The organism is Halopenitus persicus (assembly GCF_900107205.1).
GTDB lineage: Archaea > Halobacteriota > Halobacteria > Halobacteriales > Haloferacaceae > Halopenitus > Halopenitus persicus.
Map to the genome: position 1 here is coordinate 165,404 of NZ_FNPC01000006.1, position 54,560 is coordinate 219,963.

The 54,560-nt window shown below is 68.4% G+C and carries 59 protein-coding genes, 2 tRNA genes and 1 pseudogene (1 of these 62 cut by a window edge); 28 read left to right on the forward strand and 34 right to left on the reverse strand.

Annotation, left to right across the window (positions count from 1 at the left end; translation table 11 throughout):
• Positions 1-100: 100 nt before the first annotated feature.
• Complete coding sequence (locus BLV25_RS11390; RefSeq protein ID WP_021074615.1) at positions 101-940, reverse strand: QcrA and Rieske domain-containing protein; 840 nt, start codon at positions 938-940, stop codon at positions 101-103.
• Positions 941-1,149: 209 nt separating this feature from the next.
• Between BLV25_RS11390 and engB the strand changes: the two genes are divergently transcribed.
• Positions 1,150-1,773 (forward strand): GTP-binding protein EngB, encoded by a 624-nt coding sequence (engB, locus tag BLV25_RS11395; protein WP_092733323.1) that lies wholly within the window; start codon positions 1,150-1,152, stop codon positions 1,771-1,773.
• Positions 1,774-1,834: 61 nt separating this feature from the next.
• Here engB and BLV25_RS11400 read toward each other — a convergent pair whose 3' ends face one another.
• Positions 1,835-2,611, reverse strand: a complete 777-nt coding sequence (locus BLV25_RS11400) for a formate/nitrite transporter family protein (protein ID WP_021074613.1) — start codon at positions 2,609-2,611, stop codon at positions 1,835-1,837.
• Positions 2,612-2,753: 142 nt separating this feature from the next.
• Complete coding sequence (locus BLV25_RS11405) at positions 2,754-4,067, reverse strand: RNA-guided endonuclease InsQ/TnpB family protein (RefSeq protein ID WP_176819482.1); 1,314 nt, start codon at positions 4,065-4,067, stop codon at positions 2,754-2,756.
• A gap of 38 nt (positions 4,068-4,105) precedes the next feature.
• On the opposite strand from BLV25_RS11405, the gene BLV25_RS17475 reads away from it, so the two are divergent.
• From BLV25_RS17475 to BLV25_RS11445, 7 genes are all read left to right on the forward strand, one after another.
• Positions 4,106-4,249 carry a hypothetical protein gene (locus tag BLV25_RS17475; protein WP_176819483.1) on the forward strand — a complete coding sequence of 48 codons (144 nt, stop codon included), beginning with the start codon at positions 4,106-4,108 and terminating at the stop codon, positions 4,247-4,249.
• Between the two features lie 155 nt (positions 4,250-4,404).
• Entirely contained in the window at positions 4,405-5,502 is a 1,098-nt protein-coding gene (locus tag BLV25_RS11420; protein WP_092733333.1) for a prepilin peptidase, read from the forward strand.
• An 89-nt stretch (positions 5,503-5,591) separates the two neighbouring features.
• Positions 5,592-6,278, forward strand: coding sequence for a helix-turn-helix domain-containing protein (locus tag BLV25_RS11425; protein ID WP_092733336.1), 687 nt, complete (start codon positions 5,592-5,594; stop codon positions 6,276-6,278).
• Positions 6,279-6,336: 58 nt separating this feature from the next.
• Positions 6,337-7,134 (forward strand): alpha/beta fold hydrolase, encoded by a 798-nt coding sequence (locus BLV25_RS11430; RefSeq protein ID WP_092733460.1) that lies wholly within the window; start codon positions 6,337-6,339, stop codon positions 7,132-7,134.
• Between the two features lie 39 nt (positions 7,135-7,173).
• Positions 7,174-7,689, forward strand: coding sequence for a cupin domain-containing protein (locus tag BLV25_RS11435; protein WP_021074608.1), 516 nt, complete (start codon positions 7,174-7,176; stop codon positions 7,687-7,689).
• Between the two features lie 71 nt (positions 7,690-7,760).
• On the forward strand, positions 7,761-8,159 hold the full coding sequence (gene hisI, locus BLV25_RS11440; RefSeq protein ID WP_021074607.1) for a phosphoribosyl-AMP cyclohydrolase: 399 nt from the start codon (positions 7,761-7,763) through the stop codon (positions 8,157-8,159).
• Between the two features lie 87 nt (positions 8,160-8,246).
• Positions 8,247-9,392 (forward strand): DUF7118 family protein, encoded by a 1,146-nt coding sequence (locus tag BLV25_RS11445; protein WP_092733339.1) that lies wholly within the window; start codon positions 8,247-8,249, stop codon positions 9,390-9,392.
• A 54-nt stretch (positions 9,393-9,446) separates the two neighbouring features.
• Here BLV25_RS11445 and glmM read toward each other — a convergent pair whose 3' ends face one another.
• On the reverse strand, positions 9,447-10,805 hold the full coding sequence (gene glmM / locus BLV25_RS11450) for a phosphoglucosamine mutase (RefSeq protein ID WP_092733342.1): 1,359 nt from the start codon (positions 10,803-10,805) through the stop codon (positions 9,447-9,449).
• A 160-nt stretch (positions 10,806-10,965) separates the two neighbouring features.
• Between glmM and BLV25_RS11455 the strand changes: the two genes are divergently transcribed.
• On the forward strand, positions 10,966-11,565 hold the full coding sequence (locus tag BLV25_RS11455; protein ID WP_143114430.1) for a hypothetical protein: 600 nt from the start codon (positions 10,966-10,968) through the stop codon (positions 11,563-11,565).
• 85 nt (positions 11,566-11,650) lie between these two features.
• Here the strand turns inward: BLV25_RS11455 and lipA are convergent, their stop codons facing one another.
• Positions 11,651-12,589, reverse strand: coding sequence for a lipoyl synthase (gene lipA / locus BLV25_RS11460; protein WP_092733348.1), 939 nt, complete (start codon positions 12,587-12,589; stop codon positions 11,651-11,653).
• A 91-nt stretch (positions 12,590-12,680) separates the two neighbouring features.
• On the opposite strand from lipA, the gene htpX reads away from it, so the two are divergent.
• The 4 genes from htpX to BLV25_RS11480 are packed head-to-tail and all read left to right on the forward strand — an operon-like array spanning position 12,681 to position 15,446.
• Positions 12,681-13,553, forward strand: coding sequence for a zinc metalloprotease HtpX (gene htpX, locus BLV25_RS11465; RefSeq protein ID WP_092733351.1), 873 nt, complete (start codon positions 12,681-12,683; stop codon positions 13,551-13,553).
• A 41-nt stretch (positions 13,554-13,594) separates the two neighbouring features.
• Entirely contained in the window at positions 13,595-14,200 is a 606-nt protein-coding gene (pspAB, locus tag BLV25_RS11470) for a PspA-associated protein PspAB (protein ID WP_021074601.1), read from the forward strand.
• Positions 14,201-14,205: 5 nt separating this feature from the next.
• A complete protein-coding gene (locus BLV25_RS11475) occupies positions 14,206-14,817 on the forward strand; it encodes a hypothetical protein (RefSeq protein ID WP_256335705.1) in 612 nt (203 codons plus the stop codon).
• Entirely contained in the window at positions 14,814-15,446 is a 633-nt protein-coding gene (locus tag BLV25_RS11480; protein ID WP_092733354.1) for an IMPACT family protein, read from the forward strand. Before BLV25_RS11475 ends, BLV25_RS11480 begins: the two co-directional genes overlap by 4 nt.
• A 240-nt stretch (positions 15,447-15,686) precedes the next feature.
• Here BLV25_RS11480 and BLV25_RS11485 read toward each other — a convergent pair whose 3' ends face one another.
• Together BLV25_RS11485 and upp are read right to left on the reverse strand one after the other, a co-directional pair.
• The gene (locus BLV25_RS11485) at positions 15,687-15,905 is read right to left on the reverse strand and encodes a DUF7569 family protein (RefSeq protein WP_021074598.1); all 219 of its coding nucleotides are present in this window, start codon (positions 15,903-15,905) and stop codon (positions 15,687-15,689) included.
• Positions 15,906-16,026: 121 nt separating this feature from the next.
• Positions 16,027-16,704, reverse strand: a complete 678-nt coding sequence (gene upp, locus BLV25_RS11490; RefSeq protein WP_021074597.1) for a uracil phosphoribosyltransferase — start codon at positions 16,702-16,704, stop codon at positions 16,027-16,029.
• A 141-nt stretch (positions 16,705-16,845) separates the two neighbouring features.
• On the opposite strand from upp, the gene BLV25_RS11495 reads away from it, so the two are divergent.
• Positions 16,846-19,155: an ATP-dependent DNA helicase gene (locus BLV25_RS11495; RefSeq protein ID WP_039401096.1), complete on the forward strand. Its 2,310-nt coding sequence runs from the start codon at positions 16,846-16,848 to the stop codon at positions 19,153-19,155.
• Between the two features lie 43 nt (positions 19,156-19,198).
• Here the strand turns inward: BLV25_RS11495 and BLV25_RS11500 are convergent, their stop codons facing one another.
• Both BLV25_RS11500 and BLV25_RS11505 read right to left on the reverse strand, forming a co-directional pair.
• On the reverse strand, positions 19,199-19,657 hold the full coding sequence (locus BLV25_RS11500; protein WP_092733357.1) for an NOB1 family endonuclease: 459 nt from the start codon (positions 19,655-19,657) through the stop codon (positions 19,199-19,201).
• The gene (locus BLV25_RS11505; RefSeq protein ID WP_021074594.1) at positions 19,657-19,902 is read right to left on the reverse strand and encodes a PRC-barrel domain-containing protein; all 246 of its coding nucleotides are present in this window, start codon (positions 19,900-19,902) and stop codon (positions 19,657-19,659) included. Before BLV25_RS11505 ends, BLV25_RS11500 begins: the two co-directional genes overlap by 1 nt.
• A 199-nt stretch (positions 19,903-20,101) precedes the next feature.
• Between BLV25_RS11505 and infB the strand changes: the two genes are divergently transcribed.
• On the forward strand, positions 20,102-21,895 hold the full coding sequence (gene infB, locus BLV25_RS11510) for a translation initiation factor IF-2 (RefSeq protein WP_092733360.1): 1,794 nt from the start codon (positions 20,102-20,104) through the stop codon (positions 21,893-21,895).
• A 66-nt stretch (positions 21,896-21,961) separates the two neighbouring features.
• Here the strand turns inward: infB and BLV25_RS11515 are convergent, their stop codons facing one another.
• From BLV25_RS11515 to BLV25_RS11535, 5 genes are all read right to left on the reverse strand, one after another.
• Positions 21,962-22,345 carry a DUF5811 family protein gene (locus BLV25_RS11515; protein ID WP_092733363.1) on the reverse strand — a complete coding sequence of 128 codons (384 nt, stop codon included), beginning with the start codon at positions 22,343-22,345 and terminating at the stop codon, positions 21,962-21,964.
• 192 nt (positions 22,346-22,537) lie between these two features.
• On the reverse strand, positions 22,538-23,092 hold the full coding sequence (locus BLV25_RS11520) for a pyruvoyl-dependent arginine decarboxylase (RefSeq protein ID WP_021073177.1): 555 nt from the start codon (positions 23,090-23,092) through the stop codon (positions 22,538-22,540).
• Between the two features lie 101 nt (positions 23,093-23,193).
• On the reverse strand, positions 23,194-24,417 hold the full coding sequence (gene pan2 / locus BLV25_RS11525) for a proteasome-activating nucleotidase Pan2 (RefSeq protein WP_039401107.1): 1,224 nt from the start codon (positions 24,415-24,417) through the stop codon (positions 23,194-23,196).
• Between the two features lie 92 nt (positions 24,418-24,509).
• Positions 24,510-25,991 carry a tRNA guanosine(15) transglycosylase TgtA gene (gene tgtA, locus BLV25_RS11530; RefSeq protein ID WP_092733366.1) on the reverse strand — a complete coding sequence of 494 codons (1,482 nt, stop codon included), beginning with the start codon at positions 25,989-25,991 and terminating at the stop codon, positions 24,510-24,512.
• 44 nt (positions 25,992-26,035) lie between these two features.
• Positions 26,036-27,859 (reverse strand): site-2 protease family protein, encoded by a 1,824-nt coding sequence (locus BLV25_RS11535; RefSeq protein WP_092733369.1) that lies wholly within the window; start codon positions 27,857-27,859, stop codon positions 26,036-26,038.
• Positions 27,860-27,991: 132 nt separating this feature from the next.
• On the opposite strand from BLV25_RS11535, the gene BLV25_RS11540 reads away from it, so the two are divergent.
• A complete protein-coding gene (locus tag BLV25_RS11540) occupies positions 27,992-28,210 on the forward strand; it encodes a hypothetical protein (protein WP_021073182.1) in 219 nt (72 codons plus the stop codon).
• 144 nt (positions 28,211-28,354) lie between these two features.
• Here the strand turns inward: BLV25_RS11540 and BLV25_RS11545 are convergent, their stop codons facing one another.
• On the reverse strand, positions 28,355-29,344 hold the full coding sequence (locus tag BLV25_RS11545; RefSeq protein WP_092733373.1) for a 5,10-methylenetetrahydromethanopterin reductase: 990 nt from the start codon (positions 29,342-29,344) through the stop codon (positions 28,355-28,357).
• A 16-nt stretch (positions 29,345-29,360) separates the two neighbouring features.
• Positions 29,361-30,128 carry a coenzyme F420-0:L-glutamate ligase gene (locus tag BLV25_RS11550; RefSeq protein WP_092733376.1) on the reverse strand — a complete coding sequence of 256 codons (768 nt, stop codon included), beginning with the start codon at positions 30,126-30,128 and terminating at the stop codon, positions 29,361-29,363.
• A 129-nt stretch (positions 30,129-30,257) separates the two neighbouring features.
• Between BLV25_RS11550 and BLV25_RS11555 the strand changes: the two genes are divergently transcribed.
• The gene (locus BLV25_RS11555) at positions 30,258-31,343 is read left to right on the forward strand and encodes a zinc ribbon domain-containing protein (protein ID WP_039401119.1); all 1,086 of its coding nucleotides are present in this window, start codon (positions 30,258-30,260) and stop codon (positions 31,341-31,343) included.
• Positions 31,344-31,353: 10 nt separating this feature from the next.
• Entirely contained in the window at positions 31,354-31,983 is a 630-nt protein-coding gene (locus tag BLV25_RS11560) for a zinc ribbon domain-containing protein (RefSeq protein WP_021073187.1), read from the forward strand.
• Between the two features lie 407 nt (positions 31,984-32,390).
• Here BLV25_RS11560 and BLV25_RS11565 read toward each other — a convergent pair whose 3' ends face one another.
• Entirely contained in the window at positions 32,391-33,452 is a 1,062-nt protein-coding gene (locus BLV25_RS11565; RefSeq protein ID WP_092733379.1) for an aldo/keto reductase, read from the reverse strand.
• A gap of 172 nt (positions 33,453-33,624) precedes the next feature.
• Between BLV25_RS11565 and BLV25_RS11570 the strand changes: the two genes are divergently transcribed.
• A complete protein-coding gene (locus tag BLV25_RS11570) occupies positions 33,625-34,539 on the forward strand; it encodes an acyltransferase (RefSeq protein WP_021073189.1) in 915 nt (304 codons plus the stop codon).
• Between the two features lie 176 nt (positions 34,540-34,715).
• Here BLV25_RS11570 and BLV25_RS11575 read toward each other — a convergent pair.
• From BLV25_RS11575 to BLV25_RS11610, 9 genes and pseudogenes are all read right to left on the reverse strand, one after another.
• Positions 34,716-34,786 (reverse strand) — tRNA-Gly (locus tag BLV25_RS11575).
• A 152-nt stretch (positions 34,787-34,938) separates the two neighbouring features.
• A complete protein-coding gene (truA, locus tag BLV25_RS11580; RefSeq protein ID WP_256335706.1) occupies positions 34,939-35,898 on the reverse strand; it encodes a tRNA pseudouridine(38-40) synthase TruA in 960 nt (319 codons plus the stop codon).
• A gap of 8 nt (positions 35,899-35,906) precedes the next feature.
• Positions 35,907-36,332, reverse strand: a complete 426-nt coding sequence (locus BLV25_RS11585) for a universal stress protein (protein WP_021073191.1) — start codon at positions 36,330-36,332, stop codon at positions 35,907-35,909.
• A gap of 96 nt (positions 36,333-36,428) precedes the next feature.
• Complete coding sequence (locus BLV25_RS11590) at positions 36,429-36,770, reverse strand: AzlD domain-containing protein (protein WP_021073192.1); 342 nt, start codon at positions 36,768-36,770, stop codon at positions 36,429-36,431.
• Positions 36,767-37,444, reverse strand: coding sequence for an AzlC family ABC transporter permease (locus BLV25_RS11595; RefSeq protein ID WP_021073193.1), 678 nt, complete (start codon positions 37,442-37,444; stop codon positions 36,767-36,769). Before BLV25_RS11595 ends, BLV25_RS11590 begins: the two co-directional genes overlap by 4 nt.
• Before the next feature lie 60 nt (positions 37,445-37,504).
• Positions 37,505-38,149 carry a hypothetical protein gene (locus BLV25_RS17900; RefSeq protein WP_256335707.1) on the reverse strand — a complete coding sequence of 215 codons (645 nt, stop codon included), beginning with the start codon at positions 38,147-38,149 and terminating at the stop codon, positions 37,505-37,507.
• A complete protein-coding gene (locus BLV25_RS16805) occupies positions 38,146-38,556 on the reverse strand; it encodes a hypothetical protein (RefSeq protein ID WP_143114431.1) in 411 nt (136 codons plus the stop codon). The genes BLV25_RS17900 and BLV25_RS16805 overlap by 4 nt, the downstream gene beginning before the upstream one ends.
• Positions 38,530-38,808 (reverse strand): annotated as a pseudogene (locus tag BLV25_RS17480) (ubiquitin-like small modifier protein 1); the annotation flags it as partial. The gene BLV25_RS16805 and the pseudogene BLV25_RS17480, both read right to left, overlap by 27 nt.
• Positions 38,809-38,961: 153 nt before the next feature.
• The gene (locus BLV25_RS11610; RefSeq protein ID WP_092733387.1) at positions 38,962-39,345 is read right to left on the reverse strand and encodes a hypothetical protein; all 384 of its coding nucleotides are present in this window, start codon (positions 39,343-39,345) and stop codon (positions 38,962-38,964) included.
• A gap of 174 nt (positions 39,346-39,519) precedes the next feature.
• Between BLV25_RS11610 and BLV25_RS11615 the strand changes: the two genes are divergently transcribed.
• A complete protein-coding gene (locus BLV25_RS11615; protein ID WP_021073197.1) occupies positions 39,520-39,831 on the forward strand; it encodes a hypothetical protein in 312 nt (103 codons plus the stop codon).
• Positions 39,832-39,858: 27 nt separating this feature from the next.
• On the opposite strand, the gene fmdA is transcribed toward BLV25_RS11615, so the two are convergent.
• A complete protein-coding gene (gene fmdA / locus BLV25_RS11620) occupies positions 39,859-41,130 on the reverse strand; it encodes a formamidase (RefSeq protein ID WP_021073198.1) in 1,272 nt (423 codons plus the stop codon).
• Between the two features lie 105 nt (positions 41,131-41,235).
• Positions 41,236-41,757, reverse strand: a complete 522-nt coding sequence (locus tag BLV25_RS11625) for an AmiS/UreI family transporter (RefSeq protein WP_218128630.1) — start codon at positions 41,755-41,757, stop codon at positions 41,236-41,238.
• A gap of 174 nt (positions 41,758-41,931) precedes the next feature.
• Here BLV25_RS11625 and BLV25_RS11630 point away from each other — a divergent pair, with 174 nt between their 5' ends.
• Complete coding sequence (locus BLV25_RS11630; RefSeq protein ID WP_092733390.1) at positions 41,932-42,324, forward strand: CrcB family protein; 393 nt, start codon at positions 41,932-41,934, stop codon at positions 42,322-42,324.
• A gap of 23 nt (positions 42,325-42,347) precedes the next feature.
• Positions 42,348-42,713, forward strand: coding sequence for a fluoride efflux transporter CrcB (crcB, locus tag BLV25_RS11635; RefSeq protein ID WP_021073201.1), 366 nt, complete (start codon positions 42,348-42,350; stop codon positions 42,711-42,713).
• Positions 42,714-42,744: 31 nt separating this feature from the next.
• Here crcB and thsB read toward each other — a convergent pair whose 3' ends face one another.
• Together thsB and BLV25_RS11645 are read right to left on the reverse strand one after the other, a co-directional pair.
• Positions 42,745-44,451 (reverse strand): thermosome subunit beta, encoded by a 1,707-nt coding sequence (gene thsB, locus BLV25_RS11640; protein WP_092733393.1) that lies wholly within the window; start codon positions 44,449-44,451, stop codon positions 42,745-42,747.
• Positions 44,452-44,579: 128 nt separating this feature from the next.
• Positions 44,580-45,959 carry a tRNA pseudouridine(54/55) synthase Pus10 gene (locus BLV25_RS11645; RefSeq protein ID WP_092733396.1) on the reverse strand — a complete coding sequence of 460 codons (1,380 nt, stop codon included), beginning with the start codon at positions 45,957-45,959 and terminating at the stop codon, positions 44,580-44,582.
• 192 nt (positions 45,960-46,151) lie between these two features.
• Between BLV25_RS11645 and BLV25_RS11650 the strand changes: the two genes are divergently transcribed.
• Positions 46,152-46,814 carry a hypothetical protein gene (locus BLV25_RS11650; RefSeq protein ID WP_092733400.1) on the forward strand — a complete coding sequence of 221 codons (663 nt, stop codon included), beginning with the start codon at positions 46,152-46,154 and terminating at the stop codon, positions 46,812-46,814.
• 44 nt (positions 46,815-46,858) lie between these two features.
• On the opposite strand, the gene BLV25_RS11655 is transcribed toward BLV25_RS11650, so the two are convergent.
• A complete protein-coding gene (locus tag BLV25_RS11655) occupies positions 46,859-47,410 on the reverse strand; it encodes a class I SAM-dependent methyltransferase (RefSeq protein ID WP_218128631.1) in 552 nt (183 codons plus the stop codon).
• A gap of 331 nt (positions 47,411-47,741) precedes the next feature.
• Between BLV25_RS11655 and BLV25_RS11660 the strand changes: the two genes are divergently transcribed.
• The 3 genes from BLV25_RS11660 (at position 47,742) to BLV25_RS11670 (ending at position 51,270) form a co-directional block, all read left to right on the forward strand.
• Complete coding sequence (locus BLV25_RS11660) at positions 47,742-48,887, forward strand: ABC transporter ATP-binding protein (RefSeq protein WP_092733406.1); 1,146 nt, start codon at positions 47,742-47,744, stop codon at positions 48,885-48,887.
• Entirely contained in the window at positions 48,887-49,684 is a 798-nt protein-coding gene (locus BLV25_RS11665) for an ABC transporter permease (RefSeq protein WP_021073207.1), read from the forward strand. Before BLV25_RS11660 ends, BLV25_RS11665 begins: the two co-directional genes overlap by 1 nt.
• A gap of 191 nt (positions 49,685-49,875) precedes the next feature.
• A complete protein-coding gene (locus BLV25_RS11670) occupies positions 49,876-51,270 on the forward strand; it encodes an LLM class flavin-dependent oxidoreductase (protein WP_092733409.1) in 1,395 nt (464 codons plus the stop codon).
• 236 nt (positions 51,271-51,506) lie between these two features.
• Here BLV25_RS11670 and BLV25_RS11675 read toward each other — a convergent pair whose 3' ends face one another.
• Complete coding sequence (locus BLV25_RS11675; RefSeq protein WP_092733412.1) at positions 51,507-52,268, reverse strand: hypothetical protein; 762 nt, start codon at positions 52,266-52,268, stop codon at positions 51,507-51,509.
• 114 nt (positions 52,269-52,382) lie between these two features.
• On the opposite strand from BLV25_RS11675, the gene BLV25_RS11680 reads away from it, so the two are divergent.
• Positions 52,383-52,724 carry a ferredoxin gene (locus BLV25_RS11680; protein WP_021073210.1) on the forward strand — a complete coding sequence of 114 codons (342 nt, stop codon included), beginning with the start codon at positions 52,383-52,385 and terminating at the stop codon, positions 52,722-52,724.
• Between the two features lie 48 nt (positions 52,725-52,772).
• Here the strand turns inward: BLV25_RS11680 and BLV25_RS11685 are convergent, their stop codons facing one another.
• Positions 52,773-53,384, reverse strand: coding sequence for an Rrf2 family transcriptional regulator (locus tag BLV25_RS11685; RefSeq protein WP_021073211.1), 612 nt, complete (start codon positions 53,382-53,384; stop codon positions 52,773-52,775).
• Positions 53,385-53,641: 257 nt separating this feature from the next.
• Between BLV25_RS11685 and BLV25_RS11690 the strand changes: the two genes are divergently transcribed.
• Positions 53,642-53,726 (forward strand) — tRNA-Leu (locus tag BLV25_RS11690).
• A 372-nt stretch (positions 53,727-54,098) separates the two neighbouring features.
• Here BLV25_RS11690 and larC read toward each other — a convergent pair.
• Positions 54,099-54,560 carry the final stretch of a nickel pincer cofactor biosynthesis protein LarC gene (gene larC / locus BLV25_RS11695; protein ID WP_092733415.1) on the reverse strand. The gene runs 1,116 nt beyond the window's last position, so 462 of the gene's 1,578 nt are visible here — the last part of the coding sequence; its start codon lies beyond the right edge, outside the window; its stop codon occupies positions 54,099-54,101.

Here is a 54,560-nt window from a genome sequence, read left to right on the forward strand (position 1 = left end):
GGATGCAAAAGGGCGCGGTTCGGTCGGAACGGCCGGCGAAACGATCGGGGATTTCGCGGCCGGTGTGGCAGGTGCGGCCGGCAATCGAACGGCGGTCCGATCAGTCGTCCGGTCGCGGACGGGCGATGAACAGCGTCTGAACGATGCTGAACGGGTCGTACACCGACTGGTGACACTGGCAGTAGACGCCGTTCTCGGCGTCGTAGCGGGCCGACTCCTCGTTCTTCTTGTAACCGGGAACACAGCAGAAGTGGGTGCAGACGTTGAGCCAGGCGAGGAATCCGTTCTCGGTCGAGGCGGCGAGCCACTCGTCGTCCTGTGCCGCCTCCTCGATCAGCGGCGACCGAATGACCGTCACGGTGAGGGTGTCCTCGGAGTCCTGCGACCGCCAATTCGTGCTCGCGGGCTTGCCCATCCCGTCCCGGCCGATGCCGTTGCCCCACTCCTCGTAGTCGTCGAAGGAGTCGACGTGGATCCGCTCGCCGGTCTCGTACTCCTCGCTTTGCCAGTCGTAGCCGCCGGGCGCGGACCGGAGGAGGTTGTCGGACTCGAACTCGGGCTGGATGTTCTCGTAGCCCTCCATGCCGCAGTACTGGAACCACTCGCCGGAGTAGGTCACGTCGCCCGCCATCTCCTCCTGGGCGACGGTGATCTCGACGCCGTTCTGCGTGACCGTCGTGACCTCGGGCCACTTCCCGCGAATGTAGCCGTCGTCGGTGATCTCGATCGGGACCTGCGGCATGCCGCGAGGCGCCGGCCCGCCGGTGAGCTCGATCGCCATCGCGGTCGTCTGTCCACCGCCCGTCCCGGTGGCACTCGTCAGGGAGTTGACGGTGGCTGATCCCGCCGCGCCGACGCCCGCGAGGACGCCCCCGCCGACGACGCCCTTCACGAACCGCCGCCGACCGGATTCTGGTGGGTACTTGTCGTCCGCGCTCATACTCGAAACCTCGCTCGCGCAGGTGAAAAGCGTGACGAACCGCCCGTCCCGCGGGCCATACCGGATCGATCGCCGGCGTGCCGGTCGTCCCGTGGTGTCGAGACGCCGGTGTGCCGGCCGTCATATCGTTCTCGATGGACGAGGACGCCGACGTGGGGTGTTGCCCCCGTACACGCTCCCCTTAAAAGGATGCGGGCAGTACGGACGGTATGTTCGAGGACCGGCCGAACCGCGACGCGGAAGTCGTTCTCGTCGGGCGGTCGAACGTCGGGAAGTCGACGGTGATGCGGGAGCTGACCGGCCACGACGTCTCGACCGGCGGAAAGCCGGGCGTGACGCGCCGGCCGAACCACTACGACTGGACGGCGCAGGACTTCATGTTCACCGACCTCCCCGGGTTCGGCTTCATGTCCGGCGTCGAGGATGACCGTCGAGAGCAGATTCAGACCGACATCGTCCGGTATCTCGAGGAGTACGCGGACCGGATCCTCGCCGGGGTGCTCGTGCTGGACGGGAACAGCGCGGTGGAGATCATCGACCGCCACGAGGAGCGCGGCGAGGTGCCACACGACGTCGAGATGTTCGGATTTCTCCGGGAGATCGGGATCGAACCGGTCGTCGCCGTCAACAAGATGGACAAGGTCGACGACGAGGACGAGCGATTGAACGCGATCTGCGACCGTCTCGGGCTCTACCCGCCGTGGCAGCAGTGGCAGGGGGAGACGATCGCGCCGATCTGCGCCAAGCGCGGCTCGATGGAACCGCTGTACGAGTGTCTGCGAACCCACTTTCACGAGGCGAAGCGCGACGACCTGCTCGGCTTCGTGAGCTGAGGCGGCGACGCGAGCACGCCGCCCCCAGGACTCCCTTAAAAATATCCTCGAGCGGATCGGGTCAGTTGCCGCCCCGAACGACGTGTCCGTACTTCAGCAGGGCGACGAACACCCCGCCGCCGACGAGGTTGCCGACGGTCGCCAACGAGAGGAACGCGAGGTAATCGACCAGGGAGATCGACGGGGAGATGAACAGCCCGAAGAGGACCTCGACGTTGCCCGCGATCGAGTGCGGGAGATGCAGGAGTCCGATGGTCGCGGTCACGATCCAGATGATGAGGATCCGGCTCGTCGTCTCCTGGGCCGCCGTGATCAGCCAGGCGAGCAGTCCCATCAGCCATCCCGCGAAGACCCCGGCGACGAACAGCCAGCCGAGGTCGTGCGTGACGAGTTTGAGCGCGATCGCCTCGAATGCGGCCGGAGTGACCACGCCGAGCCCGGGCATCAGCAGGACGGCGAGCAGGGTGAACAGGAAGCCCCCGACGAGGTTCCCGACGTACACGAGCACCCAGAGGCGGAGCAATCCGCGCAGCGACGCCTGTCCGTCCAGAACCGGGACCACCGCCAGCGTGGTGTGTTCGGTGAACAGCTCGGAGCGACCCAGGATGACGAAGACGAAGCCGACCGAATACGCGCTGGCGAGCAGCAGCTCGGTGGCGAGATCCCCGAAGCCGCCCGTCGAGAGCGTGAGGATGGTCGCCATCAGCAACGGACCGAAGCCGATGTCCAGCCCCGCCGAGACGCCCGAAAGCAACAGCCCCGACCGCTCCCGGTTGATCTCGTGCAGGCCGCTCTCGATCAGGGACTCGAGGACGTCCCGCGTCGGCTTCTGCTCCATCACGGCCGTGTTGGTTGAGTCGCTGTCGGACACGAGAGCGTGCTCCCGTGTCGTGTTTCGGACTCTCGATATGCAAACGTTTCCCTCGCGTTGACATCCTCCCACCCCTGAAGGGGTGGGATTCCTCCGGTGGGGATGTTGGCTATGCCGTACCCACGGAGGCAAGTTTCCCGTCGCCGGTACTCCGGTTTGTGCGCTCCTCGTTGGGACGTGCCCTCTCGGGAGAGTGTGGTAGCTCCGACCAGTTGTGGTCGTCCCACTTGAGGCGCACGGGCCGTGCCATCGACCCGACTTCGGATTCGCCAGCCTGTTGTTCGAGGAACACCCGCGAGGCACCGAGGTCGGCGTGACCTTCGTAGCCACACGGACAGCGGAACACGTCGCCGTCCCGCTCTGTATCGTCGCGCTCACCGCACACCGGACACTCCGCCGTCGTGTACGCTTCTGACTCGACTCCGACCCTGATGCCGTACTCCTCGGCGGTCGTGGCAAGCCGGTCGATGAACGAGCGATACGCCCAGAACTGGTGCGTTTTCTCGTTCACCTCTGCCGACCAATGTGCCGACAGCACATCGGTGAGGTCGCCCACGTACACGGTTTCCACGCCTTCATCGTACAGTCGTTCCACCAGGTCGCGGACGAGCGCGTCCTGTGCGTGGTCGCGGCGTCGTGTCCGTTTTCGATAGAGGCGTCGAATACGGCGACTGCTGTACTGACCCTCACAGAGTTTGAACTGCAAGCGGGCTATCTCCTCGGTGGTTTCGCGGAAGCGGGCGAACAGATCGCGCCCCCCGTAGAGATACTGCTGGCCGGTCGTGGTCGTACAGGCGACGAGGTTGTTCGCGCCCACGTCCAAGGCAGCCGATTCCTCGGCTACTGGTGAATCCCGTCGAGAATCAGGCACGGTGACGGGTTGAAAGGCCCTAAACGTGTCGTCCATCTCGTCGTAGTACAGTTCCAACCGCCCTTGTTCGCCCTCCCATTTCGGGTCGCCAGCGACTTCGAGGCGTAGGCGATCGTGGTAGCCAAATCCGTACTCGTCTTTGAGGTCTTGGCCGACGGGGATTTCGAGCCGGCTCCGTTCGCCAGTTTCGAGGGTGTACTGGTCGTTGCGGATGTACGTCCGCAACTCCCGCCCCTTATCCTCGTTGCCCCAGTAGCCGGGCGGGGCGGTGTCCTCGCCGTCTTCGCGGGCGGCGAAGAACGACCGCCACGCTTCGCTGTTCTTGCGGATAACCTGTTGAGCGGTGGCGGAGCCGAGGATGCCGACGTACTGTTTGCGGTAGTCGGCGGTATCCCACACACTCTCGCCGTCGAAGAAGTTCTGGCGACGTTCGTAGGTGAGTTCGTTCCAGAGGCTGGCGGAGGCGTCCAACAACTCCTGGAGCAGTTGCTCGTCCTGCTTGGAGAGCGCGCGCACCGCGAACGTGTTGGTTCGCCTCACGACAACAGACATTTGTGGTCCTACGTCTAAATGTCTTTTGGACACAGACGATGCGACCGAACATCGACATCTCACACACCCTGAACGGGCGCGTGAAAGACTACGCCGAACAGCAGAACGTGAGCCTCGAAGAAGCCTATCGAGAGATTATCGAAGCGGGGTTGGAAGTGGTGGACCATCCAGACGAGTCGTAGCGCGTGGACTGGTGGGCTATGCTGTCGCTTACACCCACCCCTTCAGGGGTGGGCTTCCGCTCGCTACGTGTCACCTGGAAAGCGACCGTTGCGCCGCCTCCAGAGACGTCGAGATCAATCCCAACCACTATGCCGGTCGGCGCCACCGATGAGGTATGTACGCGACGGCACCCGATCTGCTCCGCCTGGCGATCGTGCCGGTCTTCGCGTGGGCCGCGCTTCGTGACGTCCGCACCCGGCGACTCCCGAACCGGATCTGGCCCCCGGTGTACCTCTTCGGCGCGGTGCTGTTGGCGACCGACCTCCTGCTCCGGTGGCCGATAGACGGCGTCGCAGACCGGCTGTTTCTTGTCCGGGTCGCGATCAGCCTCCTGTTCATCGCGCCGCTGGGCGTGGCGTTCTGGTACGTCGGCGGGTTCGGGGGCGCCGACGCCAAGGCGCTCGTGGCGCTGGCGATCGTCTATCCGACCTTCCCGACGTACGTCCTCCCGGTCGCGGGGATCCCCGCGCTTCCCGTCGTCGAGCCGGCACTGGGCGTCTTCTCGTTGACGATCCTCACGAACACCGTCCTCGTCGGTGCCAGCTACCCGGTCGGGCTCGGCGTCTACAACGCCCTTCGCGGCCGGCGGTCCCCCGTGATGTTTCTCGCACGTCCGGTCGCCGTTCACCGGCTGCTCGGCGTCCACGGCCGGCTCTTCGAGACGCGCGACGGCTACACCCGGAACGGGCTCGACCTCGACGCGCTCCGGATGTACCTCCGGTGGCGCGGAACGTCGCTGGCCGCGGTGCGGGAGGACTCCGACCGTCATCGCGACCCCGGGAGCGTGGCCGAGACGTTCGATCCGACCGACGGCGCCACGCACGTCGGCCCGGCGACCGACGGGGACAAACCGACCGGCGAGAGCAAATCGACCGGCAGCGGTGATTCGACTGACGACGAACGGGGCGGCGACGACCCCGCCGAGACGGCCGCCGAACGCGAGGGGGCCGAACCCGTGGAGAACTCGGAGGAGGACACCGTCGATGACCCTTGGGCCGCCGAGCGGTTCCTCGCGGAGATCGAGGGCTCGGCCTACGGCACCGATCCCGAAACGCTCCGCGAGGGCCTCGAGACCGTCACCGACCCCGACCGCGAGCGCGTGTGGGTCTCGCCGGGAATGCCGTTCGTCGTCCCGATGTTCCTCGGGATCGTCGTCTCGATCACCTACGGGGACGTGCTCTTCGCCGTCCTTCGGGGCCTCGGGCTGGCGTAGGCCGGCGTCCCTCCTCGCTCAAGGGACGGACCGGCTCGGCGGGTGCGCGACCGACGTTTCCATTACACGCCGGGGAAACATACGTGGATATGGGACTCGTGGCCGAGTTCGACATCCACTGCGAGGCGCTGCCGCTCACCGCGGTTGCGGACGCGGCCGACGGAGCGACGGTGACGCTGGAGCTCCAGTACAACCACGGCGACCGGCCCCCGTTTCTCGTCACGGTGCAGGAGGGGGATCGAGCGGCGGTCGAGAACGCGCTCGGGAGCGCCGCGGACGTCGGGGAGTGGACCCACATCGGGGACGCCGGCGACACGCGTCGGTACCAAGTGCTTCCGGCGTTCAGCTTCGAGGAGCAGCTCGGCGACGCGCTCGACGACCTGCGCGGGCTCGAAGCGCTCGCGACGACCGACGCGATCATCGACCGCATCGAGGTGCTTCCGGGCGGGTGGCGGCAGACGGGATGGTTCGCCGACCGGGAGACGTTCGGCCGGTTCGCGTCGTTCTGGCGGCGAAACGCCGGGTTCCGGTTACACCGTCTCACCCGTCAAAGCGATCCCGAGCCGCCGGGCGAGGGGCTCACCGACCGGCAGGACGAGGCGCTCCGAACGGCCTACGAACGGGGCTACTTCGAGATCCCGCGCGGCGCGTCCCTCGAGGAGATCGCCGCCGAACTCGGGATCTCGACCTCGTCGGCATCCGAGCGACTCCGGCGGGCGCAGACGGAACTCATCGAGGAGACCGTCGCGACGACGTGGCCGCCGCTCCCCACTTAAAGGGCCGGACGATCGAGGGACACCCATTCGCGGGTCGGTCGGCTACGGGATGACGCCGATGCAGACAGTGACCACCGACGACGGAGGTCGTATCGAGTTCGAACGACACGGATCCGGACCGCCCCTGATCCTCCTCCACGGCGGGATGGCGCCCCCGGAGTATTGGACCCCGGTGATCCCGCACTTCGAGGAGTACGCGTCCATCGTCCCGCAGCGACCGGGATTCGGGACGTGCCTCGACGACCCGGCGGACACGACGGCCGCGGACGTGCTCGACCGGGAGGTTCGGTACGTCCGGAACCTCATCGACGCCGTCGAGGGAGACCCGGTCGTCTTCGGCCACTCCTACGGCGCGCTCACCGCCATCGAGGCGGCGACGGGTGCCGACGTCGCGGCCGTCGTCGCGTACGAACCGGCGGTCCTGCCCGAGGACTACCGCGAGACGGCCGCGCTCGCCGACCGAATGGCGGCCCTGATCGAGGACGGGCGGCGCCACGAGGCGGTGAAGCGATACGTCGAGCGGGTCCTCCACCCCGACGGGATCGACGACCTCGACGCCTGGCTGGCCGACTGGCCGGTGTGGCCCGACTGCGTGGCCCTCGCCGAGGAGGTCGTCAGGATGAACCGCGCCGTCGAACGGTACCGGCTCCCGGACCGGCTCGCCGTCGACGCTCCCGTGCTCGTGTCGTCCGGAACCAACGGTCCCGACTTCCTCCGACAAAGCGCCCGATCGGTCCACGACGTGCTCCCCCACAGCCGGTTCGTCGAGTTCGACGGGGTCGGTCACGGCGGTCCGGGCAACGCCCCCGAAGTGATCGCGGCCGAGGTCGAGACGTTCCTCCGGAACCACTCCTGACGCCACAACGACTACGTCGGCCGCCGTCGACGTCGCCGTATGGAACCGGTCAACGAGGCGGACCTGGAGTGGAGCAACCTGGACCGCGAGGACGCGACGTTTCGCAGGAAACAGCTCGGCGAGGCGGCCGGCGGCGAGAAACTCGGCTGTAGCCTCTACGAACTTCCGGCCGGGGAGCGGTCGTGGCCCTACCACTACCACACCGCCAACGAGGAGGCGATATACGTGCTCGCGGGAGCCGGAACGCTGCGGCTCGGCGAGGAGACGTATTCGATCACGGCGGGCGATTACGTCGCCCTCCCGGCCGACGCGTCCGGCGGCCATCGCGTGATCAACGACGGCGACGACACCCTCCGATATCTGGTCGCGTCGACGATGCGCGAGCCGGACGTGACGGTGTATCCGGACCGTGACCGGATCGGCGTGTTCGTGGGATCCCCGCCGGGCGGGCGCGACGGACGATCGCTGCACGGCTACTACCCGATCGACGACGACGTCGACTACTGGGAGGACGAGGCGGACGCGAAGGACGAGGCGGACGCGAACTCGGAATGACGAGCGGACGCCACGACGGAACGCGAACGAGCCCCAAAAGGCCTATTCGACCGCTCCGTCTCGGTTGGGACATGAACGAGGCCGCAGACCGAGCGGGCGGGAGCCCTGACGGGACGATCGACGTCGCGTTCGGCGAGGACGGGCTCGTCCCCGCGATCGCTCAGGACGTCGACTCCGGCGAGGTGTTGATGCTCGCGTACGTCTCCCGCGAGGCGCTCGACCGGACGCTCGAGACCGGCGAGGCGCACTACTACTCGCGGTCACGCGAGGAGCTGTGGCACAAGGGCGGGACGTCCGGCCACACCCAGGACGTCGCGGAGGTCCGCGTCGACTGTGACGCCGACACGCTCCTGTATCTCGTCGACCAGACGGGCGGCGCCTGCCACACCGGCCACCGGTCGTGTTTCCACCGGACGATCGAGGGCGAGCACGTCGGCGAGCGCGTCTTCGACCCCGACGAGGTGTACTGACGATGGCGGTCGCGGCGAGCCACGTGACGACCCACGCAACGAGCCACCTGACGACCCACGCGACGGGACCCCGGGAGGGCGAGTGAGATGCGGGACGCGGTCGCGGACGTCGAACCGGTCGCGGCGGCCGCGACGGCGGCCGCGGAGCTGCGCGAGCGATACGACGAGCGCACGGCGATCGAGGACCGGATCGCCGAGATCGGTCGCGACCGCGTCGAGACCGCCGCGGACGCGTATCGGCAGGCGATCCGGGTGCTCGACCGGTACGAGGAGGACGCGACCGGCACCGGCGATTTCGGCTCCTACGTTCGCTTCGAGGGCGAGTTCGAGGCCGCCACCGACGTCGCCGACGACGTCCCCGCCAGCGATGCGTTCGCGGCGGCGAACGAGGCGGTCGACAAGCGACGCCTCTCGGAGTCGGATTTCGACGCCGCCCGGGAGGCGCTCGAGCCGGCGGGCGAGTACGTCACCCTGCTCGAACGGCGCGACGAGGCGGTCGACGACTTCCGGCGAGCGAGACACGACGCCCGCGAGGCTCGCGACCGGCTGGCCGACCACCTGGCGGACCGCGAGGCGGTCGCCGAGCGCGACCACGTCGACCTCGACGCGCCGGTCGAACGCGTCCGCGATCCGATCGAGGACTACAACGAGGCGGTTCGGGAGGCGTTCGCGTCGTTCCTGAAGACCGAAAGCACGCGCGAGGTCTTCGACCTGCTCGAGACCGCCGAGCGCTACCCGCTCGTCGAGATCGACCAGCCGCCGCGGGACCTCCGGGAGTACGCCGCCGACCACGCCGCCGGCGAGGAACCGCTGCCGACGCTGCTGGAGTACGCCGACTACTCGCAGTCAAAGCTCGATCACTACGTCGACGACCCCGGCGCGCTCCGGACCGCGGTGGCGGTCCACCGGACCTGGATCGACCGCCTCGACGGCGAGCCGTTCACGCTCGCGTGGCCCCCGAAACCGGCGGAGGAGCTGCGCTACCGGATCAAGGAACTGACCCCGCTCGTTTCGCGGTTCGCGGACGAGGAAACGGTCGCCCTGCTGCGGACGGTCCGCGACCGGACCCGTGAGGACGACTATGAGACGATACGCGAGACCGCCGTCACACGGGCGGAGCTCGACGAGACGGACCGGAAACTGCTCGCATCCGGCGAGATCCACGACCGGGTGGCGGCCGCCCGCGACGTGCTCGAGCTGATCGAGACGGTGCTCGAGGAAACCGAGGAGTAGGCGCGGACGCTACTCACGCGGGTCACAACCATCGACCGCCGACACGGCCCGCGATCACCGCGCGTCCTCGAGCGCCGCGAGGACCCCGTCCGCGAGCTCCTCGGCGCGGTCGGCCGACCGGGCCTCGGCGTAGACGCGGACCTTGGGCTCGGTCCCCGAGGGACGAACGAGCACCCAGGCGTCGCCGTAATCGAGCCGATAGCCGTCGGTGGTGTTCGGCTCGGCGTCGGCCTCGCGGACGTACGCCTCGGCGGCGCCCAGCAGGCGGTCGAGCTCGGCGTCGGAGTCGTACGGGACGTTGTGGCGGACGTTGACGTACTCGGCGTAGGGCGAGACGACCTCGCTTGCGGTCCGGCCGTCCGCGAGCAGCTCGAGGAACCGTGCGGCGATGTAGGCGCCGTCCCGCGAGAGCCGATGCTCGGGGAAGAAGACGCCGCCGTTGCCCTCGCCGGCGATCGGGACGCGCGTGCCGGCCGCCTCCAGCTCGCGGACGCGGGTGATGATGTTCGTCGCGCCGATCGGCGTGAGCTCGAGCTCGGCGCCGACGTCGTCGCACACGTCGACGAGTCGCTGGGAGACGTTGACCGCCGAGACCGCGGCGTCTCCTGCAGAGAGGGCCTCGGCCGCCAGCGCCGCCAGCGAGGCGTCCCCCTCGATGTACTCGCCGGTCTCGTCGACGAAGACGGCTCGGTCCGCGTCGCCGTCGTGGGCGATCCCGAGGTCCGCATCGCTCGCCCGAACGAGCCGCTGCAGATCCCCGAGGTGTTCCGGAACCGGTTCGGGAAGTCGCCCGGGGAAGTGACCGTCCGGCTGGGCGTTCACGGTGCGGACCGAACAGCCGAGCCGCCGGTAGATCTCCGGATTGGTCAGCGAGCCGGCCCCGTGACCCGGATCGACCGCGACGGTGAGGTCGGCGTCCGCGATGGCCGACCGGTTGACCGCATCGACGACCGATTCGACGTAGGCGTCGTTCGTGCCGTCGACCCTGGTCGTCCCGCCGGCGCCCCGCCAGTCGGTTTCGGCGAACTCCTCGCCGAGGACGTGGTTCTCGACGCGTTCGAGGGCGTCGACCTGGAGCTCGACGCCGTCGTCGCCGACCAGCTTGATGCCGTTGAACTCCGGCGGGTTATGGGAAGCGGTCACGAGGACGCAGGGAATCCCCTGAACCGCGCAGTACCGACCGACCGCCGGCGTCGGGGTCACTCCCAGCCGGTCGACGTCGCAGCCGACCGCAGCAAGCCCGGCCGCGGCGGCGTTACAGAGCAGCTCGCCGGTCGTCCGCGTGTCCCGCGCGACGGCCACCCGGTCGACGTCCCACACGGTGCCCGCCGCCTTCGACACCCGCAGGGCGAACTCCGGCGACAGGTCGGCGATCGCGACCCCGCGCGTCCCGCTGGAGCCGAACAGCTTCATACCGGGGACACGGGCGGGGAGCGGAAAGCGATTCCGAACGGTGCGTCTCGACGACCCCGAACGGAACGCTCCGATCGGTCCACCCGAACCGACGACCGACGCCGCCAAAAGCGTCGGACGATGTCGGGACGTTCATACGATCACGACGGGTAGACCGTGTATGGAGCTGTCACGACGGGCGTTGCTCTCGAGCGTCGGGACGGCCGGAACGGTCGCGGTCGCCGGCTGTCTCGATTTCGCTGCCGGAGAGGGGCCACAGGGTCCGTCCGGGGAGATCGACGAGCTTCGGTGTTCGGATGACTCGTTCCGGCGGCTCGACCAACGGTTTCCCGAGGAGGGAGCCACCTACGTCACGGCGTACACGCCGGACGAGGTCCGGTTCGAGCTCGCGCTCCAGGGCGCCGAAAAGACCTACGGCAGCGACCTCCGCGTCGTGCTCCGGTGTCTCGACCAGGACGTCGACGTCGAGATCGCGAGCGACGAGCACATCGCGATTCAACGACGGACGGCGGCCGGCTGGCAGGACGTCCGCGGGACGACCGACGGCAGCGAGGCGACATACCCCGATGACACGAAGACCGTCGGCTCCGGCGGGGGATACACGTGGTCGCTCACGCTTCGGGAAGAACCGGTCGCCGACACGCTCTCGACCGTCGACCTTGAGGTCTGCCCGGCGCTCGGAGTCGGGACGCACCGGTTCGTCTACTGGGGCCTTCCCGGGGACGTCGCGATCGGCAGGCAGTTCGAGATCATCGGCTAACCGCCGGACGTGCTGGGGAGATGACGTCTCATACCTCGGCGGCCGCCGAGGGTGACATCTTATGCCTCGTCGGCCGCCGAAGGAGTCACGCCTCTCCGGCCGCGCGGGCGCGACGCCGCGCGTGTTCGACCGAGTCACCCTCGCGCAGCAGGGCGTCGACGAACAGCTCGCCGGCCTTGTACGAGGATCGCACCATCGGTCCCGACGCGCAGTACAGGAAGCCGAACTCCTCCTCGGCGACCCGGCGCCACGTCTCGAAGACGTCGGGATGGACGTACTCGAAGACGTCGAGGTGTGAGCGGGACGGCTGCAGGTACTGCCCGAAGGTGACGATGTCGACGTCGATCTCGCGGAGGTCCGAGAGGGTCCGGTAGACCTCGTGGTCGTACTCCCCGACGCCGAGCATCAGGCTCGTCTTGGTGTGGACGTCCGACGTTCGGTTCACGCGGTCGAGCACCCGGAGGGACTGGTCGTAGCCGGCGCGGCGGTCGCGAACCGGCCACTGGAGCCGTTCGACCGTCTCGACGTTGTGAGCGATCACGTCGGGTTCCGCGTCGATGATCCGGTCAACGGCGTCCGGATCACCTCCGAAATCGGGGATCAGCACCTCGACGAGGATCTCGGGATCGCGGTCGTTGATCGCCCGGATCGTCTCGGCGAAGTGCGCAGACCCCCCGTCCTCGAGGTCGTCGCGGTCGACGGAGGTCAACACGACGTACTCCAGGCCGATCTCCGCGACCGCGTCGGCGACGTTCTCGGGTTCCTCGGGGTCGAGCGGCTCCATTCCGCCCGTTTCGACGTCACAGAAGTTACAGCCGCGGGAGCAGCGGTCGCCCATCAACATAAACGTCGCCGTTCCCGGACCGTCGCGGCCGGACCAGCACTCGCCGAGGTTCGGACAGTTGGCCTCCTCGCAGACCGTGTTGAGGTTCCGGTCGCGAAGCGTCGACCGGATCTCGGTGAACCGCGTTCCGGACGGTGGTCGCATCTTGAGCCAGTCCGGCTTCCGCCGCCTCGATTCCATACCGAACCTTGGATCCGAGACGGAAAAAGCGTCGGGGTCGCGGAGCAGCCGGTTCGGCAGCCTTTAACATCCGCACCGGATATCCGCACGTATGGAGTGGAGCACTGACTGGGGACTCAGGGGCAGAATGGCGTTCACGATGTTCCTGCTGTTCGCCCTCTACCTCGTCTTCATCGCGTTCCTCCTGGAGACGGGAATGATCAGTATGGGCGGGGCGATCGTCTTCATGGGCGCGTTCTCGTTCATCCAGTACTACTACAGCGACAAACTCGCTCTCCGGAGTATGGGCGCCAGAACCGTGGAACCCGACGAAGCGCCGGATCTTCACCGGACGGTCGAGCGACTGAGCCAGCAGGCCGACCTCCCCAAGCCGACCGTCGCGATCGCCGACACCAAAGTGCCGAACGCGTTCGCGACCGGTCGCAACCAGCGGAACGCGACCGTCTGTGTCACCACCGGGCTGTTGAACACGCTCGACCAGGAGGAGCTCGACGGCGTGATCGCCCACGAGCTCGCCCACGTCAAGAACCGGGACGTGATGGTGATGACCATCGCGTCGTTCCTCTCGACGATCGCCTTCTTCGTCGTCCGGTGGGGCTGGCTCTTCGCCGGCGACGACCGGAACGCGCCGCCCGTCTGGGTCGCGATCGCGGTCTCGCTTCTGATCTGGGTGATCTCGTTCCTCCTCATCCGCGCGCTCTCGCGGTACCGCGAGTTCGCCGCGGACCGGGGCGCGGCCAGCATCACCGGCAATCCGAGCGCGCTCGCGTCCGCCCTCCAGCGGATCGACGGACGGATGGACCGCGTTCCGACCGAGGATCTGCGCCAGGAGGCGGAGATGAACGCCTTCTTCATCATCCCGATCCGGTCGGGAATCATCGGGAAGCTCGCCAGCACGCACCCGTCGACGGAGCGGCGGATCGAGCGGCTCCGCGAGCTCGAGCGCGAGCTGGAGACGGCGTGAGAAAGGCCCTAATCCCTCGGGGTCATACGGCCGGACAGTAGATGGGACTCTTCGAGACGATCCGGTCCGTGTTCGGCACGAACGCGGAGTCGGACGCAACGCGCGAGGCCGACCCCGAGGACCTGTTCGGGATGTCGACGGCCTATATGACGATGGAGGCGGACCTCGGCTACGACCACGTCGGGGAGGCGGCGCTGTGTTTCTCCGGCGTCGACTCCACGGCGTTCGCCGACGCGGTCGACGACGTCGAGGCCATCCTCGAGGCCGGCGAGGCGGAGACGGGGACCGGCTTTCACCAGTACGAGGACGACCACGGCTATCGGTGGTTCGTCCTCGAGGACGACGATCCCGAGGACCTCGTGACGAGCGTCCACTTCGCGGCCGACACGTTCGTCGAGGCCGGGTTCGGGTCGCGACTGCTGGCGGCCGTCTTCGGCTTCGAGACGGACGACCGGCGCGCCTACTGGATCTACTCCTTCCGTCGCGGGGCCTATTATCCGTTCGTCCCGACCGGAACCAGCGACCGCGACGAGCGCGTCGAGTTCAAGCTCCAGTCGGTCCTCGGGTCCGAACTCGACGTCGAGGACGACGAGTCCTACTGGTATCCGCTGTGGCCGGACGCCCCCGGCGATCATCCCTGGGAGTGACTGGGATGGACGAGTCGAAGGTGAGGTCGGACGGGTCGACCGCGAGGCCGGACGGGTCGGACGAGGCGGGAACGGCGGGAGGCGACTCCGACGACGACCACGACGGGAACGACGGAGCGTCTCGAGACGACGCCCGATACGGCGGCCGGGACCGCTCCCCGAAACCGGTGCTTCGGGCGATCGCGGTCCAGGCGGCGATCCTCTCGGCGGCGACGCACGTGCTCTGGGCGTGGCCGCGTCTCGGCGCGGGCTCCGACCCGCGCCCCGCCACGTTCCTCCTGGCGGCGGCGTTCACCGTGTTGATCGCGGGCGCGACGGTTCGGGGCGGGGAATACCGGCGACTGTACGTCCTCGGTGCGGGGACGCTCGCGACGTTCCTCGTCGGCTTCCTCCTGTGGCATCGGACGGCCCCGGTTGAAGCCCTGATGGGCGACCCGTACGCGCTCGTCGGAAAGGTCGCGGAGGTGATCGGCGTGGTCGCGTTCGTCGCGCTCTACCGGCTCGCACCGCCGACCGCGGTCGCGCTCGAACGTCGCCGTCCGAACGTCGACTCCGAATCCAACGAGAACTCGGACCCAGAAGCCCGCGAGAACGCCGACGGCGGAGCGGGCGAATGACCGAGACGTACCGGACGGTCGCCGAACGGGCACGGATCGCCTTCGAGGTGCGGGGCTCCGAGTTCATCGGTCACGTCGGGCCGGCGGCATCGGTCGAGGCGGCGGAGACGTTCGTCGACGCGATCGAAACGGAGTACGCCGACGCGACCCACAACGTCCCGGCGTACCGCGTGCCCGCGGCGCCGCCGGAGGAACGGTCGTCGAACGGGACCGTGATGATCCGGGAGTACGCCAGCGACGACGGGGAGCCCTCCGGCTCCGCCGGAAAGCCGGCGCTAAACGTCCTTCAGGGGCGTGAGCTCCGCAACGTGGTCGTCGTGGTCACGCGGTACTACGGCGGGACGAATCTCGGCGTGGGCGGACTGGTGCGGGCCTACGGACGCGCGACGAGGGAGGCCATCGACGCGGCCGGCGTCCGTGAGGAGGTCCCGCACATCCACCTGACGGTGACCTGTGCGTACGACGACTCCGGGACCGTCCGGGGAATCCTGGAGTCGGCGGACGTCGCCTTCGAGGCCGACTACGACGTCGACGTCGCCTTCGAGGTTCACGTTCCGGTCGGGGACGCCGCGGATCTCGCGGATCGGCTCCGGAGCGCGACCAGCGGACGCGTTTCGATCGACGACTGATCGGCGTCCGTCGTGAAGAATTCCGTCACGAAGGGTTCCGTTATGAAATGGCGAACAGGCGATGCGGATTCCCGACCAAACGCGAGGACGGAACTCGCTCGATCGGCACGGAACGTGGCTCCCACGGCGGGACATCGCGCACCCGCTTCGCCGACCGTGGGGCAAACGGTCAGGACATACGGCGGCTGAGTCGGCATCGGGGATATACCTCCGGACGGCTCCGGACCCGAACCGACGGGATCAGTCCACGATGATGTCGGAATTGCCCTCGGCGACGCCGCCGGACTCGGGTTCCATCTCCCGCTGGTAGCGGTCGATCCACTCGGCGAAGCAGTCGGGACAGAGCCGCTGGGTGTCGATGTTCGCGCGGTCGACGCTCAGCCGAATCGTTCGGGCGAGCGCGTCCGGCGTCGGGTCCCCGCAGGCGCTACAGGGCTCGTCGGGCTCCGCGTCGGTCATACCGATATCTATCCGGGCAGTCTCTTAAAAGGGGCGGGCGGTCGGCGCGCGGAGGCAGGGCCGGCTCGGTCGGGGCGGGGTCAAGCCGATCGGGGCAGGTTCGAATCGGTCGGAGACGGAATCAGGTCGTGCGGAACGCCCGATCGCCGGCGTCCCCGAGCCCCGGAACGATGAAGCCGTCGTCGTCGAGGTGGTCGTCGATGGAGACCGTGAGCAGGTCGGCCTCGGGAGCCGCGTCACCGACGCGAACGAGGCCGTCGGGCGCCGAGACCGCCGAGAGGACGAACAGGTTCTCGTAGCCGTCGGCCTCCGAGAGCACGTGGTCGAGGACGGCACACATCGTCGAGCCGGTCGCGAGCATCGGGTCGGCGACGATGACCGTGTCGTCCTCGGTTATCTCCGGGAGCTTCACGTAGTCGATCGTGATCGGGAACTCGCCGGCGTCGTTCATCCCGGCGTCCTCGTCGCGTCCCGCGGAGATGACGCCCTGTTTGGCCCGGGGGAACGCCTTGAGCAGCCCCTCGACGAACGGGGTCGCGGCGCGCAACACGTTGATGATCACGACGTCGTCGAGCCCCTTCACGCGCTCGCCGGTCGTCTCGGCCAGCGGCGTCGTGACGGGGACGTACTCGGTGTCCATCGCGCCGTCGATGATCTCGTAGCCGCATATCCGACCGAGCTTGACGAGCCCCTTCCGGAAGGCGACCTGCTCGGTCTCGACGTCCCGGAGCCGCGAGAGGGTGTCCTTCGCCAGCGCGTGCGTGATGAGGTAGGCGTCGTCGCGGTCTTCGATCGTCATTGTCGGCGATACCGGTCGCCGAGTCTTTAAAAATCCGGTTTCCGCCGCCTGATGGACGGGATGGGGTGCTCGCGGCGGGTCGGGGAGCCGGCTCCGTGAGCGACCCGACCCCTTTTAGCCGATGCCGGCCAAGCCACGGTCGTGTCAGACCCGGCGTACCTGCGGTTCTTCCCGTACGAGGACCCCTACCCCAACCAGCGCGAGGCGATGGACAGGGTCGCCAACGCGCTCTCGCGCGGCCAGGACGTCCTCTTCGAGGGCGCGCCGGGGACGGGGAAGACCCTCTCGGCGCTCGTCCCGGCGCTCGAGCACGCACGCGAACACGACCGGACGGTCGTCATCACCACGAACGTCCACCAGCAGATGCGCCAGTTCGTCGAGGACGCGCGGGCGATCACGCGAACGGAGCCGATCCGCGCGGTGGTGTTTAAGGGGAAGTCGTCGATGTGTCACATCGACGTCGATTACCAGGAGTGTCAGACCCTGCGGGACACGACGCGGTCGCTCGTCGAGACCGAGTCCGACAAGGGCGAACTCGAGCGTCGCCAGCGTGAACTCCTCGCGGAGAGCCGTGACGGCGACGCCTCGGCCGCGCAGGCCCGGGAGGCCGTGATGGAGGAACTCGACGAGCTGGAGGACGAGCTGGCCGAGATCGACGCCGCGAACGTCTGTGACCACTACTACAACAACCTCACGCGGGACACGGACGCGTTCTTCGAGTGGCTCTTCGAGGACGTCCGGACGCCCGAGGACGTCTACGAGTACGCCGAGCAGCGCGATCTGTGCGGCTACGAGCTGCTGAAGGAGGGAATGGAGGGCGTCGACCTCGTCGTCTGTAACTACCACCACCTGCTCGACCCGACGATCCGCGAGCAGTTCTTCCGCTGGATCGACCGGGATCCCTCCGAGATCATCACCGTGTTCGACGAGGCGCACAACGTCGAGGACGCCGCACGCGAGCACGCGACGCGGACGCTCACGGAGACCACCCTCGAGTCTGCGCTCGAGGAGATCGACGGGAGCGACGACTCGAGATCCGAGGCCGCGAGGAACGTCGTGTCAGCGTTCCACGAGGCGCTCGTCGAGACGTACGATTCGGCCCTCGGCTTCGGGGCTCGAGAGTCGGTCGGCGACCGATGGGAGGACGTCTCGATAACCAACGAGGACCGGCGCGACGACCTCACGCTCGCGTTCCTCGACCGATACGAGGGTCGGGGGATCGACGTCGAGGCCGAGCTCGCGGTCCAACTCGGGCGAGCGCTCGACGAGGAGTACGAACGACAGTATCGGGAGGGGGAAACCACGAGCCGGAAGGAGTCTGGAACCCTGCAGGCTGCACGGTTCATCGCGACCTGGATGGACGAGGGCGCGGAGTTCGGCCAGTATCCGGTCGTCGCGGTGCGACGCAACGAGACCACCGACGAGGTCTACGGCCGGGCGGAGCTGTACACCTGCATCCCGCGGACGGTCACCGGCGAACTGTTCGATGAGGTCGCCGCGTCGGTCCTGATGAGCGCGACGCTGCGTCCGTTCGACGTGACCGCCGACGTGCTCGGGCTCGAGGACGTCGCGAGCCTCGCCTACGAGCTCGCGTATCCGGAGTCGAACCGAGTCACCTACGCCGTCGACACGCCGCCGCTGTTCGCCTCCGACCGCTCGGACCCGGACGTTCAGGGAACGGTGGGGCAACTGCTTCGGGACGTCATCCGGTTCACGCCGGGAAACACGTTGGCCTTCTTCCCGTCGTACGCGGAGGCCGAACGGTACCACGAGCGGCTCCGAAGCGGGATCGACGGCGGTTCAACGGCCCAAAGCGACGGACGTGGAGCGTCGGGCGGACGATCGGAATCGGCGGACGCGGGATCGAGCGCGGCCGAAACGGGATCGAAGGCGGCCGGAGCAGGATCGAAGGCGGCCGGAGCGGACTCGCTCGGGACCCTCCTCCTCGATGGATCGAGCGCGGAGACCGAGGACCTGCGTCGGCGGCTGGTCGGGAGCGACGACTGCGCGCTGTTCACCTCGCTGTGGGGGACGCTCGCCGAGGGCGTGAGCTTCGACGACGACGCGGCACGGACGGTGATCGTCGTCGGCGTCCCGTATCCGCACCTCTCGGACCGGATGGAGGCGGTCCAGGCCGCCTACGACCGCGCGTTCGCGGACGGATCGGGGACTCGCGATCCGGGATGGACCTACGCCGTCGAGGTGCCCACGATCAGGAAGACGCGGCAGGCGCTCGGCCGCGTCATCCGAGGGCCCGACGACTTCGGGGTGCGGATCCTCGCCGACCGGCGCTACACCGACGCGGACATGGGAAAGTACTCGGTCAGGGATCGATTCCCGCCCGAGGAGCGCTCGGAGCTCATCGACATCGCGCCGGAGAAGGTGAAGTTCGGGATGTTGAACTTCTTCGCGGACCACGACGCCTACGACGGGGATCCGCCGAGCCCGTAACGCGTCGAGACGGCGGCGGCCCTGACCCGGATCCGGCCGCGCCTCAGGTCGGATTCTTGCGAGTCAGGTCGCTCCCGCAGATCGGACACCGGTCCCGGTCGTCCTCGAACGTCCGTCCGCAGCCGGCACACTGGAACAGCCACTCGCGCTCCTCGGTGATGCCCTCGCGCGCGATCGCGTCGACGGTGACGCCGAGTCGCTCGGCGACGTTTTGCATCGCGTAGTCGTCGGTGACCAGCGTCGCGTCCAGCTCGACCGCGGCGGCGATCAGCCGGACGTCGGTCGCCGAGAGCACGTCGGCGTCGCCGGACTCGCGCGCCGCGCGCTCGACGCGCCTGATCGCGTCCGCGTCGGGAACGTGGACGTGCATCCCCGACCCCTCCATCGCGTCGAAGCGGAGGGCGTGACCGCCCTCGAGCTCCTCGTGGACCGCCGGGATCGACGCCGTCGGCCCGTCGACGTCGTACTCGTGGATGAACGCCGACGAGTCGAGGACGTGCATTACCGCGAGACGACGATGTAGTCCTTCACCGCCTGCACGTTCCCGACCGGGATCTTCAGCCGGCCGCGGTCGTCGGCGGCGAACCCGACCCGACCGGGGTCGAGCTGCTCGTGTGGCGAGACGAGCAGGTTCCGCAGCTCGCCCGTCTTCAGGTCCATCGTGATGTTGTACAGGTCGCCGAGTTCGGTCCCGTCCGATCCCATTACCGCCTTGCCCGAGAGGTTCTCCGCGAGGATGTCGGCCATACTGTGACCGATCCGGGCGGTCACCTTAAACGCCACGGGGCGTCAGACGGCCGACGGACGCGGCGAACTTCGGTCGAGCCGCGTGTTTTCGGGCGGGCACGGGCAACGGGGGCTTCGTGACTGCGCTCCTCGACGTTCTGAAACACTTAACTGGCGTCCACGACTCGAACACGGTAGTAACCTTCTCGGGGGCATTTCGATGACCGACGACACACACTCCGACACCCTTCGAACGCCGATCGTCGCCGTGCTCGGCCACGTCGACCACGGCAAGACTAGCCTGCTCGATAAGATACGCGGATCGGCCGTCAGCGAGGGCGAGGCGGGTGCGATCACCCAGCACATCGGGGCGACCGACATCCCGCTGTCGACGATCTCCACGATGGCCGGCGAGCTCGTCCAGCCGGAGGACTTCGATCTCCCCGGACTGCTGTTCATCGACACGCCGGGACACCACTCCTTTTCGACCCTTCGCGCTCGCGGCGGCGCGCTCGCGGACATCGCGGTCCTCGTCGTCGACGTGAACGACGGCTTCCAGCCGCAGACGGAGGAGGCGATCGACATCCTCCGACGGACCGGAACCCCGTTCGTCGTCGCCGCCAACAAGATCGACACCACGCCGGGATGGAACCCGCGGGAGGGGAAGCCGGTCCAGGAGACCTACGACGCCCAGTCGGACCGCGCCCGGTCGATGCTCGACGAGAACCTCTACGCGCTCATCGGGGAGCTCTCGGACGCGGGGTTCTCCGCGGACCTCTACTGGCGCGTCCAGGACTTCCAGAAGAACATCGGCGTCGTCCCCGTCTCCGCGCTGACCGGCGAGGGGATTCCGGACCTGCTGACCGTGCTGATGGGACTGTCCCAGCGGTTCATGAAGGGAGAGATGGCGATCGACGTCTCGGGACCGGGCGTCGGGACGGTCCTCGAGGTGAAGGAGGAGCGGGGCTTCGGCGCAACCGTCGACGCCGTGATGTACGACGGCGTGATCCGGACGGACGACCAGGTCGTCATCGGCGGCCAGGACGAACCGATCGTCACGGACATCCGGGCGCTGCTGCAGCCGCAGCCCCTTGCGGAGATCCGGACGGAAAAGCAGTTCGAGAAGGTCGATTCGGTCGCCGCCGCAGCGGGCGTGAAGATCGCCGCCCCCGACCTCGAGGACGCGATGGCCGGCGCGCCGGTCCGGGTCGTGCGCGACCGCGATCTCGACGACGTGGTCGCGGAGGTGACCGCGGAACTGGAGGAGATCGACGTCGACACCGCCGAGGACGGGGTCGTGATCAAGGCGGACACGCTCGGCTCGCTCGAGGCGATGGCGAGCGCGCTCAAGGAGGCGGAGATCCCGATCATGCGCGCCGAGGTCGGCGACATCGCGCCGCGGGACGTCGCGATCGCCGAGACCGCGAACCAGGACGAGCACAAGGCGATCCTCGGGTTCAACGTCGACGTCCTCGCGAACGCCAGGGACGAGCTCGAGGCCGCCGACGTCAAGCTGTTCACCGACGAGGTCATCTACCAGCTCATCGAGGAGTACGACACCTTCGTCGAGGAGCGCAAGCGCGCCCAACAGGAGACCGTCCTCGACAAGATCGTCAGGCCGGCGCGCTTCCGGCTGTTGCCCGACCACACCTTCCGTCAGAACGACCCCGCGGTCGTCGGCGTCGAGGTGCTCGCCGGGACGCTCCAGAACAACCGGCACGTCGTCGCCTTCGAGAACGGCGAGCCCGACCGCCGGGGCCAGCTCTCCGGGATCCAAAAGCAGGGCGAGGACGTCGAGGAGGCCCGCGCGGGCGAGCGCGTCAGCGTCGCCATCGACGGGCCGACGGTCGGCCGCCAGATCGAGGAGGGCGACGTCCTCTGGACGGAGATCCCCGAAAAGCACGCGAAGATCCTCGAACAGGAACTCGCCAACGACATCACCGCCGACGAGCTCGAGGCGCTCCACGGCTACCTCGACAAGCGTCGGAGCCGCGATCCCTTCTGGGGCAAGTGAGACGATCGAGGGACTGCGACCGACCGGACTGTGACGGACCGGACTGCGATCCGTCGCCCCGCGGCGTCACTTCGCCGTGGGCGTGATCTCGCCGACCGCGTCCATCACCTGGAGGGCCGCGCTGGCCGCCAGCCCCTTCGCGACCTCCTCGGTGTCGGTGTCGGCCAGCCCCGTCTCGAGGTCCTCGACGTCCGGGGCGAAGCCGGCGGAGACGGGGTGGCCGGCCGGCGGGTTCACCGCGACGGTCGCCTGTGGCCCGTTGCTGCCGACCGACAGTTCGGACCCAACGACGTAGCTGTCGGGGAGGTACGACTCCGTTCGCGAGACGATCCCGGCGACGGCGGTTCGAAGCTCGCGTTCCTGGGTCGCGGACAGCTCGACCGCGTCCCGGTCCGGTTCGCCGGCCGGGGTGACGCCCGGTGCGCCCGCGTACGGATTGTTGCCGTTCATTGAGATTGGGATCGATAGGGGAAGCGCATTCAAAAAGGCGTCGCCGAACCCGGCATCGGTCCGAGCGAGTCACCCGGGCTCGACGGACCGGAATGGACCCGGATCGGGACGACACCGGATCGAGTCGGCTCGTCGATTCGTCTCGTCGGGTCGTCCCATCGATTCGTCTCGGCGATATCGGCTCGGACCGACTCACACGATCGGCTCGGAATCGCCGTAGGCCGCGACCACGACGACGCACGTGTGTGCGTCCGGAGACGGCGTTGCGGACTCGACGAGCGTCTCACGGTCGGGAAGGTCCCAGTCGCGGAGGGTCGCGCCCGCGTCGAGCCCCTCGTGGATCCGGTCCCGAACAGCTTCCGGCTCCGTGCCCGGTACCTCGTAGAACAGTCCCGGGCCGGGGCCCGTCGCCCACCCGAGTCCGGCGGCGATCGTCGACGGTCGGTCCGCGTCCGGTTCGGCGCCCGTGGTCGACTCAGCGCTCGAGGTCGGCTCGGCGCCCGTGGTCGATCCGGCGCTTGTGGCCGGCCCGAGGTGGCGTTTCGCCTGGACGACCGTGAGCCGGTTGCCGGCCGGGCCCAGGTCGGGCGCGCGATCGACGCTCGTGACGGTCGCGTCCGCGGGGACGATCGAGGAGACGGTGACGAGGTTGTAGTTGTGCAGGTTCGCGTCCGCGAGCGCCGCGTCGTAGGCCGCCATCGCCGTCGGGGCGACGCCGACGCCGGCGGCGACGTGGATCGATGCCATCGCCGAGGGTCGGCGGCCGACGCGCTAAGCGGTTTCGAAACCGAACGGAAAGACGCGGGCCGACGGACCGGAGACGGCGCCGTAACGGGCGACGGCGGCGGTCAGTACTGGTAGTGGATGTTTCGGTCGGCGGCCTCCTCGGCCGAGTCGAGCTTCTCGACCGCGTCCGCGAAGTCCGCGCGGGTGACCTCGGTCCGGCCGTCGCGGATCGCGAACATTCCGGCCTCGGTGGCCAGCGAGGCGAGATCCGCGCCGCTGAACTCCTCGAGGTCCGCGACGAGTCCCGAGAGGTCGAGGTCGTCCGCGACGTTCATGTCCTCGGTGTGGATCTCGAGGATCCGTTCGCGGGCGGCGGCGTCGGGCTTGGGGACCTCGATGAGGCGGTCGAAGCGGCCGGGCCGGAGGATCGCCTCGTCGAGCATGTCGAACCGGTTCGTGGCCGCCATGATCCGGATCTCGCCGCGGTCGTCGAAGCCGTCCATCTCGGAGAGCAGCTGCATCATCGTCCGCTGGACCTCGGCGTCGCCGGAGGTCTTCGAGTCCGTCCGTTTGGAGGCGACCGCGTCGATCTCGTCGATGAAGATCACCGCGGGCTCGCGGTCGGCCGCGAGCTCGAAGAGGTCACGGACCAGCCGCGAGCCCTCGCCGATGAACTTCCGGACGAGCTCGGAGCCGGCCATCTTGATGAAGGTGGCGTCGGACTCGTTGGCGACGGCCTTCGCGAGCATCGTCTTGCCGGTCCCCGGCGGGCCGTGCAGCAGGACGCCGCTGGGCGGCTCGACGCCGACGGTCTCGAACGCTTCGGGGTTCTCGAGGGGGTCCTCGACCGCCTCGCGAACCTCGCGGATCTGCTCGTCGATGCCGCCGATGTCCGCGTAGGTCACGTCGGGGGAGGCGTCGACCTCCATCGCCTGGGCCCGGGCGTCCGTCTCGTCGTCGAGCACGGTCTGGATCGCGAAGGAGTCGTTGATAGCGACGCGGTCGCCGGGTTCGAGGTCGCCGTTCACCGAGGTTGCCGTCTCGGTGAGCACCTCCTGGTTGTTGCCGTGCTGTTTGATCACGACGCCCTCGTCGGTGTGCTCCTCGACCGACGCGATGTACAGCGAGGAGGTCTTCAGGACCTCGTTTTCCCGTTTCAGCTCGTCGACGTCATCCTGTAGCTGGTCGCGCTGCGTTTCGGCGTCCTCGAGCCGCCGCTCGAGCTCCTCGTTCACCTGCACGATCCGCCGGAAGTGTTTGCGGATCGCTTCCAGCCGTTCCCCGTCGCTCATCTCGGGATCGAGGTCGAGACGGGGACGGTCCGGCAGTGACGGACTGTGGGACATTCGTTGCCGGTGGTACGGTTCCGGCGTACATGTGCCTTTGGGTCACGGCCCGTTTTCCGCCGATCGGGGACGGGACCCGGCCCCTGCGAAGGTCAGCGTCCGATCGTCGCGAGGTTCTCGAGCGCGACCGACGCGGGAAGACGGTCGAGGACCGTTGCCTCCCAGTCGTCGTGGGCGAACGTGACCTCGGTTGTCGGGTGTTCACGGGCAAGCCGTGCGACGCCGTCGGCCGCCGCCCGGCACAACTCGGTATTCGGTCGGCTCGGCGCCTCGGCGGTCAACGGGTAGGTCTCCGCGAGCGCAGGCGGGACGGGGCCGAACGGCGGTTTGACCCGCCAGACGGCGTCGTACTCGTGCTCCGAGGGCGGCTTCGTGACGGTGAGCAACAGCGACTCCGGGAGGGACAGCCGATCGAGCCGGTCGTGGTAACGTGCGACCTCGGGGCGGCGGGCGGATTCGGCCGACAGCGAGAAGAACGTCCCCTTCGAGACCGGGTCGGTCGCCTCGAGCTGTTCGCGGTGGTCGAGCAGCGCCCGGTAGCCGTCCCACATCGCCGGATGACCGCGGGCGCGTCGCTCGACGAGCTCGAGCAGGGACCCCGACCGAACCGCCTCCTTCACCCGGCGCAGCTCCTCGAGGGTGACGTGGAGGTTGTGTTCGGCGAGCAGCCGTTCCCGCTCCGCGTCGCCGGCGTCGCGGAGGGATGCGGGCGTGTGGTCGGCACAGACCGGGCAGGAACACGGCAGGTACGTGAGGTCCTCGAGGTGTTCGGTTCCCGAAACGGTCAGGTATCGCCCGTCGCGGGCCATCAGCGCGTACGCCGCCGAGTCGAACAGGTCGCAGCCGCAGGCGACCGCGAGCGCGAGCATCATCGGGTGGCCGGCGCCGAAGAGGTGGACCGGACAGTCCGGGTCGAGCCCGCGCTTCGCGCCCAGCACGACGTCGACGACGTCGGCGTATCGGTAGCCGTTCATCAGCGGGACGACCGCCCCGACCGGGAAGACGTCGAGGTCGGTCCCGGCGGCGTGACGGCCGGCGCGTTCGCGGAGGTCGGGATACGTCGATCCCTGGACGGGAGCGTTCACGAGCATCTCGCCGGTGTCGACGGCGGCGGCATCGGCAAGGGCGGTCTCTGTCGTCTCGAGGTCGGCCGCCGCGCGCTCGCGGTCGACGTCTGGCGGCGTGGGGACGTCGACCGGCGTGGCGATGTCGGAGCCGATCGCGTGCTGAAACTCGAGGATCTCCGTCGTCGTCACGTCGATGTCGCCGTACTCGGCGAGCTGGAACGAGCCCGAGTCGGTCATGATCGCGCCGTCGAACCCGAGGAGGTCGTGCAGCCCCTCCTCGAGGGCGCGCTCCCGGACCCGGTCGGTGCTGTGGATGATGTAGGAGTTGGTGATCAGGGCGTCGACGCCGAACTCCGACCGCAGGCGTTCGGGGTCGATCGTGAGCACGTTCGGGTTGATCACCGGCAGGAGGGCCGGGGTCTCGACGGTCACGCCGGCCCGCGGAACCGAGAGGCGGCCGATCCGGCCCGCGCCGTCGTGGTCCCGGATCTCGAACTGCTCGCGCATACCGCGTCTGCGTCGGGGCCGGCGGTAAGGGTTGCGTTCGTCGGTCACCCGAGCACGACCGGACCGAACAGCATCACGAGCAGGGCGACGAGCATCGTCACCCCGACTCCGGTGGTGATCGTCCGGGTGAGCTGCGGCTTCGCGTCGACCGGCAACCGCGAGACGACCGCCTCCGTGGCGGTTCGGAGGATCCGCCCGCCGTCGAGCGGGAAGGCCGGGATGCAGTTGAAGAAGGCGAGCTGGAGGTTGATCCAGCCGGTCCAGAAGAGCACGTTCGCCCCGAGGAAGACGACGGGGTCGCCGAGCGCCGAGAGCGGTCCGGTCACCTCGTAGAACTGGACGTTGGTCCCGACGAAGCCGGCGAAGTTGTACTGGACCGACGGGTCGACGATCGAGTAGAACGGGAGGACGGTGATCAGAAGCAGCGTGCCCAGGAACGTGTCGCTCGCCGCGCCGGTCAGCATCGAGAGGTACTGAGCGGCCGGATAGCCGGTCACGCCGAGGCTGTCGACCGACACGCCGGAGACCCCGGCGGCGATCTGGACGCCGAGGTAGGCGTCGCCCCCCGCCATGGAGGTGTTCTCCGCAGTCGAATCCGCCCCCGCAGCGGAGCCGCCATCGGCGGCGCTCGACCCCAGAGTGACGGCGAACTCCTCACGGTCGCCGTCGACGTAGCCGACGACCGGCACCTCCTCGCCGGGGTCGCGCGCGTCGATCGCCGCGCTGAGGTCCGCGCGGTCGACGACGCGGTCGTCACCCACGGCGGTGATGACGACGTTCTCGCCGGCCGGCACGTCCGCGGTTGCGTTGAGCGGCCCGTCGGGGACGACCACTGCCAGCGCGCCGATCGGGGCCTCCACGGTCGTCCCGTTCGTCGTCTCGATGACAGCGACGTGGTCGTCGGCGACGGCCTCGCGGAGCGCCGCCTCGGTCCGGACCGGGTCGCCGTCGACGGTCGCGATCGTGTCGTTGACCGCCAGCCCGTCGTCCCCGGCCAACGGCGACGTCTCCGCGACGCCGGTCACGAGCAGGGACCGGTCGACGGTTCGCTCGGTTCCGTCGTGGAGCGTGACGGTGACCTGCTCGTCGGCGTTGGCAGCGAGCCGGCGGGTGAGGTCGGTTCCGTTGTCGACCGGTTCCCCGCCCAGCGCGACGATCCGGTCTCCGGGTCCGATGCCCGCCTCCGCGGCCGGCGATCCCGGATACGCTCCGCCGACCGCCGCGCCGGAGGCGACCGAGACCGCGCCGCCGATCGGACCGAAGAGGAGAGCGAACGCCACGAGGACGACGATGAAGTTCGCCGTGACGCCGGCGGCGAACATCCGGGTTCGGCTCCCGCGGGTCGCCTCCGTCGTGGACTCATCGTCGGGCTCGACGAATGCGCCGACCGGGATCAGCGTGAACAGCGCCAGCCCCATCGAGTCGATCTCGATGTCCTCGACGCGGCACAACAGCCCGTGTGCGCCCTCGTGGACGACGAGGGCGACGAGCAGCCCGGCCACGATCTCGAGGGCTACCGAGAGGGGGAGGAAGTCGTTGACGCCGGGGATGATGAGGACGTTCTGGGGCGTGTTGATGCCGGTCGGCTCCGGCGGGTTCGAGAGCACGCTGAGGGCGTTCGCGATCAACAGCAGGAACGTCCCGACCATGATGACGAGCGCGACGCCGACGCCGAGGTTCGCGATCGCCCGCCAGAGACGCTTCGGCGCGGAGAGCCGGTCGAGAAGCGCCTTGCCGCGTTTCGTGTGGATCGTCGTCATCGGTCCGGAGACCCGTACCGACCCGGGGAGCAGCCCACGGTTCTGCAGCCACGCCGCCGCCGCCGTGTACGCGAGCACCCCCAAAAGGATCCACAGCAGGGTATTCATCACCCACCCTTCGGGATCGCCCGGGGTAAGGAGTTCGGTTGCGGAGGCCGACGGACGAAACGTTATCTTCGGGCTCACTGCCGCCCCCGAGCAGAAACAACACCCAAATACCCCTCCGCCCTACCGTGGGGTATGACACCAGTCGAGTTCCTCGCGGAACTGGTCTTCGGCGTGTATCAGCTCGCAACCATCTTCCTCGAGAACGTGGTGGCCAACGGCGACCCGCTCTCGATCCTCGCGTTCCTCGTGGGACAGGTGCTGCTCGTCGGGTCCATCGTCGCCATCGCCTACCTGACGGTCGGCGCGCTGGCGAGCACCGTCGGCATCCAGCTTCCCTCGCCCGGAAAGTGAATCACGCTCGGACGGACGCCGAATAGTCCGTCTCGCCGCGATCAGGACGCTTTTCGGTCCCGGTTTTCGTTCCAATTCGATCCCGGGCCTCGTGTCCGTTCAGTCCCGGTTTCGTCCCCGTTCGATCCCGATTTTTCTCCTCCGCTACGCCGAGAAGACGTCGCCGAGCGCCGACGCGGCCGCGTCGATCGCCGCGTCGACGTCCGGCCCGATCGGCGACCCGACCACGAGTCCGTCGACGTGCTCCGCGAGATCCATCGCGCGGTCACGGACGTCCGCCGGCGACCCGGCGAGACAGAACGCGTCGATCATCGCCGGCGTCACCGCCTCGAAGGCGGCGGAGAACTCCCCGGCGCTGACGTGATCCCCGACGGTTTCGGCCGCCTCTCGGTCGATCCCGTGCCGGTCGAGCACCGGCGGGGCGGCCCCGGCAGCGATGAACGCGACCGCGGGACGGGCGGCCTCGCGCGCCGCGTCGGAATCCTCGTCGACGCTGACGCTCGCGTACGCGACCAGCTCGAACGCGCCACGGTCGTCCGGGCGATCCGCGAGCCCGTCCGCGACCTGCTCGCGCGCCCAGCGTAGGTCGGCCGGATGGGACCCGTTGAACAGCAGGCCGTCGGCGTGCTTGGCGGCCATCCGGCACATATGGGGCCCCTCGCCGCCGACGTAGACCGGGATGTCGCTCCCCTGCGGCGGCTCGTAGTTGAGGCCGGCGTCGGTCGCCGCGAAGGTCCCGTCGTGGTCGATCCGCTCGCCGTCCCAGAGTCGTTGGGCGGATTTGAACGCCTCGAGAACGGGGCGAAGCCCCCGCCGATCCTCGAGTCCGAGGTTCGAGAGGGTCGACGGATCGCCGGGACCGATGCCGAACACCGCCCGTTCGTCGGACGCCTCGTCGAGCGTCGCGAGCCGCGAGGCGAGCGTGACCGGGTGCGTCTCGAGCGGGTTGGCGACGCCGGGACCGAGCCGGATCGTCTCCGTCTCGACCGCCAGTCGGGAGAGGAACGCCCAGGGGTCGCGGTTGTTGTAGTGACACGTCGAAAACACGGCGTCGTAGCCGACCGCCTCGGCTGCGCGTCCGCGTTCGACGAGTCGATCCAGTTCGTCCTCCGGCGTGAGTTCGATTCCGAGCATACTGGGTCACCAAGCGTCAGGTTCCGTCCCCGCCGTCGTACCGCCACTCGCGGAGCGCCTGCCGAACGAAGTCGGTCTCGACGTCCCGGAAGTGCGCGTCCGAGCCCGCGTGGTCGCCGAACTCGAAGTCGCGAACGACCACGACCGGCGTCCCGCCGTCGCCCTCGCCGGCGACCAGGTTGGCGGCTGCCGCGAGCTCGTCGACCACGTTCTGTACGGTGACGCCGAGCTCGCGACCGTCGCGGTCGTGCTCGCCGCGCCAGTCGCGGCTGGCGGGCAGTCCCGACCAGCCGATCGCGACCCCGCGCTGGCCGTGGCGGAACGGTCGGCCGCAGGTGTCGGTGACGACCACGCGGTCGGCGGGCAGCCCCGACCGGATCCGGTCCGCGCTCTCAGTCGGCCGCTTCGGGAGCAACAGGAGGTCGCCGTCGGCGACGTTGGACCGGTCGATGCCGGCGTTGACGCCGACGTGGCCGAACCGGCTCGCGGTGAGCAGGAACGGCTCCGCGAGGATGATCTCGGTCGACTCCTCGAGGACCGCCTGCGCGAAGCGGGGATCCTTCGAATCGCCGGTGGCCGCCTCGAGCCGATCGGCGAGCTCCCTGGCTCGCGGACTCGGGGAGAAGTCGTCGTAGTCGCGGACGCGGCCCTCGGCCTTCGAGACGACCGTACTCGCCACGCAGACGACGTCGTCGGGACGGAGGTCGACGCGCTCGTCGATCAGCGCGGCGAGATCGTCGCCCTCCCGTATCTCGGGCAGACCGGGGACCGCGAACAGTTCCATACGTGCACGGATCGGTCGGGACGGGGGAAAACCCCGACGGTACTGGCGGGGACGGCCGGAACCCACGGAAGCGTATCAAATACCCGGAAGGAATAAGTGAGGGACGGGAGCCTTATCTAAGCAAGCGCGATGCCATCGAACAACAGGGACGACTCGGATCGGGACGAGGAGTCCGACGACGGTGAGTGGCAGTTCGGGTCGAACGACGATGATCGAGGGGGAACGGACCGGTCGGGTGGCCGGTCGCGGTCCGGACGATCGGACCGCTCGCGCCGATCGCAGGGACGACGCGACGACGCCGGAACCGACGACGCGAGCCGCCGAAATCGACGGAACAGAGGATCGACGCGACGCTCCGAACGCGACGACGGGTCGCGGGACCGGAACCGCTCGACGGAGCGAACTGGCGGGCGATCGAACGCCCGCGGACAAGGGAACACACGGGGTGACAACGCCGAAAACCAGGAGTCCACCTCGGGGGGAGCCGGGTCGGCCACGTCGTCCAACAGCGGCGGGGCTTCAGGATCCGGCGGTCACGCGTCCGAAAGCCGATCCGGTGGGGGATCGAGCGCCCATCACGACGGATCGAACGCGAACGGCGGTGCGGATGAAACTGCCGGAGCGGCGGGATCGGCCCGGACGCAGAGCCAGCCGCAAGCCGGCGGACAGCCGGCGGCGGAAACGCAACCACAGGCCGGCGGACAGCCGGCGGCAGAAACGCAACCGGAGACCGGCAACCGAGCGGAGGGACGGCCAGCCGGCCAGCAGCCGCGAGGGACGGGCGGGGGCGGTCAACCCGGTCCGGACGAGGTCTACTGTACCAGCTGCGGCGAGGTCATCAAGGAGCGTGCCGAGATCTGTCCCAACTGCGGCGTCCGTCAGCAGGCCGCGACACCGGCTCCCGCTGGCGCGCCGGCCACGGGGGGTGCCCCTGCCGGCGGTGGGGGCGGCGGCGGTGCTGCCGGCGGCGGAATGTCGGAGATGCGGAAACGAAAGCTGCAGAAGGTCGCCGGGAAGGACAAGACGACCGTGATGCTGGTGAGCTTCCTCCTCACGCCGGTCGGATACCTGATGGTCGACGAGACGATGTATGCCGTGATCAACCTGTTGACCGGGAACTACTTCTTCCTCGGCTGGCTCATCGTCCCGTTCCACACGAAGGGGATCATCGAAAGCGCCCGGCAGGAACTCGACCAAGCAGGTGTAGCGTGGTGAGTCATCACGAATGAGCGTCACCGAAGTCTACTGTCGAAGCTGCGGCGAACGGATCAAGGCCGACGCCGAGATCTGTCCCAACTGCGGCGTCCGGAACCAGGCCTACCAAGGCGGTCAGCCGGCGCAGGGCGGTCAGCCGGCCCGAGGCGGCGGACGCCGCGGTGCGGGCGGCGGTGGACAGCCACGCGGCGGGACCGCGACCCAACGCCCCTCGCCGTCCGACAGCTGGGTGTACGGCGTCGGCCTCGGCGCCGCCCTCTGGGTGATCGTCGCGCTCCTGCAGTTCCGCGCGATGTCGGCCGTGCAGGGCATCCAGGGCGGCGGCTCCCCGCTTGCGGCCGGCAGCCAGGCGCTCACCTCGCTGCTCGTCGGCGGGCCGGTCCAACTGATCGCGTGGATCGTGTTGCCGATCGCGTTCTACTACGACATCAAGTACGTGAAATACGCGACCGACTGGAGTCCGTCGACCGGCCTCTTCGTGGGGTTGGCCGCGCTGGCGCCGATCCTGAGCAGCATCGTCGGAATGGTTGCAATGGTCGGAATGGGGATCCAGGGAATGTTCGTCGGCAGCATTCTCGTTCCCCTTGCCGTCGCCGGACTCTCGGGGTACTACCTCAAGCGCCGGTACGACCTGGTCTAGATCGGGTGACTCAAGCCCCGTCGGGCCCTAGCGTCGCCGGGCGGCGGTGACGAGGGGTTACCCCCACCGAGCCCCGTGTGACGATGGGTTTTCTCCCGAGCCGCCCGTTTCGACGCATCCGTCAGCGGCGGTGACTGTTCTGCTCGGCGATATCGGAGGGCCTCACCAGCCCGAAGCGAAAGTGAACGAGACGCCGCCAACGAGGCAGCAGTCACTCGATCTCGACTCGAACGATCCGGGTAGCGGATGCTGCCACTCGGCCGGTGGTTTATCCACGATAACGCATCACCTCGCCGCGTGACGTAGCCGATCGTCCACGTCGGTCGAGGCGGGAGTCCGGCACGCCGTCGTGGAACGCGTTCGCGGTGCCGGCTGTTCGCCACTCCGAACCGGGGGTCGGAAATCCGTCAGTACGAGGCCGCCCGCTTGTCGAGTCCCGCGGCCTGGATGTCCTCGCCGTCGACCGAGGTTCGCAGCTCGTCCATTCCGTCGAAACGGTCGATCCCGAAGTTCTCGGCGTACAGTTCCTGGACGCGCTCGTACTCGTCCGCGGAGAGGGGGGGGACGTCGCTTGCGGCCGCCCACTCGTCGATGTCGTCGGTCGTCCGGAAGGTGGGGGTCACCGAGGCGACCTCGTCGTGGTAGAGCAGCCACTGGATGGCGGCCTGGCCCATCGTCCGATCGCCGTCACGCTCGAGGAATCGGATCGCCTCCAGCTTCTCCCAGCCGGTTTCGTACCACTCGTCCGGGCGGTAGGACCGGTGGTCCCCCTCCCCGAGTTCCGTCTCCGGCGTGACCTGCTCGTTGAGCAGTCCCGAGGAGTGGGGCACGCGCGCGAGGACCGACGTGTCGGCGTCCAGTTCCCGGATCGTCTCGATGAAGTGCATACCGGGATCCTGCTCGAACAGGTTGAACACCGTCTGCACCGCGTCGAAGACCTCGTATTCGGCTGCCGCGTCGCCCTCGGCCAGCCAGCCGATCGAGGGACCGAGCGCCCAGCCGATCGATTCGGCCCGACCGTCGGCTTTGAACTCGCGGAGCACCTCGAGCACCTCCGGCGTCACTTCCTCGACGTTGGCGTTGTGCAGTTGGAGGAACTCGACGTGATCGGTGCCGAGTCGGTCGAGCGACTCCTCGAAGGCGTCTCGGAGGTAGTCGGGGGTGAGCTCCTTGGGCAGCTCGCCGTGGCCGGCCTGCGGGTTGTTGTAGAAGTCGTAGCCGATCTTCGTCGCGAGCGTCACCTCCTCACGATGCTCGCCGAGCGCGCGGCCGAGGAGCTCCTCGGAGTTTCCGTGGCCGTAGACGTCGCCGGTGTCGAAGTAGGTGATCCCGCGATCGAGGGCGTGTTGGACCATCTCGACCGCCTGGTCCTCGGTGCGGTCGCCCCACCAGTCGGTCCCGATGACCCAGGCGCCGAAGCCGATCTCGCTCACTGCAACCCCGGAGTTCCCGAGCTCGCGGTCGTGCATACGTCGAGGTAGGGGATCGTCCCACTTAGCGCGTGTGGTTCGGCCGTCGACCGCGGTGATCGCCCGAAGGACCGTCGACGATCGGGAGGCCGCGAGGCGCGTTCGAGCACCCAGTCGAGCGACGAGAACGCACAACCGAATCCCTTTGTGGATCGCCGGTCAACGGTCACCGATGACAAAGCGACACGTGTCCCTCCCCGACGACGCGGAGGCCGGGGTGCAGGCGTTCATCGACGAGGTGGACGACCGCCTCTCCTCGTCGGAGGACACCTGCGACGTCGTTCGGGACGTCCTGATCGATCTCCACGGGGACCGCGAGGCGTGGGACGCCTGGCAGGCGGGTGAGGACGTCTCGCGGGCTGAACGGGTGCGGCTCCAGAGCTACGACCCGTGCAACGCGACGCTCGAGTCGGAGTATTACGCCGAGAAGGACGAGGCGGCCTTCGAGCGCTCGAAATACCTTCAGTGGCTCTGGCGACAGTTCGACGCGACGCCGATGGCCGACAACATCCACTTCGCGCTCCGGTTCCGGCAGATGCTCGGACATCACCTCTTCGCGGACTGCGGTGAGAACTGCCGGTTCTTCAAGGGCATCTCGTTCACCTACGGCCACAACATCGAGGTCGGCGACAACGTCGTGATCCACGATGACGTCCATCTCGATGACCGCGGGCAGCTGACGATCGGGGACCGCGTCTCCATCTCCGACGGCGCCCACATCTACAGCCACGACCACGACATCGTGGACCAGACGTCGATCCGGAACTTCCACACGATCGTCGAGGACGATGCCCGCGTCACCTACGACTCGATGGTGCGTGCCGGCTGTCGAATCGGCGAGAACAGCGTCGTCGGGGCGCGGGCAGTCGTGCAGGGCGACGTGCCGGACCACCACGTCGTCGTCGGGATGCCCGCAAAGAGCATCCGCGTCAAGCCCGGCTGGGAGTCGGTGGCGGCGGAGATCGACGACGGACGGCTCGAGAACCGCCAGGACGAGCGAGAAATTCCGGTCGAGCTCAGCGACGACCTCGAGCGGTTCGACGAGTTCGATCGCGACCTCACGCCGCCGGACGCCGAGGGCGACTAGCGGCCGCGGGCCGGCGAGCAAGAACCCGACGGTCACCCTCGCGTCGCTCGGGCGCTGCGACTGGCAGGGTTCGATTCCCGATGGCGATTTTCTTCGCTCCGCTCGGAAAATGCGCCGTCCGGGAGTCCCGTGAGCGCGAGCGAACGGGACGTCGGGCGGCGCACGACCACAGGAAGTGCGCCGTCCGGGAATTGAACCCGGGCTATTAGCTTGGGAAGCTAATGTCCTACCACTGGACCAACGGCGCGTGCACGACGACGTTTCCATCGGGCGTACTTGAACGTAGCGCTTCACGGCATCGACCGCCGGTATCCGGAAGGGGCCGCCGGCCTTCGGTCAGGGAGGGGTCCTCGCTGAGCGCTTGCGGTCCGATCGGCCGGACATACGTCCAGCGTACCGTCAGGATCGACGCACGCTCGACGGCTCCGAACCGATCCGACGGCGGAGCGCATCGGTCGCTGCAGCAGCGTGACGAGCGCTCGTGTGTTCCTCGCCGAAGGCGACACACGCGCTCGCGACGGCCTCCGGATCCGGATCGAACTGGAGAGACTGTCCCGTTCGGTCGACGGTATCGGGAGCGTCACTCGGGACGTAGTCGACGTCCCAAAGCACCAGCGGCGTCGGTGGCGCCGGACCGACCCCATCCGGACCGGACGCCGGCTCGGCGGCGAGCAGGCGGTCGATCCGCGAGAGCGGGGCGTCCCCGGTTCCGATCGCGCGGACGAGCGTGACGAGCCGCCTGACGAACTCCCGCGGGAATCCACCGGCGCTGACCTCGATGACGAGCAGATCGGCGTCGCGATCGACTCCCGTTTCGATCGTCCGCACCGTTCCCCTTTCGTCCGGCGTCAGGTTGTGGAAGTCGTGTTCGCCGGCGAGCCGAGCGAGCGCCGTTCGAACGCGGTCGTCGTCGACGAGAGGGGCGGCCGCGGGCAGCCCCGACTCGACGCCGGCGTCGGTTCGTCCGTCGGCGGGCGATCCCGCATCGCGCGGGGCGTACAGATGATAGCGGTAGGTTCGGCGGGTCGCGTCGTGGGTCGCGTGAAAGTCCTCCGGAACGTCGGCTGCGGCCCAGACCCGCACCTGTTTGGGGAGCTGCCCGTTGAACGCCCGGGGCGTGAGCCAATCCGGGGCGTTAAGCGTGATCGTCTGGGCCGCGGCGGAGACTCCCGCGTCGGTTCGGCCGGCGGCGGCGTAGCCCGGCGGCCGCGGACGACCACCCGACGGATCGCGCGGCAGGTCGGCGACGTCGAGGGCATCGAGCGCGTCGAAGAGCACGTCCTCGACCGTGGGCACGTCGGGTTGGCGCTGGAAGCCGGAGAACGGCCGACCGTCGTAGGCGATCCGGAACGCGCGCACGGCCGGAATTACTCCATCGGGACCGACACGACCGGCACCGGCGACTGCCGGATGGTGCGCTCCGTGATCGAGCCGAGGAGGAGGCGTTCGAGGCCCTCACGGGAGTGCGTCGGCATCACCACGAGGTCGATATCGAGGTCCTCGATCGCGGTTCGAATCGCCTCGTGGGGCGTGCCACGGTGGACGTGGGTGTCGACCGCGATCCCGCGGTCGGTCAGTTCCGTCTCGGCCTCGCGAACCCGGTCGTGGGCCGCCGTCTCGAGGCGTTCGGTGAGCGTCTCGAGCTGCGGATCGCCGAGGGCCTCCTCGAGGGTATCGACGACCGCGAGCACGTGGACGCGGGCGTCGTAATGCTCCGCGAGCGACGCGACGTGCGGGACCGCCCGCGAGGTGTCGCCGTCGGGCGCGACCGGCAACAGGATGTCGTCGTACATATCCCACCGATCGAGGGGCGACGTGAAAACGATCGGGGGTCGGAGCGGGGGTCGGGCGTCGTCATCACGCCGAACGGTGGACCACGCCCGGACTGGTTACCAGGGAACGACGAACCGGAGGACCCACAGCGTGACCATCCCGACGCCGATCGTCGCGAACATGTCCTCGGTCCGCCAGGCGACCGCGCCGGCGACGAGGCCGGCGAGGAGCCGGTCGTCGAGAAGGGTGGCCTCGAGGGTTGGCCCCACCGTTATGAGGGCGGGCGCGACCAGCCCGGCGAGCACGGCCGGCGGGACGAACCGAAGCGCGCGCTCCAACGCCGGCGGAACGTCGTCGATCCGTCCGAACAGGTGGATGAACGAGAGCCGGATGAGATAGGTCGCCACGCCGATGACGAGGATCGCACCCCAGATCGCGATCGGACCGTGGTCGGTCATCGGTTCCGGATCACCTCCGTGAACAGGCCGGCGGCGATCCCCGCGACCGCCCCGGTCGGAAGCCCGAGGTTGAACGGCGCATTGACGAGTAACACGGCGATGGCGCCGGAGACGAGCGCGGCGACGGTTCGCGGTCGGTCCTTCATCACCGGAACCAGGATCGCGAGGAAGACGAGCGGGATGGCGAACGACAGCCCCCACGAGTCGGGGATGCCAGCCCCGAGGACGACGCCGAGCGCGGTACAGACCATCCAGACGGCCGAGATCGGGGCGGCGACGCCGAGGAAGTACCACCGTTCGCTCTCGACCGCATCCGCCTCGTACGCCGTCAGCGAGAGCGCGTACGCCTGGTCGGTGAGGAAATACGCCAGGAACGCCCGGGTGCGACGTCGATAGTCGGCGAAATGCGGCGCGATCGACGCCGAGTACATCACCATCCGGAGGTTGATGATGATCGCGGTGAAGACCACCACGGCGATCGGCGCCGACTCACCCAGCAGTTCGATCGCGGCGAGCTGGGAGGATCCGGCGTAGACGAGCGCGGACATCCCGATCGCCTGCAGCGGGGTCAGCCCGGCGTCGATGGCGGCGATCCCGACGACCATCGCGAAGGGAACGACGCCGAGGAGGACGGGCAACACGTCACGGGCACCCGCGCGGAAGTCCGCGTGCATACGGCCGGGTCCGTCCGGGCTCCTGAAAGCCGTATCGGAGTCGGACGGTGCAGCCGGGTTTCAGCGCGAGGCGGACGAGCCTCGCTCGTCCGTGGCGTCGGGAGCGGGCCCGCCGTCGGCGTCGGCGGAAGCGGCGTCCGAGGAGGTGGCATCGGTCCCGATCACGACCGCGGACCGGATCTCGAGGGCCGACTCGAACTCGGCGCGCCGGTCGTGGACCGATCCGGACCGCTCCAGCTGCGTCTCGTGGGTTCGCCGGGCGGCCTCGCGGGCTCGCTCGCCGAGGCCGAGTCCGTCCGCGAGCGCACGCCAGTGGTCGAGGTCCACGAGAAATATCTCCCGGTCCGGTTCCCGAAGGACGCGCTCGTGGTCGCGCCGATAGTCGTCGATCCGATCAGCGAGGTGGCGCTGCAGCGGACGCAGGATCGCCGGCAGCCGGGAGAGCGGAACGCTGGCGAGGGCGCCGGCCTGCACGATGACGGTCCCGTCGAACGGGAGTCCCTCGGCGGGGTTTTCGGTGGCGTTCGGGTCCGAATCGGTGGCGTCCGGATCGGAATCGGTGGCGTCCGGATCGGAATCGCGAGCGTCGTCGGAACCGGATCCACGCGTATCATCGGAACCGGATCCGTCGACGTCTCCTCGAGACGAACGATCCGGTGAGCGGTTCCACGGCGATCGATCCCAGGGCGATCGGTCGGGCGTCATCCGCCCGCACGCATCGCCTTCTGCGAGAACCGCTCGATCAGGTCGTCGAGAACTTCCGGATCGCCGGTGAAGCCGACCGTCACCTCCGTCAGCGTCAGCGATCCGGCGACGGCGACCGGCTCGGCCGACAGCTCCGCGGTCCAGCCGTCGCCGTCGACTCGCGTCGCCTCGGCCGGATCGTCGGTGCCGACGAGGGTCCCGCCGAGGTTGCGGAGGTAGTGAGCGGCCAGTCGCCGCGAGATCCCCCGATACGATCGCTCGCGACGGTCGGCAGCGGCGGTGGCGGCGGTGGCCTCGGCCGCGTCAACGTCGGCGGCGTCGGCATCGGTGTCACCGGTGCCGTCGCTTCCGTCGGCGCCATTGCTTCCGTCGGCGCCATTGCTCCCGCCGGCGACGGGCGGGAAGATCGAGAGGGTGTCGTCCGGGGAAAGCGGCGTGTCGAGCCCCTGCATATGCAGCACCTCGCGGCCGTTCTTCAGGACGTTTATCTGCGGTGCAAGCATCCCGTCCTCGATCAGGTTCCCCCGCAACCCCTCGTATTCGTTCTCGAGGGCCACCAATACGTCCTCGACGGTCGCGTCGTCGTCGACCTCGAAGTGGACGGTCTTCGAGCCGGCGGCCTCCCGAAACGTCGCGAAGAATCGCAACTCGAGCTCCATACGCGGTCAAGGGGCGGCGGACGCTTAAATACGGTCGGTGGACCGGGGCGAGCGGCCAAGTGGTCGAGGATCCGACCGATGGAACGGAACGACCGGCGGGATCGATCCCGACCAAGTGGAGGAGCCGCCGGGTCCGCCCCGCGCCGAGCGCGGTCAGCCGCCGAACCGGATCCCGTCCTCGACGATCCGGTAGTTCCGCTCGCGGTCGAGTTCCTCCGCGAGCCACTCGTGGTCGTACAGCTGGGCGATCAGCTCAGCGTAGAGGTTTCGCCAGGTGATCGCGTAGATCGGCGACTGACCCCACGCGCGCAGTTCGGGAACGAACGCGTCGTATCGCTCCATCCGATCCTCGAGGAACTCGATGGCGTCGACGACGACGCTCGCCGCCTCGGCGGTTCCGTCCGCGTCCTCGATCTCGGCGTTGAGCCGGGACTCGATGCCCGAGACGGCTCGTTGGACGTCCTGTGTCGTCGCCTGGCTGTCCTCGGGAAGGCCGTCGATGACCCCCTGCGGGATCGCGAGTGAGATCTCGCTCATACCCGACGTGTGACCCGCAGCCGAAAAAACGTCCCGGGGACCGGCGCCACATCGTGGCCCCGCGGACCGGCGCCACAGCACGGGCCGACGGCGGGACGTCGGAGCGGCGTCGAAACCACGGCTCGCTCGAGAAACGCGGTACCGCTTAAGAGCCTGCCGGCCGAGGAACGACGTATGACGACCACCGACGCGTCCGACGAGCTCGAACGACAGGCGGAGCAGCTGCACGAGGAGACGACCCACGCGTTCCGGACCTCGGTGTCGATGTCGCTCGAGACGCGGGACACGCTGAGCGCGATCCGTGACGACCTGAACGACCGGATCGGTCACACGGTAGTCGACACCGACGACGTCGTCCGGCTGGCTCTCCAGGGAGCCGCGCGCCAGCACGAGCTCGGGGACGAGGAGGACCCACGAGAGATCGCTGAACTGACGGCCGCGATCCACGACGCGGTCGACGTCGATCACGCCGAGGATCGCGAGTGAGCCGGGATCGACGGCGGAAGGGGCTGATCACCCCAGCGGGTCGTCGGTGACGACGAGGTCGCCGCGGTCCTCGGCGTTCCCGAGGCTGCCGGGCGAGAGGTCGAACTCGAAGGCGCCGGTCGGCAGCGCCAGCGTGGAACAGGCGTTGGGAACGTCGACGACGCCGCTCTGGCGGCCCTCGATGGGAACGGTGCCGAGGATGTGCAGCGCCTGCTGGCCCGTGTACCCGAACTTCTTCAGGTAGTCGATGGCCTGGAGACAGGCGCGTCGGTACGCGGTGTGGGAGTCGATGTACTTCTGCTCGCCGTCCTCGGTGACGGAGTAGCCACAGAAGGTGACGTAGTCCTCGAAGTTCGGTCCGCGGTGGCCGGGCTCGAAGATCGGGTGGGAGACGCCGTGTTTCTCCATCCCGTCCTCGATCACGTCGAACTTGAGGTCGACGTAGGCGGCCATCTCGATGGCGCCACAGAAGGTGATCTCCCCGTCACCCTGCGAGGCGTGGAAGTCGCCGATGCCGAACTTGGCCCCGTCGACGTAGACCGGGAAGTACACCGTCGACCCGATCGAGAGGTCCTTGATGTCGTGGTTCCCCCCGTGTTCACGCGGCGGGACGGTGCGAGCGGCGACCTCGGCGGCCTCGTCGGCCTCCTCGGGGTCCATCTCGCCCATCTGTGCGCCGTCCTTCGTGGGCGGGTTCGCCACGCCGGGTTCGGCCTCGCCGGTCGGGTGGTTCGGGATCGATTCGGGGTCCTCGGCGTGTTTGTCGATGAGCGCCTGCTCCCGCTCGTTCCACTCCTCGAGCAGCTCTTTGCTCGGGGCACAGCCGGCGAGTCCGGGATGGATCTTGCCTTCATACCGGACGTCGGGAACGTGTCGGGAGGAAACCGTGTATCCGTCGAGGTCCCAGATCGACTTCGCGGCCTTCGGGAAGTGGTCGGTGAGGAACCCGCCGCCGTTCTGTTGGGAGAAGGTGCCGGTGAACCCGAACTCCGAGCGACCGTTGAGCGGTCCCATGTCGAGGAACTCCACCTTGAGGAGGTCGCCGGGCGTCGCGCCGTTCACGTGAACCGGACCGGCGAGATAATGAACCTGGGTGAGGTCCACGTCGCGGACCTCGTTCGGGTCGTCGTTGTCGGAGATCTGGCCGCCGGTCCAATCGAGCGCCTCGAGACGGGCCGTCTCGCCGGGATCGACCTCGACCACGGCCGGGATGTCGGGATGCCACCGGTTGAACGGGTTGGCACCGGGCTGTTCGTCAGGGGGACTGTCGACGTCGACTTCGAATTTTACCTCGGGCATTGGTATCGTGGGTCATAGGACCCGATCGATACTACTCCGGAATCATACTTAGTGTTTAGGTAACATCTCACGAACATATGTCGGAACGAAGGAGACGGCGGGCGGTCACGCCCACGGCCAGTACCCGGCAGCCATCAGGTAGCCGGCGACGGCCGTGACGACCCCCGTTGCGCCCGTGAACCAGCCGACGGCGTCCGTATACTCCGCGCGTTCCAGGCCGAGCAACACGAAGAACGCGGCCCAGAGGACCGCCCACAGCCACCAGAGGCCGGTCAGCCCGACGTCGCCGGTGAGCAGGACGATATAGCCGGTCGGAACCGCCGTGAGCGCGACGAAGAAACAGTACCAGCCGAACGAACGCTGGTCCTCGATGCCCCGATACGCGTTGGCTCCGATCCAGAGGTACGTGAACGAGAAGAGCATCGTCCCGGCGGCGTTGAACGGCGTGCCGGCCGAGGCGTCGCCGCCGAACGCCCACCAGAGCACGATGAGGAAGGTGATCAGTCCGGTCAGGAAGTTGAACACGGCGACGTCATCGTCGGTCCCGTAGCCCAACAGCCACAGTCCGTTGACGAAGAGAACGCCGCCGACGAACAGCAATCCCATTCCGAGGACGCCATATACCATCGTTACCACTCACCTCGTTCCGCGGTGTTTATCACCGCGCTATTTTGACTCGCGGTATTTATTACCGTGTTATTCGACATCATTGCACAAAGAAATACGGACATCTGACATTTATATTTTGCCGGTATCCGGGTCTGACCGTACACATTTGTACCGCTCGCCCGTTTCGACGGTATGTTCCTGGATCACGATCGGGGCCGGGCGCTCGAGGTGGCGCTGCTGATCGCGATCGGCGGCTTCGTCGGCGGGGTCCTCAGACACGCGATCGCCGACGTCGTCGTCGCGCCGGGCGGCACGTTGGCGGCGAACGTCCTCGGCTGTCTCGCGCTCGGGTTTCTGACCTACGAGGCCGAGCTCGCCGGGACGTTCGCGGAGGAGACGGGGTACGTCCTCTCGACCGGATTTCTCTCCTCGTTCACGACCTACAGCACCTTCGCGCTCGAGACGATGCAGGCGGCGCCCCTCCTCGGCGCCGGCAACGTCGTCGCGAACTACGGGCTCGGGGCGGTCGCCGTCCTCCTCGGTCGGTCGACCGCGATGACGGTTACGGAGGAGCGAGCACGATGACGGGGACGGAGGCGTGAGACCGGATGGTCGACGCATCCCTGCTCGTCGGGCTCGGGGCGGCGACGGGAGCGCTGCTCCGGCACGGAACCGCCTCGGTCGTCGCGAGCCGACTGGGGGACCGAGACCTCCCGTACGGAACGGCGACGGTCAACGTCGTCGGCTCGTTCGTCCTCGGGCTCGTGACGTTCTCGGGCGCGAGCACGTCGGTCCAGTTTCTCGTCGGAACCGGTGCCTGCGGAGCCTACACCACGTTCTCGTCGTTCTCGGTCGAGACGGTGCGGCTGTGGGAGTCGGGCCGGCCGCTGTTGGCCGGCTGGTACGCCGTCGCGAATCTGGCCGGTGCGCTCGCAGCGCTCGGGGCCGCACGGGCCGTCGTGACGGCCGTTTGAGGCACCGGCAGTTCGGCGGCCGACCGCTCACTCAGTGACCGATCGCCCACGGGTATCCGTGGGTGGAGCGTTCGGGACCGCCGGTCGCGTGGCCGTGACCGTGATTATGGCCGTGACCGTGGCCGTGGTCGTCGGCGTCGTGGGGGCCGGCCTCCCCGATCGACCCGGCGATCCGGATGATCCCGTCGATCCGAAGGATCGAGCACGCCGCCTGGGTGGCGTTGGAGACGATCCGGGTTTTCAGCGGCAGGGGCTCGACGATCCCCGCGGACAGGACGTCAGTGACCGCCCCCGCGGTCGCGTCGAAGCCCGCGGTCCGGTCGCCCGCGTCGTGTCGGCGACGCAGCTCCAGGGTCGTCTCGAGCGCGTCGGCGCCGGCGTTTCGCGCGAGCGTGGCCGGGATCGTCTCGAGCGCGTCCGCGAACCGGTCGACGGCGAGCTGCTCGCGGGTTCGGATCGTCGGACTCCACCGGCGAAGGTCGTGCGCGATCGCGGCCTCGGTCGCGCCGCCGCCGGGAAGAAGCGCCGGGCGCTCGCCGAACCCCTCGAGCAGGCGGAGCCCGTCGGCGACGATGCGTTCGGTTTCCTCGACGACGTGTTCGGGGCTCCCGCGGAGCAGCAACGAGGTCTGCGTGGACGCCGCGTCACGGACGATCACGAACGTCGACCCGCCCAGGGACCGACGCTCCAGCAGGTCCGCGCGGCCGACGGTTTCCGGCGTGAGATCCTCGATCCGCATCACCGGAGCCGCACCGGTCGCGCGCTCGATCTTGTGGATCTCGTCCTGTCTGGTTCGCTCGACCGAGACGATGCCCGCCCGTGCCAGCAGCGACCGGAACCGGTCGTCGATCGACTTCTGTGAGAGGAGCACGTCGACGTCGAGCTCGCGAAGCGTGGCGAGCAGCCGGTCGTACTCCGCCGACTCGAACTCCCGAAGGCGCCGACGCTGGTCGGCGGTCTCGACCGAAACCCGCGCCGCCGAGCCGTCCCGCTCGAGGGCGATCTCGTCGTCGACGATCGCGATCCGGGGATCCGAGAGCCGGTCCGGAAGCTCCGTCGGCACGTCGGACAGCGACGTCGAGGACCGGTCCGTATCGACCACGAGGCCGTCGATCAGCTCCGAGTCGGTCGTCGCGCCGCCCGGCGCGTGCTGGATCGTCAACCGTTCGGAGCGAGTGGCCCCGTCGCCGCCGTCGACCAGCGTGGACCGATACCCGCGAACGATGAGATCCGCCAGGAAGGCCGTTCGCTCCGCGTCCCAGCGGCCGGTGACCGCGGTCGCCACGACGTCCCGAAGGGCATCCCCGTCGTCGGCGTCCCCCGGATCGGCGAGTTCCGCCGCCCGATCCCGCGCACGGCGGGACGCGGCGGCGTACCCGTTCACGACCGTGGTCGGGTGGAGGCCGTCCTCGATCAGCGGTTCGGCCTCCCGGAGGAGGGCACCGGCGAGGACGATGGCCGACGTCGCTCCGTCGCCGAGGGCGCCGCCCTGCGCCCGGGCGAGGTCGGCGACGATCCGCGCGGCCGGGGCCTCGACGTCGAGTTGATCCACGATGTGGGAGCCGTCGTTCGTCACCAGCACCTCGCCGTCCCCGACGACCATCTTGTCGTTGCCGGCGGGCCCGAGCGTCGTTCGCACCACGTCCGCGAGCGCGGCGCCGGCTGAGACGTTGTGCGTCAGCGCGTCGTCGCCGTCGATCTCCTCGGAAACGTCCGCGATCGTGTGTGCGGGACTCATACGTGAGCAGTGATCGTGAGAACGCAAAACACGGGCATAAACCTGCTGCCGGAAGGGGATTCGTCGGTTCGTGAACGGCTCGGGATCGCGGACGACCGCTATCCGGACGGCATCGCCCCGAAGCGACGTCAGGCGTCCCCGTCGAGGAAATACGCCTCGTCGGCGAACGGCTCGTCCTCGCCCGCCACGGCGAGGACGTCGAGGTGAAGTACCGTGGCGTCGACGCCGAGCAGGCCGGCGAGGCTCGGCTCGGTGCGGCCCTCGTCGCTCGAGACGAGCTCCTTGATGTAGAGGCCGCCCTCGCCGTGGATCTCGAGGATCGAGTGGCTGGGGTCGTCGGGGTCGAACCGTGGAATCGCGTCGTCCGCGGTGGCGCCGGTGGCGGCGTCGTCCTCGCCGGCATCGGTCGCGATCTCCGCGAGCGACTCGACGACCGTGACGTCGTAGACCTCGCGTTCGCGCGTCAGGTTGGCTCGGCGGTGGTCGACGCGAGTCGGCGTGTACTGTTCGATCGTGGCGCCGTCGAGCTCCGCGGCGGCCGCGCGAAGGTCCTCGAGGGGGACGGCCTCGTCGAACGCGACGAACGCCCGGTAACGCTTGGACGCGTCGAGTCCCTTGACGCGTTCGACCATCTCGTGGGTGGCGAGCCGCAGCCCCTCGACCTCGACGGCCCCGTCGGCGAAGGCGTTGACGTCCGCCTCGAGACGCTCGACGTCGATCCGGCGCCGGCGCGGCTCCTCGACCTCGATGACGAACGGTCGGCCGGTGCCGAGCATCCGGGCGTCGACGTCCTCGCGGCCGGCCCCGTGAAAGACGGCGTCGGTCCCGTCCATCACGTCCTCGGCGATGGGGGCCACGTACTGCTCGACGCTGTGTTCGTAGAGGTAGCCGGTCCCGTCACAGTGGTCGCAGGGCTCGCGACCGTCGCGGCCGGACCCGTGACACTCCCGGCAGGGCCATTCGGTCTGTGGGATGTCCCGCTCCAGCTTCCGATAGCGTCCGTAGACGAACGCGGAATTGATCTTCGCGTCGACCCGGTCCGCGTCGAGGTCGATCGTGAACTGGACGTTCGGGCGGTCGAAGGAGACCTCGGCGCCGGTCAGCCGCCCGACGCGCTTGCCGACCTCGCGGTTGAACTCGGAGTTGAACGCCTCGCCGGCGTCGGGGTCGAGCCCGCACTCCTCCCGGAGAAACCGGCCGTTCTCCTCGATCAGCGGCGGGGTTCGCGTGCCGACGTTGTAGGTGTCGAACGCGACGTCCTCGACGGCCGCCGCGGCGCGGTCGGCCCACTCGTCGAACTCGGTACAGCGCCCCTCACACACCCAGCAGTCGGCCGGCTCGGGCGGCTCGAAGGGCTCGTCCGACGCGAGCGCGAGCGACGTCCGCAGCGCGCGCCCGCGTTCGGCGTTCGTGAGCCCGAAGCTCCGGTCGGCGACGAGCCGGCCGAGACAGGCGTCACAGACCGGCCCCGTCGCGACCGCGTCGGCGGCGACCTCGAGTACGTCCATACCCGAGCGAGGGCGTCGCGCCGCTAAAGCGTGCGGATCCGGGGGCGTGGCGGCGTGGATCGGAGCCGGTGAAAAGTCGATATTCCGATACGAAGGGGATGAAACGACCGATCGCTGAAGAGTGCGTATTGACTATTCGAGTACGGTCGCTCGGGTAGTATTTACGACGATGGGCGCCAAAAATTGTGACAGATGCACACGACGAAGGAATTGGATGGAACCTCGTTCGAGTATCGGGTTGATGGGGACGTAGTCCCCGGAGAAACGGTGATGCCATCCGTGACGTCGGATGACCGAGTGGGCGTCGTAATGGGAACGGGAGTTGAGGGGCTCGGTGCTGGTACCTTTATTCTCTCGTGTGTCACTGCGTTCTACGATCATCTCAGAGCGACACGCGACGAGGATTTCTTCGAGTATCCGGATTACTATACCTTCCAGACGGCGAGCGATCCGGCGGATTATCGGATGTTCGATATCTATCCCGACCACAAAAACGTCACAGTTGAACCCGATGCGGAGCAGCTCTTGCGATCGATCAACGACCGGGCGATAACGACGCTCCTCGTCCCGGACGTGTCACCCACGTCCCCGGACGTAGATAACGTCACGCTACGGAGCGCTCATCGGCGGATGGATCACTGTTATGTGTATGCCGGGGACGGTCGTCCGAGTAATGTGGAGTTCTCGATACGCCAGCCACGCCAGCCGGTACAGGAATGGTTCGAAACCACCGTCGAGTCTCTTCCCGACGACTCAAAAGTAAGCGTCCCGCCATTTGGTTCCGACGACGACTGGATAGTCCAGCAGTTCCGGCAGGTCTCGGTTAAACGGGCTCTTAAACGGCTGCCGGTCTAGCAACGTTTCCTCAGAGACGCCGGCCGTCTCGATCGGTGGATGAGTCACCTGGGTTGCGCGATCGTAACGGTGTAGAGGCCACCGAGGAAGTGTTCTCGGTGGCCGACGGTGAGTGACGTATCAGCAACCATCGATTCGAGCGGTCGGTTGAGATCCGCAAACAGGAGACGAGCGACCGGATTGGCGATTCGTCTGGCAAGTGACGGGTCGCCGTCCTGCGGAGAGAACTTGTCGTAGATCGAGACGCGACCGTCCGATACGAGGACGCGATCGGTTTCAGCCACGACGGCTGCGGGATCTGGCACCACGGAAAGAACGAGGTGCAACAGGACCGCATCGAACGACTCGTCAGCAAACGGGAGGTCGTGCGCGTCGGCGATTCCGGTACGGACGTCCCGGCCCAGGGCGGCACCGCGAGCCGCAGTCCGTCGAACCATCGTTGGCGTCAGATCGATCGCCGTCACGGATGCCGAATCCGGGAGATGTTCGAGATCCATCCCGGTTCCACAACCCAGAATCAGGATCCGACCGTCCGGGTTCGGTTCCAGCCGTTCGATCGCCCGTTTCCGTCCCCGTTCCAGTGGCCACGCTACCATATCGTAGATCGGGGCATACAGTCGGTATCTCGCTCGATTCCAACGGTTCGTTAGCGCCATCGTATATTATATATTTAATAATGAATGATAATAACGTTAGGCCTCCATCGGAACGGTGACGTCGGCATATCGGATCCCTCTCTCCGGACCATCCGCCACATTCTTGATAATAAGATACGATTCGGCGACCCGGTTTCGACGCCGTTTGGACTCCGGATCGGTCAGCGACCGACTCCCGTTTGGCCGGAGCGGGACGGGCAGCGAGTGTCGGTCACCCCCACGGAGGGCCGCGTTCGGGGCGTTTAACCACGCCCACGGCGTCGATCCGTGTATGACGAACGCGCTGGAGATCACGGATCTCCGCAAGCAGTACGGGGACGTGGAGGCGCTGAAGGGGGTGTCGCTGTCGGTGCCCGAGGGCTCCTTCTTCGGCCTGCTGGGTCCGAACGGGGCGGGCAAGACGACGTTCATCAACGTCCTGGTCGGTTTGGTCCGGGCGTCGGGCGGGGAGGCGTCGGTCTTCGGCCACGACGTCGAGGACGACTACCGGGAGGCCCGCGACCGGATCGGGCTCGCGCCCCAGGAGTTCAACGTCGACCGGTTCTTCCCGATCCGCGAGGTGCTCGAGCACAAGGCGGGCTACCACGGCGTCCCGCCGGAGGAGGCCAGCCGGCGCGCCGACGAGGCGCTCAAGGAGGTCGGGATCTGGGACAAACGCGACACGCGGTTCGACTGGCTCTCCGGCGGGATGAAGCGCCGCTTTATGCTCGCGCGGGCGCTCGTGACCCAACCCGACCTGCTCATCCTCGACGAGCCGACCGCCGGCGTCGACGTCCAGCTGCGTCGGGACCTGTGGGACCTCGTCACCGACCTCAACGACCGCGGGACCACGATCCTGCTCACCACCCACTACATCGAGGAGGCCGAACGGCTGTGCGACGAGGTCGCGATCCTCGACGCCGGGGAGATCGTGACGATCGCCTCGCCCGAGGAGCTGATGGACCGGGGCAACGACCGGATCGTCGTCACGCTCCGGGACGACGCCGCGGATCTCGAGTCGGTCGCGGCCTCCGTTCGGGCGGACGACGACCGCGTCGACGAGGTGGCGGCCGAGGACGACCGCCTCGTCGTCACGGCCCGGCAGGGCGGGCTGGTCGCGCCGGATCTCGTCCGGGAGCTCGACCGGGCCGGCCACGAGATCCTCGATCTCGAGATCAAACGCACCTCGCTGGAGGAGGTGTTCGTCGACCTCACCCGCCGGGAGGAGAGCACGGACGCGGACGACGAAGGAGCCAACTCGACCGGCGAAGGGGCTGAACCCGCCGGCGAGCACGCCGGGTCGGAAAATACTGCCGCCGACGCTGACGGATCCGAAGCCGACGACGTCGATACGAACGACGCCGAATCCGAGGCCGAACCCCTGATCGGGGACGGCGGATCGGTCGGCGGGTCGGCCGGCCGGGAGGGCGGGCGATAATGGCCGCCGAGGACTCGCGGGTCGACCTCACCGGCTTCCTCACGCTCACGAAGCGGGAGATCCTCCGGTTCATTCGCCGGCCGCGCAACACGTTCGCGCCGCCGTTCATCACCAACGTGCTGTACTTCTCGGTCTTCGGCGTCATCCTGGGCCAGCGCGTCGGCACGATCGCCGACGTCCCCTACATCCTGTTCATCCTGCCGGGGCTGATCGTGCTCGGGGCGGTCTCGAACAGCTTCGAGAACGCCTCCTTCTCCATCTTCCACGGGCGGTGGAACGAGTACATCCACGAGGTGCTCACCTCGCCGCTGTCGTACACCGGAATGGTCTGGGCCTACATCCTCTCGGCGGCGACCCGGGGGCTGCTCGTGGGCGGGCTGATCGCGGTCATCGGCTGGGGGATCATCTCCGGGCTCTATCGCCCGGTGCCCGTGGCTGAGCCCGTCTATCTGCTCGCCTTTATGGTCGTGATCACGCTGCTGTTCGCGAGCTTCGGCGTCATCGGCGGGCTCGTCGCCCACGACTTCGACGACCTCACCGTGATGAACCAGTTCATCCTCCGGCCGCTGGTGTTCTTCGGCGCGGTCTTCTACTCGCTTGAGGACCTCACGCCGCTGTTGCGCGACGTCTCGCTGCTCAACCCGATGGTCTACATGGTCAACGGCGTTCGGTTCGGCTTCCTGGGCACCGCCGAGGTCGACCCGCGGTTCTCGCTGGTCGTCCTGTCGGGGCTGACCGCCGCCGTCGCGCTCGTGGACGTCGCGCTGTTCCGGCGCGGCTACGGGCTCACGGACTAGCGGGGTGTCTCCGGACTCACGGACTAGCGGGCTATCTCCGGACTCACGGACGAACGGGCGGCATTCGAGCTCACGGACTAATGGACTGCCTCCGGACGCACGCGTCCGGAGAGTCGCGGCCGTGGTCCGAGGTAGCCACAAACCCCGCCACTATCTGCGGGCTATTACGCGTCGAGACCGTAGCCGCGGACATGTCCGACGGGATCCATCTCAACCTCTTCACGATGAACTCGGTGGAGCACGTCTCCCCGGGGTCGTGGACCTATCCGGGCGACCAGTCACACCGCTACACGGACCGGGAGTACTGGACCGAGGTCGCGCGGACCGCCGAGCGCGGCGGCTTCGACGCGGTCTTCTTCGCCGACGTCCGGGGCGTCTACGACGTCTACGGCGACGACCGCGAGACCGCCGTCCACAAGGCGGTCCAGACGCCGGCCAACGATCCCCAGCTCGTCGTGCCCGCGATGGCCGAGGTCACCGACGAGCTAGGCTTCGCGATCACCCGGTCGACGACCTACACCCATCCCTACCAGCTCGCCCGGGAGTTCAGCACGCTCGACCACCTCACCGACGGTCGCGTCGCGCTGAACGTCGTGACCTCCTATCTGGAGTCGGCCGCCGAGAACCTCGGGCTCGAGGAGCGGATGGACAAACAGACGCGGTACGACCGCGCCGACGAGTTCCTCGACGTCTGTTACGCCCTGTGGGAGGACTCCTGGGAGGACGACGCCGTCGAGATCGACCGCGAAGCGGGCCGGTACACCGACCCGGGGAAGGTCCACGCGATCGACCACGAGGGCGAGCACTTCTCGGTGCCCGGCCCGCACGGCTGCGAGCCCTCGCCGCAGCGCACGCCGGTCATCTACCAAGCCGGCTCCTCCGACCGCGGCCGGGAATTCGCGGCCGCGAACGCGGAGGCCGTCTTCGCAAGCCAGCCCACCGAGGAGGGGATTCGGGAGTACATGGCCGACGTAAAGGAGCGCGCCGCCGACCACGGACGGGACCCCGAGAGCCTGCGCTTCTTCATCGGCGTCGTCCCGATCGTCGGCGAGACCGAAGCCATCGCCGAGGCCAAACACGAGGCGTACCGCGACCACGTCGACGTCGAGGCGACGCTCGCGCTGCTGTCGGGCTTCCTCGACATGGATCTCTCGGAACTCGACCCCGACGGGAAGGTCGAACACATCGAGACGGACGCGATCCAGGGGACGATGAACGCGTTCACGAAGGCCCAGCCCGACCGCGACTGGACGGTCCGGGAGGTCGCGCAGTTCTGCGGGCTCGGAACCACGTCCCCGACGATCGTCGGCACGCCCGACGAGATCGCCGACGAGCTGGCCTACTGGCACGAGGAGGTCGGCGTCCACGGCTTCAACGTCAAGGAGGTCGTCCGGCCCGACTCGCTGCAGGACTTCGTCGACCTGGTCGTCCCGGAGCTCCGGGAGCGCGGCCTCCTCCCGGACGCCGACGGGAACGAGGGCGGTCACGGAACCCTCCGCGAGCGGCTTCGCGGCGCCGGGAATCCACATCTCCGATCCGACCATCCCGCGAAGCAGCGATCGGCGTCCCCGCGCCAGTCCGACTGACCGACGGGACAGGGAATTGCTGCCGGCCCCGGCACGCTTAAGTTCCCGTAGCCATTGCATTCACGTGACGCTTCGCTTGGAGGGCCGAAGCGTCAGCGGGGACCTATTTAGGGCGGCACGCCCGCGCCGTTTCGGCGCGGGCGCTCCCCTTTCGTTTTCACGACCGACGAGCCACGGCGTCGTCGGCGGCGCTGGCTGCAGAACGAGAAGCGGCGCCGCCGGATACGGCCACCGGCCTAGCTGGACTCGTCGGCGCGGTGTTCGTCGATCGCCTCGTCGATCGTCAGCTCGCCGGCCGCGACCCGGCGCGCGAGGGCCTCGTCGATGGTGCGGTCGCCGGCCGACCGTCGCCGGGACTCGTCCTTGATCCGCTGGAGCTCGCCGGCCGTGGGTTCGATCTCCCGTTGCGCGGTCGGCTCCCCCTCGATCCGGGCGACGTTGACCGCGGCGAGCACGTCGCCCATCCCGCGCGCGCCGGTGCCGAGGTACGGCGTGGTGCCCGTTTCGTCGACGAGCTCGACGGCGAGGTCGTCGGGCAGGTCGTTGATGATCCGGGCGCCCTTCAGCCGGTCGCCGTCGCCGACGCGCACGAGGGGGTCGGGTTCGCCCGCGGTCTCGGAGACGACCGTCTCCACCGCCTCGGACAGCGGCACCTGGAAGACGGCCACGACCGTCCCGCCGACGAGGACGGCGATCCCCGGCGACGGACCCGGGTCGACGCCGACCACGGTCCGACCGCCCCCGCCGCGGAGCGCGGCCAGCGCCTCGTCGACGGCGGCGCGGGGATCCTCCGGGTCGGCGCTGACGAACGCGACGTCGTCGCGACCGCCGAGGTCGACCCGGTCCTCGGGGGTGGCGATCACGACCGACGCGCGGTCGGGAAGCCGGTCGTCGACCGCCGGTCCCGGTTCGACCGTGGTGAAGGTGACGCCGCGGTCGCGCAGCTCCGCGAGGACGGTCTGGTACAGCCGGAAGTCGTCGGTCGCGACGACGATCACGATGCGGGGGTACTCGCGGCGCCCGCCTAAGACTGTCGCCGGCGGCGCCGAGCAGCGACGGATGGGTGAGCGGCGACCGATAGACGAAAGGCGGTCGGTCCCCGATCGACGCCCATGAGCGAGGAGCGCGAGGACGTCGTTCGCCCGAGCGACATCGGCGGCGAGGGACCGCCCGTCGAGGAGAAGCCATACAAGATCGTCTTCGAGGCGAACAAGTGCTTCGGCGCGGGCCGGTGCGCGGAGGCGGCCGACAACTGGGAGATGGACATCGGAACCGGGCTCGCCAAACCCCGGTCCTACTACATCGACGAGGACGAGCTCGCGGAGAACGTCGAGGCGGCGCGGCTCTGCCCGGCCAAGAAGGGCGACGGCATCATCCACGTCGTCGACCGCCGGACCGACGAGGAAATCGCGCCGGACCCGCACGGCGACGGGACGCTCTCCGTCGACTGGTGACCCGTGCTCGAGCGATGATGCTCGAGCGATGGGACACCGGATCGACGCTCAATCCGCGGTCGAGTCGACCGTCGCCGCGTGGCCCGAGTCGGCCGAGCTCGTCGCCGGGTCGCGCTCCTCGACGGGCGCGGTCACCATCTCGTCGACGTCGAGGACGAACGCGGCGGGCGAATCGTCGGGCTCGATCGACTCGGCCGAGTCGACCGAGTCGACCGTTCCCGAGAGAACCAGCCCGGCGTTCGGCGTCGGGCCGACGGAGACCTCGTCCCCGGGTGACATCGGCGGCATCCCGGTTCGGGTCGTGACAGTCGCCCGGCATCGGTCGGGATCGTTGACCGCCCGGAAGTCGATGGATTCCACCACGGCCTCGGTCGTGATCCCCTCGCGTTCGACCGGGACGACGGCGACCTCCTCGAGCCCCCGCGTGTCGAGGGTTCGATAGGCGTCGACGGTGGGTTTGTATCCCCCTCGCGGTCCGGGGATCCCCTCGAGGAGCTGGAGCGCCGTCAGCTGCTGCATCTCCGTGCGGATCGTGTACGGGTTCCGGTCGACCCGCTCGGCGATCTCGTCCGTGCGTACCGCGTCCTCGCGCGTGGCGATCAGGTCGACGACCGCGGCGAGGATCTCGGTCTGGTCCGGCGTGAGCGTGTTCGAGGACATTGAAAGTCGTTCACTCGAAGGTTTCGTTCCGGAACAATAACGTCTATCCTGATATACCTATAAGACATTAGTCTATCAGCGGGAATACCATTTACATACCAACATAAATGGCGGATAAACTGATCAAGCGATTTAACTTCGGATATCCGAACGAGGAACGGGTCGAACGCCCGAATCGAGGGACGTCGGAGGCGCCGATCGCGGGACGCAAGGCCACCGAAAGTGGTTTGTGCCCGCCCGGGAAAGCCGCAGGACGCGCGGGGGTGGCTGAGCCTGGCCAAAAGCGGCGGACTTAAGATCCGCTCCCGTAGGGGTTCGAGGGTTCAAATCCCTTCTCCCGCATACGTGCCGCGAGCAGGACGCGAGCGGCACGTCTCGGCTTGGGATTTAAACCAGGGAAGTCGCAGCGCCGAGCGGAGCGAGGCGATCGTCTTCCCGGGGTTCAAATCCCGTCTCCCGCATCCACGGCGCGAACCGGTCGTGAGCGCCGTGGTTAGCTGAAGGATTTGAACGAGGCCGGGCGCGCGCAGCGAAGCGAGCACGTCCGGACGTTGTTCAAATCCCGTCTCCCGCATCCACGGCGCGAGCAGCGTCGCGATCGGAACAACGCGACCGCCGAACGGGCTCGATCGGCGACCGCCGAAAACCGGCTTCGGTTTATAAACACCCAAACAGCTATTTATAAGTGGTTCGGGTGACCGTTGCGCCGACCGGTCACTCGGTCCGGTCGGAGTCCGCACCTGCCCCGCCATCCGCGTCACGAGCGGCGGCCTCCGCGCGGCGCATCACCTCGCGGATCGGGAGACCGGTCGCGGCGGCGACGGCGGCCGCGTCGTCGTACTCGGCGCTGACGTCGTAGACGTCGCCGTCGGCGGTGGCGCCGAGCTTGACGGTCACCTCGTGGGTCGATCCGCCAATCTCGATCGCAACCGATCGGAACGACCGGTCGGCGATCCACCGGTGGGTCGCGGCGGTCTCGCGGACCCCAAGGGTGCCTGTCTCGCGAGCGAGCCGTTCGGCGACCGCGTCGGCGTCGGCGGGCTTGCAGATGACCGTGACGAGGTGGCCGGGGCGGGACTTCTTCATCGTCGTGGGGACGATGGTGACGTCCCGCGCTCCCGCGTCCGCGAGCGTCTCCTGGAGCCCGCCGAGGACCTCCGGCGGCGCGTCGTCGAG

Coding starts and splice junctions, on each gene's coding strand:
- BLV25_RS11390 (WP_021074615.1), bottom strand. CDS start 940: ATGAGCGCGGACGACAAGTACCCACCAGAATCCGGTCGGCGGCGGTTC.
- engB (WP_092733323.1), top strand. CDS start 1,150: ATGTTCGAGGACCGGCCGAACCGCGACGCGGAAGTCGTTCTCGTCGGG.
- BLV25_RS11400 (WP_021074613.1), bottom strand. CDS start 2,611: ATGGAGCAGAAGCCGACGCGGGACGTCCTCGAGTCCCTGATCGAGAGC.
- BLV25_RS11405 (WP_176819482.1), bottom strand. CDS start 4,067: ATGTCTGTTGTCGTGAGGCGAACCAACACGTTCGCGGTGCGCGCGCTC.
- BLV25_RS17475 (WP_176819483.1), top strand. CDS start 4,106: ATGCGACCGAACATCGACATCTCACACACCCTGAACGGGCGCGTGAAA.
- BLV25_RS11420 (WP_092733333.1), top strand. CDS start 4,405: ATGTACGCGACGGCACCCGATCTGCTCCGCCTGGCGATCGTGCCGGTC.
- BLV25_RS11425 (WP_092733336.1), top strand. CDS start 5,592: ATGGGACTCGTGGCCGAGTTCGACATCCACTGCGAGGCGCTGCCGCTC.
- BLV25_RS11430 (WP_092733460.1), top strand. CDS start 6,337: ATGCAGACAGTGACCACCGACGACGGAGGTCGTATCGAGTTCGAACGA.
- BLV25_RS11435 (WP_021074608.1), top strand. CDS start 7,174: ATGGAACCGGTCAACGAGGCGGACCTGGAGTGGAGCAACCTGGACCGC.
- hisI (WP_021074607.1), top strand. CDS start 7,761: ATGAACGAGGCCGCAGACCGAGCGGGCGGGAGCCCTGACGGGACGATC.
- BLV25_RS11445 (WP_092733339.1), top strand. CDS start 8,247: ATGCGGGACGCGGTCGCGGACGTCGAACCGGTCGCGGCGGCCGCGACG.
- glmM (WP_092733342.1), bottom strand. CDS start 10,805: ATGAAGCTGTTCGGCTCCAGCGGGACGCGCGGGGTCGCGATCGCCGAC.
- BLV25_RS11455 (WP_143114430.1), top strand. CDS start 10,966: ATGGAGCTGTCACGACGGGCGTTGCTCTCGAGCGTCGGGACGGCCGGA.
- lipA (WP_092733348.1), bottom strand. CDS start 12,589: ATGGAATCGAGGCGGCGGAAGCCGGACTGGCTCAAGATGCGACCACCG.
- htpX (WP_092733351.1), top strand. CDS start 12,681: ATGGAGTGGAGCACTGACTGGGGACTCAGGGGCAGAATGGCGTTCACG.
- pspAB (WP_021074601.1), top strand. CDS start 13,595: ATGGGACTCTTCGAGACGATCCGGTCCGTGTTCGGCACGAACGCGGAG.
- BLV25_RS11475 (WP_256335705.1), top strand. CDS start 14,206: ATGGACGAGTCGAAGGTGAGGTCGGACGGGTCGACCGCGAGGCCGGAC.
- BLV25_RS11480 (WP_092733354.1), top strand. CDS start 14,814: ATGACCGAGACGTACCGGACGGTCGCCGAACGGGCACGGATCGCCTTC.
- BLV25_RS11485 (WP_021074598.1), bottom strand. CDS start 15,905: ATGACCGACGCGGAGCCCGACGAGCCCTGTAGCGCCTGCGGGGACCCG.
- upp (WP_021074597.1), bottom strand. CDS start 16,704: ATGACGATCGAAGACCGCGACGACGCCTACCTCATCACGCACGCGCTG.
- BLV25_RS11500 (WP_092733357.1), bottom strand. CDS start 19,657: ATGCACGTCCTCGACTCGTCGGCGTTCATCCACGAGTACGACGTCGAC.
- BLV25_RS11505 (WP_021074594.1), bottom strand. CDS start 19,902: ATGGCCGACATCCTCGCGGAGAACCTCTCGGGCAAGGCGGTAATGGGA.
- infB (WP_092733360.1), top strand. CDS start 20,102: ATGACCGACGACACACACTCCGACACCCTTCGAACGCCGATCGTCGCC.
- BLV25_RS11515 (WP_092733363.1), bottom strand. CDS start 22,345: ATGAACGGCAACAATCCGTACGCGGGCGCACCGGGCGTCACCCCGGCC.
- BLV25_RS11520 (WP_021073177.1), bottom strand. CDS start 23,092: ATGGCATCGATCCACGTCGCCGCCGGCGTCGGCGTCGCCCCGACGGCG.
- pan2 (WP_039401107.1), bottom strand. CDS start 24,417: ATGTCCCACAGTCCGTCACTGCCGGACCGTCCCCGTCTCGACCTCGAT.
- tgtA (WP_092733366.1), bottom strand. CDS start 25,991: ATGCGCGAGCAGTTCGAGATCCGGGACCACGACGGCGCGGGCCGGATC.
- BLV25_RS11535 (WP_092733369.1), bottom strand. CDS start 27,859: ATGAATACCCTGCTGTGGATCCTTTTGGGGGTGCTCGCGTACACGGCG.
- BLV25_RS11540 (WP_021073182.1), top strand. CDS start 27,992: ATGACACCAGTCGAGTTCCTCGCGGAACTGGTCTTCGGCGTGTATCAG.
- BLV25_RS11545 (WP_092733373.1), bottom strand. CDS start 29,344: ATGCTCGGAATCGAACTCACGCCGGAGGACGAACTGGATCGACTCGTC.
- BLV25_RS11550 (WP_092733376.1), bottom strand. CDS start 30,128: ATGGAACTGTTCGCGGTCCCCGGTCTGCCCGAGATACGGGAGGGCGAC.
- BLV25_RS11555 (WP_039401119.1), top strand. CDS start 30,258: ATGCCATCGAACAACAGGGACGACTCGGATCGGGACGAGGAGTCCGAC.
- BLV25_RS11560 (WP_021073187.1), top strand. CDS start 31,354: ATGAGCGTCACCGAAGTCTACTGTCGAAGCTGCGGCGAACGGATCAAG.
- BLV25_RS11565 (WP_092733379.1), bottom strand. CDS start 33,452: ATGCACGACCGCGAGCTCGGGAACTCCGGGGTTGCAGTGAGCGAGATC.
- BLV25_RS11570 (WP_021073189.1), top strand. CDS start 33,625: ATGACAAAGCGACACGTGTCCCTCCCCGACGACGCGGAGGCCGGGGTG.
- BLV25_RS11585 (WP_021073191.1), bottom strand. CDS start 36,332: ATGTACGACGACATCCTGTTGCCGGTCGCGCCCGACGGCGACACCTCG.
- BLV25_RS11590 (WP_021073192.1), bottom strand. CDS start 36,770: ATGACCGACCACGGTCCGATCGCGATCTGGGGTGCGATCCTCGTCATC.
- BLV25_RS11595 (WP_021073193.1), bottom strand. CDS start 37,444: ATGCACGCGGACTTCCGCGCGGGTGCCCGTGACGTGTTGCCCGTCCTC.
- BLV25_RS17900 (WP_256335707.1), bottom strand. CDS start 38,149: ATGACGCCCGACCGATCGCCCTGGGATCGATCGCCGTGGAACCGCTCA.
- BLV25_RS11610 (WP_092733387.1), bottom strand. CDS start 39,345: ATGAGCGAGATCTCACTCGCGATCCCGCAGGGGGTCATCGACGGCCTT.
- BLV25_RS11615 (WP_021073197.1), top strand. CDS start 39,520: ATGACGACCACCGACGCGTCCGACGAGCTCGAACGACAGGCGGAGCAG.
- fmdA (WP_021073198.1), bottom strand. CDS start 41,130: ATGCCCGAGGTAAAATTCGAAGTCGACGTCGACAGTCCCCCTGACGAA.
- BLV25_RS11625 (WP_218128630.1), bottom strand. CDS start 41,757: ATGGTATATGGCGTCCTCGGAATGGGATTGCTGTTCGTCGGCGGCGTT.
- BLV25_RS11630 (WP_092733390.1), top strand. CDS start 41,932: ATGTTCCTGGATCACGATCGGGGCCGGGCGCTCGAGGTGGCGCTGCTG.
- crcB (WP_021073201.1), top strand. CDS start 42,348: ATGGTCGACGCATCCCTGCTCGTCGGGCTCGGGGCGGCGACGGGAGCG.
- thsB (WP_092733393.1), bottom strand. CDS start 44,451: ATGAGTCCCGCACACACGATCGCGGACGTTTCCGAGGAGATCGACGGC.
- BLV25_RS11645 (WP_092733396.1), bottom strand. CDS start 45,959: ATGGACGTACTCGAGGTCGCCGCCGACGCGGTCGCGACGGGGCCGGTC.
- BLV25_RS11650 (WP_092733400.1), top strand. CDS start 46,152: ATGCACACGACGAAGGAATTGGATGGAACCTCGTTCGAGTATCGGGTT.
- BLV25_RS11655 (WP_218128631.1), bottom strand. CDS start 47,410: ATGGTAGCGTGGCCACTGGAACGGGGACGGAAACGGGCGATCGAACGG.
- BLV25_RS11660 (WP_092733406.1), top strand. CDS start 47,742: ATGACGAACGCGCTGGAGATCACGGATCTCCGCAAGCAGTACGGGGAC.
- BLV25_RS11665 (WP_021073207.1), top strand. CDS start 48,887: ATGGCCGCCGAGGACTCGCGGGTCGACCTCACCGGCTTCCTCACGCTC.
- BLV25_RS11670 (WP_092733409.1), top strand. CDS start 49,876: ATGTCCGACGGGATCCATCTCAACCTCTTCACGATGAACTCGGTGGAG.
- BLV25_RS11680 (WP_021073210.1), top strand. CDS start 52,383: ATGAGCGAGGAGCGCGAGGACGTCGTTCGCCCGAGCGACATCGGCGGC.
- BLV25_RS11685 (WP_021073211.1), bottom strand. CDS start 53,384: ATGTCCTCGAACACGCTCACGCCGGACCAGACCGAGATCCTCGCCGCG.